This window comes from Achromobacter spanius (genome assembly GCF_003994415.1).
GTDB classification, from domain to species: Bacteria; Pseudomonadota; Gammaproteobacteria; order Burkholderiales; family Burkholderiaceae_B; genus Achromobacter; species Achromobacter spanius_C.
Window position 1 is genome coordinate 2,039,566 of sequence record NZ_CP034689.1, and the last position, 57,671, is coordinate 2,097,236.

General features: G+C 63.0%; 44 protein-coding genes, 2 tRNA genes and 3 rRNA genes (2 of these 49 only partly in view). 31 read left to right on the forward strand and 18 right to left on the reverse strand.

Annotated elements, in window-relative coordinates:
* From ELS24_RS09355 to ELS24_RS09395, 9 genes are all read left to right on the forward strand, one after another.
* A protein-coding gene (locus ELS24_RS09355) for an ABC transporter permease (RefSeq protein WP_127183934.1) crosses the window boundary here: on the forward strand, positions 1 to 1,812 show its 3' portion. The gene continues 726 nt to the left of window position 1, outside the view; only the last 1,812 of its 2,538 coding nucleotides appear in the window; the start codon falls outside the window, past its left edge; it ends in the stop codon at positions 1,810 to 1,812.
* Positions 1,812 to 2,234, forward strand: a complete 423-nt coding sequence (locus ELS24_RS09360) for a group II truncated hemoglobin (RefSeq protein ID WP_083447600.1) — start codon at positions 1,812 to 1,814, stop codon at positions 2,232 to 2,234. The genes ELS24_RS09355 and ELS24_RS09360 overlap by 1 nt, the downstream gene beginning before the upstream one ends.
* Positions 2,224 to 2,958, forward strand: a complete 735-nt coding sequence (locus tag ELS24_RS09365) for a 3-deoxy-D-manno-octulosonic acid kinase (RefSeq protein WP_127183935.1) — start codon at positions 2,224 to 2,226, stop codon at positions 2,956 to 2,958. Before ELS24_RS09360 ends, ELS24_RS09365 begins: the two co-directional genes overlap by 11 nt.
* A gap of 142 nt (positions 2,959 to 3,100) precedes the next feature.
* Entirely contained in the window at positions 3,101 to 4,204 is a 1,104-nt protein-coding gene (locus tag ELS24_RS09370) for a polyamine ABC transporter substrate-binding protein (protein ID WP_050450402.1), read from the forward strand.
* Between the two features lie 6 nt (positions 4,205 to 4,210).
* Positions 4,211 to 5,338: an ABC transporter ATP-binding protein gene (locus tag ELS24_RS09375; RefSeq protein ID WP_050450403.1), complete on the forward strand. Its 1,128-nt coding sequence runs from the start codon at positions 4,211 to 4,213 to the stop codon at positions 5,336 to 5,338.
* Complete coding sequence (locus ELS24_RS09380) at positions 5,335 to 6,255, forward strand: ABC transporter permease subunit (protein WP_050450404.1); 921 nt, start codon at positions 5,335 to 5,337, stop codon at positions 6,253 to 6,255. Before ELS24_RS09375 ends, ELS24_RS09380 begins: the two co-directional genes overlap by 4 nt.
* On the forward strand, positions 6,252 to 7,061 hold the full coding sequence (locus tag ELS24_RS09385) for an ABC transporter permease subunit (RefSeq protein WP_127183936.1): 810 nt from the start codon (positions 6,252 to 6,254) through the stop codon (positions 7,059 to 7,061). Before ELS24_RS09380 ends, ELS24_RS09385 begins: the two co-directional genes overlap by 4 nt.
* Positions 7,058 to 7,414, forward strand: coding sequence for a Spx/MgsR family RNA polymerase-binding regulatory protein (locus ELS24_RS09390; protein WP_050450406.1), 357 nt, complete (start codon positions 7,058 to 7,060; stop codon positions 7,412 to 7,414). Before ELS24_RS09385 ends, ELS24_RS09390 begins: the two co-directional genes overlap by 4 nt.
* A 15-nt stretch (positions 7,415 to 7,429) precedes the next feature.
* Positions 7,430 to 8,167 carry a DNA-3-methyladenine glycosylase gene (locus ELS24_RS09395; protein ID WP_050450407.1) on the forward strand — a complete coding sequence of 246 codons (738 nt, stop codon included), beginning with the start codon at positions 7,430 to 7,432 and terminating at the stop codon, positions 8,165 to 8,167.
* On the opposite strand, the gene ELS24_RS09400 is transcribed toward ELS24_RS09395, so the two are convergent.
* Positions 8,164 to 8,865 (reverse strand): PhoP regulatory network YrbL family protein, encoded by a 702-nt coding sequence (locus tag ELS24_RS09400; protein WP_050450408.1) that lies wholly within the window; start codon positions 8,863 to 8,865, stop codon positions 8,164 to 8,166. The two genes, ELS24_RS09395 and ELS24_RS09400, sit on opposite strands and share 4 nt — an antisense overlap.
* A gap of 142 nt (positions 8,866 to 9,007) precedes the next feature.
* On the opposite strand from ELS24_RS09400, the gene rmuC reads away from it, so the two are divergent.
* The 5 genes from rmuC to phoU all read left to right on the forward strand — a co-directional run bounded on the left by rmuC (position 9,008) and on the right by phoU (position 15,563).
* A complete protein-coding gene (gene rmuC, locus ELS24_RS09405) occupies positions 9,008 to 10,435 on the forward strand; it encodes a DNA recombination protein RmuC (protein WP_428839684.1) in 1,428 nt (475 codons plus the stop codon).
* A 197-nt stretch (positions 10,436 to 10,632) separates the two neighbouring features.
* Entirely contained in the window at positions 10,633 to 12,159 is a 1,527-nt protein-coding gene (locus ELS24_RS09410) for an amidase (RefSeq protein ID WP_050450416.1), read from the forward strand.
* A 52-nt stretch (positions 12,160 to 12,211) separates the two neighbouring features.
* Positions 12,212 to 13,888, forward strand: coding sequence for an isovaleryl-CoA dehydrogenase (locus ELS24_RS09415; protein WP_127183938.1), 1,677 nt, complete (start codon positions 12,212 to 12,214; stop codon positions 13,886 to 13,888).
* A gap of 39 nt (positions 13,889 to 13,927) precedes the next feature.
* Entirely contained in the window at positions 13,928 to 14,608 is a 681-nt protein-coding gene (gene rpiA / locus ELS24_RS09420) for a ribose-5-phosphate isomerase RpiA (RefSeq protein WP_127183939.1), read from the forward strand.
* 232 nt (positions 14,609 to 14,840) lie between these two features.
* Positions 14,841 to 15,563, forward strand: coding sequence for a phosphate signaling complex protein PhoU (phoU, locus tag ELS24_RS09425; protein ID WP_050450413.1), 723 nt, complete (start codon positions 14,841 to 14,843; stop codon positions 15,561 to 15,563).
* Positions 15,564 to 15,635: 72 nt separating this feature from the next.
* On the opposite strand, the gene ELS24_RS09430 is transcribed toward phoU, so the two are convergent.
* The 3 genes from ELS24_RS09430 to argA all read right to left on the reverse strand — a co-directional run bounded on the left by ELS24_RS09430 (position 15,636) and on the right by argA (position 19,533).
* On the reverse strand, positions 15,636 to 17,585 hold the full coding sequence (locus tag ELS24_RS09430) for a phosphocholine-specific phospholipase C (protein WP_127183940.1): 1,950 nt from the start codon (positions 17,583 to 17,585) through the stop codon (positions 15,636 to 15,638).
* A gap of 146 nt (positions 17,586 to 17,731) precedes the next feature.
* Positions 17,732 to 18,004, reverse strand: coding sequence for an oxidative damage protection protein (locus ELS24_RS09435; protein ID WP_006218476.1), 273 nt, complete (start codon positions 18,002 to 18,004; stop codon positions 17,732 to 17,734).
* Between the two features lie 170 nt (positions 18,005 to 18,174).
* The gene (gene argA / locus ELS24_RS09440) at positions 18,175 to 19,533 is read right to left on the reverse strand and encodes an amino-acid N-acetyltransferase (protein WP_050450411.1); all 1,359 of its coding nucleotides are present in this window, start codon (positions 19,531 to 19,533) and stop codon (positions 18,175 to 18,177) included.
* Positions 19,534 to 19,750: 217 nt separating this feature from the next.
* Here argA and hrpA point away from each other — a divergent pair, with 217 nt between their 5' ends.
* Positions 19,751 to 23,782, forward strand: coding sequence for an ATP-dependent RNA helicase HrpA (hrpA, locus tag ELS24_RS09445; RefSeq protein ID WP_127183941.1), 4,032 nt, complete (start codon positions 19,751 to 19,753; stop codon positions 23,780 to 23,782).
* A gap of 54 nt (positions 23,783 to 23,836) precedes the next feature.
* On the opposite strand, the gene lpxO is transcribed toward hrpA, so the two are convergent.
* Positions 23,837 to 24,736, reverse strand: a complete 900-nt coding sequence (gene lpxO, locus ELS24_RS09450) for a lipid A hydroxylase LpxO (protein WP_050450122.1) — start codon at positions 24,734 to 24,736, stop codon at positions 23,837 to 23,839.
* Positions 24,737 to 24,864: 128 nt separating this feature from the next.
* Here lpxO and dnaE point away from each other — a divergent pair, with 128 nt between their 5' ends.
* The 7 genes from dnaE to ELS24_RS09485 are packed head-to-tail and all read left to right on the forward strand — an operon-like array spanning position 24,865 to position 34,035.
* A complete protein-coding gene (gene dnaE / locus ELS24_RS09455; RefSeq protein ID WP_050450123.1) occupies positions 24,865 to 28,356 on the forward strand; it encodes a DNA polymerase III subunit alpha in 3,492 nt (1,163 codons plus the stop codon).
* On the forward strand, positions 28,356 to 29,456 hold the full coding sequence (locus ELS24_RS09460) for a glycosyltransferase family 4 protein (RefSeq protein ID WP_127183942.1): 1,101 nt from the start codon (positions 28,356 to 28,358) through the stop codon (positions 29,454 to 29,456). The genes dnaE and ELS24_RS09460 overlap by 1 nt, the downstream gene beginning before the upstream one ends.
* Positions 29,453 to 30,301: a polysaccharide deacetylase family protein gene (locus tag ELS24_RS09465; RefSeq protein ID WP_050450125.1), complete on the forward strand. Its 849-nt coding sequence runs from the start codon at positions 29,453 to 29,455 to the stop codon at positions 30,299 to 30,301. Before ELS24_RS09460 ends, ELS24_RS09465 begins: the two co-directional genes overlap by 4 nt.
* Entirely contained in the window at positions 30,298 to 31,050 is a 753-nt protein-coding gene (locus ELS24_RS09470) for a glycosyltransferase family 2 protein (RefSeq protein ID WP_050450126.1), read from the forward strand. The genes ELS24_RS09465 and ELS24_RS09470 overlap by 4 nt, the downstream gene beginning before the upstream one ends.
* Positions 31,047 to 32,171, forward strand: a complete 1,125-nt coding sequence (locus ELS24_RS09475; RefSeq protein WP_127183943.1) for a glycosyltransferase — start codon at positions 31,047 to 31,049, stop codon at positions 32,169 to 32,171. The genes ELS24_RS09470 and ELS24_RS09475 overlap by 4 nt, the downstream gene beginning before the upstream one ends.
* A gap of 9 nt (positions 32,172 to 32,180) precedes the next feature.
* Positions 32,181 to 32,906, forward strand: a complete 726-nt coding sequence (locus tag ELS24_RS09480; RefSeq protein ID WP_127183944.1) for a polysaccharide deacetylase family protein — start codon at positions 32,181 to 32,183, stop codon at positions 32,904 to 32,906.
* Entirely contained in the window at positions 32,881 to 34,035 is a 1,155-nt protein-coding gene (locus tag ELS24_RS09485) for a glycosyltransferase family 4 protein (RefSeq protein WP_050450129.1), read from the forward strand. The genes ELS24_RS09480 and ELS24_RS09485 overlap by 26 nt, the downstream gene beginning before the upstream one ends.
* 71 nt (positions 34,036 to 34,106) lie before the next feature.
* On the opposite strand, the gene ELS24_RS09490 is transcribed toward ELS24_RS09485, so the two are convergent.
* From ELS24_RS09490 to ELS24_RS09500, 3 genes are read right to left on the reverse strand one after another with little or no spacing between them, the layout of a single operon-like run.
* Positions 34,107 to 34,388: a YkgJ family cysteine cluster protein gene (locus ELS24_RS09490; protein WP_370641177.1), complete on the reverse strand. Its 282-nt coding sequence runs from the start codon at positions 34,386 to 34,388 to the stop codon at positions 34,107 to 34,109.
* On the reverse strand, positions 34,385 to 35,149 hold the full coding sequence (locus tag ELS24_RS09495; protein WP_050450131.1) for a YdcF family protein: 765 nt from the start codon (positions 35,147 to 35,149) through the stop codon (positions 34,385 to 34,387). Before ELS24_RS09495 ends, ELS24_RS09490 begins: the two co-directional genes overlap by 4 nt.
* 16 nt (positions 35,150 to 35,165) lie before the next feature.
* Positions 35,166 to 36,137, reverse strand: coding sequence for a glycosyltransferase family 9 protein (locus tag ELS24_RS09500; RefSeq protein WP_127183946.1), 972 nt, complete (start codon positions 36,135 to 36,137; stop codon positions 35,166 to 35,168).
* A 107-nt stretch (positions 36,138 to 36,244) separates the two neighbouring features.
* Between ELS24_RS09500 and msbA the strand changes: the two genes are divergently transcribed.
* The 3 genes from msbA (at position 36,245) to ELS24_RS09515 (ending at position 40,247) form a co-directional block, all read left to right on the forward strand.
* Positions 36,245 to 38,020, forward strand: a complete 1,776-nt coding sequence (gene msbA / locus ELS24_RS09505; protein ID WP_050450133.1) for a lipid A export permease/ATP-binding protein MsbA — start codon at positions 36,245 to 36,247, stop codon at positions 38,018 to 38,020.
* A gap of 66 nt (positions 38,021 to 38,086) precedes the next feature.
* Complete coding sequence (locus tag ELS24_RS09510) at positions 38,087 to 39,895, forward strand: monovalent cation:proton antiporter-2 (CPA2) family protein (protein ID WP_050450134.1); 1,809 nt, start codon at positions 38,087 to 38,089, stop codon at positions 39,893 to 39,895.
* Between the two features lie 121 nt (positions 39,896 to 40,016).
* Entirely contained in the window at positions 40,017 to 40,247 is a 231-nt protein-coding gene (locus tag ELS24_RS09515) for a hypothetical protein (RefSeq protein WP_050450137.1), read from the forward strand.
* Positions 40,248 to 40,455: 208 nt separating this feature from the next.
* On the opposite strand, the gene ELS24_RS09520 is transcribed toward ELS24_RS09515, so the two are convergent.
* The gene (locus ELS24_RS09520) at positions 40,456 to 41,157 is read right to left on the reverse strand and encodes a DUF3053 domain-containing protein (protein ID WP_050450135.1); all 702 of its coding nucleotides are present in this window, start codon (positions 41,155 to 41,157) and stop codon (positions 40,456 to 40,458) included.
* Between the two features lie 187 nt (positions 41,158 to 41,344).
* On the reverse strand, positions 41,345 to 42,826 hold the full coding sequence (gene rng, locus ELS24_RS09525; protein ID WP_127183947.1) for a ribonuclease G: 1,482 nt from the start codon (positions 42,824 to 42,826) through the stop codon (positions 41,345 to 41,347).
* Positions 42,827 to 43,949: 1,123 nt separating this feature from the next.
* Here rng and ELS24_RS09530 point away from each other — a divergent pair.
* From ELS24_RS09530 to rrf, 5 genes are all read left to right on the forward strand, one after another.
* Positions 43,950 to 45,479, forward strand: a 16S ribosomal RNA gene (locus ELS24_RS09530).
* A 132-nt stretch (positions 45,480 to 45,611) separates the two neighbouring features.
* Positions 45,612 to 45,688: transfer RNA gene (locus tag ELS24_RS09535), tRNA-Ile, on the forward strand.
* A 22-nt stretch (positions 45,689 to 45,710) separates the two neighbouring features.
* Positions 45,711 to 45,786, forward strand: a tRNA-Ala gene (locus ELS24_RS09540).
* A 293-nt stretch (positions 45,787 to 46,079) separates the two neighbouring features.
* Positions 46,080 to 48,964 (forward strand): 23S ribosomal RNA (locus ELS24_RS09545).
* 202 nt (positions 48,965 to 49,166) lie between these two features.
* Positions 49,167 to 49,279, forward strand: a 5S ribosomal RNA gene (rrf, locus tag ELS24_RS09550).
* Together the 16S, 23S and 5S rRNA genes with 2 tRNA genes alongside form the textbook arrangement of a ribosomal RNA operon.
* Before the next feature lie 161 nt (positions 49,280 to 49,440).
* Here the strand turns inward: rrf and ELS24_RS09555 are convergent.
* Together ELS24_RS09555 and ELS24_RS09560 are read right to left on the reverse strand one after the other, a co-directional pair.
* Entirely contained in the window at positions 49,441 to 50,847 is a 1,407-nt protein-coding gene (locus tag ELS24_RS09555) for a sigma-54-dependent transcriptional regulator (protein WP_127183948.1), read from the reverse strand.
* Positions 50,844 to 52,796 carry a sensor histidine kinase gene (locus tag ELS24_RS09560; RefSeq protein ID WP_127183949.1) on the reverse strand — a complete coding sequence of 651 codons (1,953 nt, stop codon included), beginning with the start codon at positions 52,794 to 52,796 and terminating at the stop codon, positions 50,844 to 50,846. The genes ELS24_RS09555 and ELS24_RS09560 overlap by 4 nt, the downstream gene beginning before the upstream one ends.
* A gap of 294 nt (positions 52,797 to 53,090) precedes the next feature.
* Here ELS24_RS09560 and ELS24_RS09565 point away from each other — a divergent pair, with 294 nt between their 5' ends.
* On the forward strand, positions 53,091 to 54,446 hold the full coding sequence (locus ELS24_RS09565; protein ID WP_127183950.1) for a dicarboxylate/amino acid:cation symporter: 1,356 nt from the start codon (positions 53,091 to 53,093) through the stop codon (positions 54,444 to 54,446).
* A gap of 2 nt (positions 54,447 to 54,448) precedes the next feature.
* Here ELS24_RS09565 and ELS24_RS09570 read toward each other — a convergent pair whose 3' ends face one another.
* The 6 genes from ELS24_RS09570 to purD all read right to left on the reverse strand — a co-directional run.
* Positions 54,449 to 55,075, reverse strand: a complete 627-nt coding sequence (locus ELS24_RS09570; RefSeq protein WP_127183951.1) for a Maf family protein — start codon at positions 55,073 to 55,075, stop codon at positions 54,449 to 54,451.
* Positions 55,076 to 55,108: 33 nt separating this feature from the next.
* The gene (rlmH, locus tag ELS24_RS09575) at positions 55,109 to 55,579 is read right to left on the reverse strand and encodes a 23S rRNA (pseudouridine(1915)-N(3))-methyltransferase RlmH (RefSeq protein WP_050449060.1); all 471 of its coding nucleotides are present in this window, start codon (positions 55,577 to 55,579) and stop codon (positions 55,109 to 55,111) included.
* A 9-nt stretch (positions 55,580 to 55,588) separates the two neighbouring features.
* A complete protein-coding gene (gene rsfS, locus ELS24_RS09580) occupies positions 55,589 to 55,993 on the reverse strand; it encodes a ribosome silencing factor (RefSeq protein WP_050449061.1) in 405 nt (134 codons plus the stop codon).
* A gap of 74 nt (positions 55,994 to 56,067) precedes the next feature.
* Positions 56,068 to 56,655, reverse strand: a complete 588-nt coding sequence (nadD, locus tag ELS24_RS09585; protein ID WP_050449095.1) for a nicotinate (nicotinamide) nucleotide adenylyltransferase — start codon at positions 56,653 to 56,655, stop codon at positions 56,068 to 56,070.
* The gene (hemF, locus tag ELS24_RS09590) at positions 56,652 to 57,563 is read right to left on the reverse strand and encodes an oxygen-dependent coproporphyrinogen oxidase (RefSeq protein ID WP_127183952.1); all 912 of its coding nucleotides are present in this window, start codon (positions 57,561 to 57,563) and stop codon (positions 56,652 to 56,654) included. The genes nadD and hemF overlap by 4 nt, the downstream gene beginning before the upstream one ends.
* Before the next feature lie 15 nt (positions 57,564 to 57,578).
* Positions 57,579 to 57,671 carry the 3' portion of a phosphoribosylamine--glycine ligase gene (gene purD / locus ELS24_RS09595; protein WP_050449063.1) on the reverse strand. The gene runs 1,215 nt beyond the window's last position, so only the last 93 of its 1,308 coding nucleotides appear in the window; its start codon lies beyond the right edge, outside the window; its stop codon occupies positions 57,579 to 57,581.

The window sequence follows — 57,671 nt, forward strand, 5'->3', positions numbered from 1 at the left end:
CAGAACCTGAAGCGCGGGCAAAAAGTGGCCACCCTGGAATCGGGCCGGCCAGAAGTGCGCCGCACGCTGGACCGCGCGCAGCGCTTCCTGTCGCTGGTCGCCTTGCTGGCGGTGCTGATATCCGCCGTGGCGGTGGCGTTGGCGGCGGGCCGCTACATGACCCGGCATCGCGACGGCATCGCCGTCATGCGTTGTTTGGGGGCGGTGCAATCCCAGATTTCGCGCATGCTGACGCTGGAGTTCGCCTTGGTGGGCCTGTTCTCGTCGGCCGCGGGCTGCCTGCTGGGTTTTGCCGTGCACCAGGTGCTGGTGATGCTGCTGGGTTCCTTGATAGACACCAGCCTGCCCGCGCCGTCCGCCATCCCCGCCTTGCAAGGCTTGTTGACCGGTTTGTTGCTGCTGCTGGGCTTTGCCTTGCCCGCGCTGGCGCAACTGCGCCATGTGCCGCCCGCGCGGGTGTTGCGGCGTGATGCCGACACGCTTAGCGCCCGCAGCGCGTTCGGCTACGTGGTGGGCGCTACGGGCTTTGCGCTGCTGATCTGGTGGTTCGCGGGCGACGCCAAGCTGGGCGCGGTCGTGGCGGGGGGCTTTCTGGGCGCCTTTGTCGTGTTCGCGCTGGTGGCGTGGTTGTGCATCCTGGGCCTGGCGCGTGTGCGCGGGCTGGCCGCGGGGCTGCCCGCGCTGCGTTTTGCGCTGGCAGGCGTGGTGCGCCGCCGCGCCGCCACCATCACCCAGGTCTGCGCGCTGGCCGTCGGGCTGATGGCGCTGCTGCTCCTGACCATGACGCGCACCGACCTGATCCAGGGCTGGCAGCGCACCATGCCGGCGGACGCGCCCAATCGATTCCTGATCAATGTGCAGCCCGACCAGCGCCAACCCGTCAGCGACGCGCTGGCCCGCGAGGGCTTGGGCGGCATCACGCTGTCGCCCATGGTGCGGGGGCGCTTGATCGCCATCAACGGCAAGCCGGTGGGCCCGGACGACTACGAAGAGCCGCGCGCCAAGCGCCTGGTGGACCGCGAGTTCAACCTGTCCTATGACAACGAGATGCCCTCGTCCAACAAGATCGAGCAGGGCCGGTGGCTGTCCCCCGACGCAGCTGCCCCCGAGGTATCGCTGGAGTCGGGTCTAGCCAAGTCGCTGGGCCTGAACCTGGGCGACAAGATGACCTTCGACGTGGCGGGCCAGCAGGTGGAAGCCACCGTCACCAGCACCCGGCGGGTGGATTGGGATACGATGCGCGTCAACTTTTTTGCCATCCTGAGCCCCGCCGCGCTGGCCGACATGCCCCAAAGCTGGATCACTTCCTTCTACTTGCCGCCCGAAAAAGCGGCGGTGCTGCCCGCGCTGGTGCGCGAATTTCCGAACCTGACCGTGTTCGACGTCAGCGCCATCCTGCAGCAATTGCAGTCGGTGCTGAACGAAGTGGGCAAGGCGGTCCAGTTGCTGTTCCTGTTCACGCTGGCCGCCGGCGTCCTGGTGCTGTCGGCGGCGCTGACGGCTACGCGCGACGAACGCATGCGCGAAGCGGCGGTGCTGCGGGCGCTGGGCGCCACGCGCACGCAATTGGCGCGTTCGCAGCGCATTGAACTGTGGGCGGTGGGCGGCCTGGCCGGCCTGTTGGCGGCAGCCGGCGCCACCGCCATTGCCTGGGTGCTGTCAACCCAGGTGTTTGACTTCACCATTACCCTGAGCCTGTGGCCCTGGCTGACCGGCATCGGCGCGGGCATGCTGGGCGCCTGGGCCGGCGGCGCCCTGGCCCTGCGCGGCGTGTTGCGCACGCCGCCCCTGGTCACCCTTCGAGAAACCTGATGACGACCCGCGTCCATACCATTAGCGAACCCGTGGAAAATTCCAGCAGCATTTTTGACCTTCTTGGCGGCGAGCCCGGCGTGCGCGCGCTGGTCGACCGCTTCTATGACCTGATGGACATGGAGCCCGACCTGAAAGAACTGCGTGCCGCCCACGGCCCCAGCCTGGACGAGGCGCGCAACAAGCTGTTCTGGTTCCTGTGCGGCTATTTTGGCGGGCCGGATCACTACATCGAACGCTTCGGCCACCCCCGGCTGCGCGCGCGGCACCTGCCGTTTTCCATTGGCCAGGTCGAGCGCGACCAGTGGGTGATCTGCATCGGACGCGCCATGGAAGACCAGGGCGTAGCCCCTGCGCTCGCGGAGCGGCTGCTGGAATCGTTCTACGGCGTGGCCGATTGGATGCGCAATCGTGAAGGCTGAGGACGCCCGTTCCGGCGCGCTGCGCCAGTCCTGGGCGGGACCGCTTGCCGGCGCCATGCTGAGCGACGCGTCGCGCCTGACGGACGCTGGCCCCGACATTTTCAACCCGTCCCATTACGGCGACCGTGCCCGGCCAGTGGACGCCGGGGGCCGCCAAGCGGCCTGGTTCGTGCAGGGCGCGGGTTGGCAGGGCGTGTTGCGGCGCTATCGGCGCGGCGGAATGATCGCCCGCATCAGCCACGACGCCTATCTCTGGAACGGCGAGGACCGCACGCGCAGCTTCCGCGAATTCCGCTTGCTGGCCGACATGCGCGCCCAGGGGCTGGACGTGCCGGCGCCCTTGGCCGCCGCCTACTGGCGCCAGGGCCCGATCTACCGCGCGGCCATCGTGGTGGAACGAATTCCCGGTGTGAAGCCCCTGGCCCACGCGCTGGCCGAGCCGCTATGGGGCGCGGTGGCGCAGGCCATCGTCCGCATGCACCGCGCGGGCGTGTGGCATGCCGATTTGAACGCCTTCAATATCCTGATCGGCGGCGACGGCCGGGTCTGGCTGATCGATTTTGATCGCGGCACACTCGGTGCGCTGTCCGAACGCCAGCGCCAGGGCAACCTGGACCGGCTGCGCCGTTCGCTCGTCAAGGTGGCGGGTGACGACGGCGAGCGCTTCTGGATGAAGCTGCGCGACAGCTACTGGACCGCCTGGGGCGTGGGCGTCCAGCCTTGAGACGTCGCGGGGGGCGTCGCCGTGGCGATGCCTTCAATTGCGGTAACTCACCGGCAAAGTTGGGCAGACCATCGCTAAAAGGCTTTATCATTTCGCCTTTTGGTGGTCCTGACATACACGACATACGGCAAGGGGGCTTGTAATGGAACTAAGGGCGGGAATGCGCTGGGCGCTTGGCGCGGTGTTGGTCGCGGCATCGGCATCGTCGGCAGTCGCGCAGGACAAGGTCGTCAACGTCTACAACTGGGCCGAGTACACGGCGCCGGACACGATTCCGGGTTTCGAAAAAGAAACCGGTATCAAGGTTCGCTATGACGTCTACGACAGCAACGACACGCTGCAAGCCAAGCTGCTGGCCGGCAAGTCGGGATACGACGTCGTGGTGCCGTCCACCCATTACGCCTCGCGCCAGATCCAGGCCGGGCTGTTCCAGAAGCTGGACAAGTCCAAGATTCCCAACTGGAAGTACCTGGACCCGGAACTGATGGCGCTGGTTGCCTCGGTGGACCCGGGTAACGAGCACGCCATTCCCTGGGGCTACGGCACCAATGGCCTGGGTTACAACGTCACCAAGGTCAAGCAGATCATGGGTGACAACGTAGATCTGTCCAACTGGGACATGATCTTCAAACCCGAGAATGCGGCCAAGCTGAAAGAGTGCGGCATTTCGATGCTGGACGAAGCCGCGCAGGTGTTCCCGGCCGTGCTGAAGTACCTGGGCAAGGATCCCAACAGCACCAACGCCGACGACTACAAGGCCGCGCTGGATGTCTTGAAGCAGATCCGCCCGTACATCCGCCAGTTCAGTTCGTCGGGCTATATCGATGAGCTCGCCGTGGGCGACCTGTGCATGGTCTACGGTTTTTCGGGCGACGTGATGATTGCCCGCAAGCGCGCGCAAGAAGCCAAGAAGTCGTATGAAGTGAACTACTTCATTCCGAAGGGCGGCGCGCCCGCATGGTTCGACCTGATGGTCATTCCGAAGGATGCGCCGCATCCCGAAGAAGCCCTGGCGTTCATCAACTACATTGAAACGCCGCAGGTGCACGCCGCCATCACCAACACCATGTTCTATCCCAACGCCAACAAAGAGGCGCGGAAATACGTGGTGAAGGACGTGGCCGAGAACCCCATGATCTATCCGCCGGCCGAGGTCTCCAAGACCTTGTATGTGATCAAGGCGCTGCCCTTGAACATTCAACGCCTGCAAAACCGGATGTGGTCCGAGCTGAAGTCTGGAAGATAAGTCATCATGAGCGATAGCCGTTACTCGGCGCCGCATACGGCCGACCCGGACGAATTCGTCCGGGTGTCCGATGTGGTCAAGATCTTTGGCGATGTGGTCGCCGTGCGTTCCGTCAACCTGTCCGTCAAGCGCAACGAGATCTTTGCGCTGCTGGGAAGCTCCGGCAGCGGCAAATCCACCTTGCTGCGCATGCTGGCGGGTTTCGAGGACGCGACGTCCGGGCAGATCCTGCTGGACGGTGAGGACATCACCGCCGTGCCGCCGTACCGTCGGCCCGTGAACATGATGTTCCAGTCCTACGCTTTGTTCCCGCACATGACGGTTGAGGCCAATGTGGCGTTCGGCCTGAAGCAGGAAGGCGTGGACCGCGCCGAAATCCACGACCGCGTGTTCGAAGCGCTGGACTTGGTCCAGATGGCCGGCTATTCGCGCCGCAAGCCCAACCAACTGTCGGGCGGCCAGCAACAGCGCGTGGCGCTGGCGCGCAGCCTGGTCAAGCGGCCCAAACTGCTGTTGCTGGACGAACCCATGTCCGCGCTGGACAAGCAGATTCGCCAGAAGACGCAGATTGAACTGGTGAAGATTCTTGAACAGGTCGGCGTGACCTGCATCATGGTGACGCACGATCAGGAAGAGGCCATGACCATGGCGCACCGCCTGGCCGTCATGACCGAAGGCCAGATCGTCCAGTGCGGCACGCCGCAAGACGTCTATGCCTTTCCGAATTCGCGCTTCGTGGCCAGCTTCATCGGGTCGACCAATATGTTCACCGGCACCATCGTGGTGGACGAGCCCGATCACGTCGCCATCGAATGCGCCGAGCTGACGCGGCCGCTCTTCGTGAACCATGGCGTGAGCGAACCCTTGGGCATGGAAGTGCACGTATCGATCCGGCCCGAGCGCTTGGTGGTCTCGCGCGACCAACCCGAAGGCGAATACAACTGGGCCCACGGCATGGTCAGCCACATGGCCTGGATGGGCAGCTACGCGCTGTATCAGATCCGCCTGGATTCCGGCAAGGCGGTCGAGGCCAGCGTGCCCAGCCTCTTGCTGGCCCAGATGGATGCGCCGGGCATCGACGAAGAAATCTTCGTCAGCTGGGACGCCGATAGCGCGACGGTGCTGGCGTCATGATCCGCTTTTCGCCCCGCGACTGGTTGCCTTCCGGCCGGGCGCTGGCGGTGGTGCCGCCGTTTGCCTGGCTGGTGCTGTTCCTGCTGCTGCCCTTCCTGCTGGTATTGAAGATCAGCTTTGCCGAAGTGGAGTTCGGCATTCCGCCGTATACGCCGCTGGCGCAATTCCAGGACGAAGCTGTGCAGTTCAGCCTGCATCTGCGCGGCTACATCCTGCTGTTCACCGACAGCCTGTACTTCAAGACCTACCTCAGTTCAGTGAAGATTGCCGGCATCACCACGCTGATCTGCGTGTTGATCGGTTATCCCATCGCGTACTACATCGCGCGCTCTTCGCCGCGGGTGCGCAACCTGCTGCTGCTGGGCGTGATTTTGCCGTTCTGGACGTCGCTGTTGCTACGCGTGTATGCCTGGGTGGGCATCCTGCGCAACGACGGCCTGTTGAACAATTTGCTGCAAAGCCTGGGCATCATTTCCAGCCCGCTGGAAATCTATCGCACCGACGTGGCCGTCTACATCGGCATGGTCTATGCGTACCTGCCGTTCTTCATCCTGCCGCTGTATGCCACGCTGGTGAAGATGGACCTGCGCCTGCTGGAAGCTGCCTACGACCTGGGCGCCAAGCCCTGGCAGGCGTTCTGGCAGATCACCGTGCCGCTGTCGCGCCAGGGCGTGATCGCGGGCGCCATGCTGGTGTTCATTCCGGCCGTGGGCGAATACGTCATCCCCGAAATGCTGGGCGGCGCCAACACGCTGATGATGGGTCGCGTCATGTGGAACGAGTTCTTCAATAACGCCGACTGGCCCATGGCGTCCGCGGTGACGTGCGTGATGGTGCTGTTGTTGCTCGTGCCCCTGGTTTACTTCCAGTACAACCAGGTCAAGCAGCAGGAACAAGCCGGCGGAGGCCGCAAATGAAAGGTCCCAACAAGACATTGCGCGCCGTGGTGCTGGGGCTGGGCTATTTCTTCCTGTACGTACCCATCATCAGCCTGATGGTGTTTTCGTTCAACGCGTCGCCCACCGTCACGTCGTGGACGGGCTTCTCGTTTCGCTGGTATCACGCGCTGGTCAATGACGACGCGCTGTTGCGGGCCGCGTGGCTGTCGTTTCGCATCGCGGCGCTGACGGCCACGGCGGCCGTCATCATCGGCACATGGGCTGGCTACGTGCTGGGCCGCATGGGACGCTTTCGCGGCTTTTCGCTGTACGTGGGCATGCTGAGCGCGCCGCTGGTCATACCGGAAGTGGTGTTGGGCATTTCCTTGCTGCTGATGTTCGTGGAACTGCGCGGCAGCCTGGGCTGGCCGGCTGAAAACGGCGTGTTCACCATCTGGGTGGGGCACGTGACGCTGTGCATGGCGTTCGTGGCCGTCGTCATCCAGACCCGCATCCGCGACCTGGACCGCTCGCTGGAAGAGGCCGCGCTGGACTTGGGCGCCACCCCCATCACCGTGTTCTTCAAGATCACGCTGCCGCTGATCGCGCCGGCGCTGGCCTCGGCCTGGCTGCTGTCGTTCACGCTGTCGCTGGACGACGTCGTGCTGGCGTCGTTCCTGTCCGGCCCCAGCTCAAGCACGCTGCCGATGGAAGTGTTTTCGCGGGTGCGCCTGGGGCTGAAACCCGAGATCAACGCGCTGGCCACCTTGTTCATCCTGGCCGTGGGCACGTGCGTGATCCTGGCCAACCGCCTGCAATGGCGCAAGGAATCTGAATCCAAATGAAGCAAACCACCCTGTATGGCCTGACCAAGTGCAGCACCTGCGTCAAGGCGCGCGACTGGCTGTCCGAACACGGCGTCGACCATGTGTTCGTGGATTACCGCGATCACCCGGTTGAGGCGGCCACGCTGAAATCGTGGTCCGACAAGGTCGGCGGTTGGGAAAAGCTGGTGAACCGTTCGTCGATGACCTGGCGCAACCTGCCGGAAGACCGCAAGTCGGCCGCGACCGACAAGCAATGGAGCGACCTGATTGCCGAATACCCGGCCCTGGTGCGCCGCCCGGTCACCGTGACGCCGGATGGCGAAGTCACCGTGGGCTTCAGCGAAAAGCGCTACGGCGAGCGCTTCGCCTGACGCCACCTGGCGGCGATGGCGTCCCCCATCCAGGCATCGCGCGGCGTCGGCCAGGCGCTGCCCGATGCCTTTTTTGACCGCGATGCCTGCACCCTGGCGCGCGACTTGTTGGGCAAGGTCATCCGCCATTGCGTGGACGGGCTGTGGCTGTCGGTGCGCATCATCGAAACCGAAGCCTACTATCTGGAAGAAAAGGGCAGCCACGCCTCGCTGGGCTACACCCACAAGCGCCGCGCGCTGTTCATGGACGGCGGCGTCATCTACATGTATTACGCGCGCGGCGGCGATTCGCTGAATTTCAGCGCCGCCGGGCCGGGTAACGCCGTGCTGATCAAGTCCGGGTATCCATGGACTGACGCGCTGTCCGGCCCCGATGCGCTGGCCCGCATGCAGCAGTTGAACCCGGATGCGCGCGGCCTGCCGCGCCCGCCGTCACGCCTGTGCGCGGGGCAGACGCTGCTGTGCCGTGCGCTGGGGCTGAAGGTGCCACAGTGGGACGCGCGCCGCTTTGATCCCGGCGCGCTGTATGTGGAGGAAGTGGGCGGCTCGCCGCAAGCCTTGGTCTGCACCACGCGCCTGGGTATACCGCCCGGGCGCGACGAGCATCTGCATTACCGTTTCGTGGATCCGGCCTACGCTGCCTTCTGCACACGCAACCCCTTGCGGCGCGGGCAACGTGCTGGTCATGACTACGTGTGGGTGGACCGCCAGGGTGTCGTGCTGCCCGAGGCGCCCGAACTTCCAACGCGCTAGGTTGCCTTGGCGGCGTCGATGCGTGCTTGCAGGGACTGGCGCATTTCCTGGTATTTACGCGCAATGCGCTTGCGGTTCAGGCGCTTGCTCCAGGCGTAGAGCGGAATCAGCGGCAAGACCCCGAACCCGTCGATCAGGTACATGCCCGGCTTGCCGTCTGCGTTCAGGCCGCAGGCGATATTGCTGGCGGAGATGTCGTGCAGTACGACATGCGCGTCGGCCAGGTCCTTGAAGAATTCGTCCAACTGCTCGAAGAACTGCGCGTCCACCTTGCCCTGCGCGGCCAGGTCGGCCACGGTGGGCGCGATGTTGCCGTCGGCGTCGGTGATCTTTTCCACCACCAGCCCCAGGCCCAGCGAGGTCTGCGCCACGCCCAGGATGCGCGCCATGGGCACCTGCCACACGCCAGAGGGGCGGGTAGTGGTGGTGACGTATTCCGATATCTCGTTCAGATAGACGCGGTAGGCGCTTTCACGCTGGTACTGCTTGTACCAACGCTTGAACGGCCGCGCCTCCAGGTAGATGGCGCGCGCCTGCATGTCCATGACCTTGACGAGCAAGGCGGGCACGTGCGGATGCTGGAAGATGTGGCGGTCGCCGCCGGTCGCAAGCGGGGATGCGCCGTCCAGGTCCAGCGGACCGAACACTGATTGGAAAGACAGGCTGGATCGATAGGACGAAAGATCAGCGGAATTCAAGTTGGGTCGAACGTTGTGTTCAAAGTTCGGGCAGTTTAATCCCGTTGCGCGGGCGCGACGGCTCCGCATGCATCAAGGGATGTCGTTTGCTTACAACGTGGCACTGATGCGCCCTACAATTCCGGCTTTGGAGATGCCACCTTTGAACGACATTCTGCTTTGGGTTGCCGCGGGCGGCGCGGTTCTGGCGTGTTTGGCGGCCGTACTGGCCTGTTTGCGTCCCGCCAAGGATGCGGGGCTGGATGCACGGTTGGACGCGCTGCTGGAAGGCCTGGAACGCACCGAGCGTGCATTGCGCGCCGATATCGCTGAAGGGCAACGCGGCCTGCGCAGCGAATTTTCGGAGTCCACGCGCGCGCTGCGGGTCGAACTCGCGCAGTCGCATGGCGACTTGCGTACCGGCCTGGCGCGCGACGCCCAGGCCGCGCGCGCCGAATCGGCCGAGTCGCTGGCCCGCTTCGCGGCCGGCTTTGGCGAGCAATTGCAGGGCCTGATCCAGATCAACGAGCGTCGCCTGATGGAAGTGCGCACCACCGTGGACCAGCGCCTGCAAGCATTGCAGGCGGATAACAGCGCCAAGCTGGATGACATGCGCCGCACCGTGGATGAAAAACTTCATGCCACGCTGGAACAGCGCCTGGGCGAATCGTTCAAGCTGGTGTCGGACCGCCTGGAGGCCGTGCACAAGGGCCTGGGCGAGATGCAGGCGCTGGCGGCGGGCGTGGGCGACCTGAAGCGCGTGTTGACCAACGTGAAGTCGCGCGGCACCTGGGGCGAGGTGCAGTTGGCCCGCTTGATTGAAGACAACATGACGCCCGACCAGTACGCCAGCAACATCAAGCCCGTGCCGGGCAGCGATGCGGTGGTCGAGTTCGCCATCCGGCTGCCGGGGCGGGCAGACGGCGGCGCGCCGGTCTGGCTGCCGATTGACGCCAAATTTCCCAAGGAAGAATACGAACGGCTGATGGACGCCCAGGACGCCGCCGACGTGGACGGCGTGAAAACCGCCGGCGCCGCGCTGGGCCGCGCGGTTGAGGTGCAGGCGCGGCTGATCGCCAGCAAATATGTGTCGCCACCGCACACGACCGACTTCGCCATCATGTTCCTGCCCACCGAAAGCCTGTACGCCGAGGTGCTGCGGCGTCCGGGTTTGCTGGACAAGCTGCACGATTTGCGCATCAACGTGGCCGGCCCCAGCAATCTGGCGGCCTTGCTGAACAGCTTGCAGATGGGCTTTCGCACCTTGGCGATCGAGCAGCGTTCGTCGGAAGTGTGGCAGGTGCTGCGGGCCGTCAAAACCGAATTCGGCAAGTTCGGCGATGCGCTGGCCAGCGTCAAGAAGTCGCTGGACACGGCCAGTAACAAGATCGGTCAGACCGAGGTCCGCACCCGCGCCATGCTGAAAAACCTGAAGAATGTGGAAGCCCTGCCCGACGCGGAAGCCTTAAGGCTATTGGGCGATGCCGACGCAGCCGGCGATGTGGATGAGGCCAACGGCGCTGACGATGACGCCGCCGCCACGCAACCCCTGGCTACGCCGCCCAACACGGCGTCTGCCGGCTCGGCCTGACGCGGCTCGGCCTGACGCGGCTCGGCCTGACGCGACTCGGCCTGACGCGGCCCGCTCGGCCTAGTCCGGCCAGGCCTGATCGCCGCCGGGCCGGCACGGGGCGCGGCGGGCGCGACGTGCCGGCTTGTTGCCCGCGCGGACTGTCGATATCCTGGCATGTGCGGCATTTCGCCGTCGAACCCTGGAGCATCGTAAGCATGAGCACCGCTGACCGCCATGATTCCTCACCCCTCGACGCGACGGCGCTGGGCGCCGATATCGCCCAGGGCGTCACCACCGCGCTTGCCGCGATGCAGCAGGCGGTGGACCGGGTGGCGGCGCGCAATCCCGCCATCAACGCGGCTTGCGGCATACAGGCCGACGCCGGGCTGCGGCTGGCTCAGGCGCTGGACGAGGAACTGGCGGCGCTGTCGCCCGAACAACGGCTGGCGCAACTGGACACCCGGCCCTTCCTGGGCGTGCCCACCTTGCTGAAAGACCTGGGTACGGCGGCCTTGGGCCTGCCCAGCGCCATGGGCTCGGTGTTGTACGGGCATGTTGAATGGGATGTGGATGCCGAAATCGTCAAACGCTACCGCCGCGCCGGACTGATTCCCTTCGGCCGCACCACCAGCGCCGAACTCGGCCTGAGCCCCACCACCGAATCGCCCGCCTACGGGCCGCCTACCCAAAACCCCTGGAAGGCCGGCCACAGCGCGGGCGGGTCCAGCGGTGGCGCGGGCGCGGCCCTGGCCAGCGGCATGGTGCGTATCGCGCACGGCAGCGACGGGGGCGGGTCCATCCGCATCCCGTCGTCGTGCTGCGGGGTGCTGGGGCTGAAGCCGTCACGCGGGCTGATGCCGCTGGGGCCGTTGAAGGGCGAAGGGTGGGGCGGCCTGGCCACCGAACACATGATGACGCTGTCGGTGCGCGACTGCGCCGCGTCGCTGGACATCAGCGCGGGGGCGGATGTGGGCGCGCCCTACGCGGCGCCGGCTCAACCCGAGTCGTACCGGGAAGTGGTGGCGCGCGTAGCGGCCGACCCGCATGGCGCGCCGCGACGCCGCATCGCCTTCATCAACACCACCTATGAAGGCGGGGCGATTCACCCCGAAGTGGCCGCCACCGTGGATGAGGCGGCGCGCCTTTTCGCATCGCTCGGCCATGAAATGGTGCCGGCCCTGCCGCCCGTGGGGTCCGAGGAAGTACTGTCGCCCATGCTGCCGCTGATCGCCAGCGCCGCCGCCAATGCCATCGACAGCTTCGTCGCCGCGCGTGGCCGCCGCCTGGCTGCTGACGAGTTGCAGCCCACCACGCTGGGCGCGCGCGAATACGCACGGGCAATATCCGGTGCGCAATATGTGGCCTGCGTGGACACCTGCCACGAAATCACCCGGCGCATCGGCCGCTTCCTGCACCGCGATGGCGCCCACGGCCATGATCTTTTCCTTAGCCCCGTGCTGGCGCAACCGCCCGCGCCGCTGGGGCGTTACGCCATGGACAACGCCGATTACCTGGCCTACCGTCTGGGCAAGAAAGGCGTGATCGGCTATTCGCCCTTTGCCCCCTTGGCCAACCTGACCGGCATGCCGGCCATCTCCATCCCCTTCGGCATGTCGTCCGATGGGCTGCCGATCGGCATCCAGGTCATGGGGCCCTTGGGCAGTGAAGCGCTGCTGCTGGAACTGGCGGCGCAGGTCGAGGCCTTGCGGCCCTGGGCTTTGGTGGCGCCCATGGCCAGATAGCCGGCTTTAAAGAAGCGGGCTTTACCGCGAGCCGGCCTTACCAGGAGCAGCCATGTCGTCGTTTGTCACGCACACCGTGCAAAACCAGGTGCCTCCGCTGGAAGACTATTCGCTGTACGACACCGACCCCGCCTTGCGCGAGGCGGTGCAGCGCGAGGGCGCGCAGGCCTGGGAAGGCGACCTGGCCGCGCACGGCGCCTGGCTGGGCCGCGCGCAAACGCTCGCCGCCGGCGCCGAAGCCAACCGCTGTCCGCCCCGGTTGATGAGCTATGACCCCTCGGGGCACCGCATCGACCACGTGGAATTCCACCCGGCCTGGAATTTGCTGATGACCGGCATCATGGCGCGCGGGCTGCACAGCCGCGCGTGGGCGCAAGCGGTGCCTGGCGCACAAGTGGCGCGCGCCGCCTCCTATTTGATGCAGGGGCAGGTCGAGGCCGGCACGCTGTGCCCCACCACGATGACGTTTGCCGCCGTGCCGCTGTTGCAGCGCGAACCGTCCGGCGCCGTGGACTTCGCCGGACAATGGTTGCCCGCCCTGTATTCGCGCGAATTCGATGGCGCCGACGCGCCCCTGGCCGCCAAGCGCAGCGCGCTGGTAGGCATGGGGCTGACCGAAAAGCAGGGCGGCTCCGACCTGCGCGCCGTCAATACCCGCGCGGTGCCCTTGGGCGCGGCGGGCCGCGGCAACGCCTATCAGTTGGTGGGACATAAATGGTTCTTCTCGGTGCCGCAGGCGGACGCGCATCTGGTGTTGGCGCACACGGACGAGGGCCTTAGCTGCTTGTTCGTGCCGCGCTGGATTCCCGACGGCCCGCGCAACGCCATTCGCGTGCGCCGCTTGAAAGACAAGCTGGGCAACCGCAGCAACGCCAGCGCCGAAGTCGAATTCGAGGACGCCTGGGGCGTGATGGTGGGCGAACCGGGGCGCGGGCTGGCCGTGCTGCTGGAAATGGCGGCCACCACGCGGCTGGACTGCGTGCTGGGCAGCGCCGCGCTGCTGCGTCAGGCGCTGGTGCAGTCCCTGCATCACGCGCAGCATCGCCACGCCTTCGGCAAGCCATTGATCGCGCAGCCGCTGATGCGCAACGTGCTGGCAGACCTGGCGTTGGAAAGCGAAGCGGCGATGGTGCTGGCGCTGCGGCTGGCGCGCGCGGTCGATGCGTGTGCTGCGACCCGTGCAGACGCCCAGGCCCGTGCGCTGGTGCGCGTGGGCACGCCCGCCGCCAAGCTCTGGATCTGCAAGCGCGCCATCCATGCCGTCGCGGAGTGCATGGAGGTCTGGGGCGGTAACGGCTATGTGGAAGAAGGGCCGATGCCGCGCCTCTACCGAGAAACACCGGTCAATTCCATATGGGAAGGGTCGGGCAACGTGATGGCGCTGGACGTGCTGCGCGCCTTGCAACGCGAACCCGACGCCTTGCCCGCGCTGGAACAGGAATTCGCGCAAGCGGCGGGGCAGTATCGGGAATTCGACACGGCGCTGGCGGCTTGGCGCGCCTTGCTGGCCGATCGCCCCCAAGCCGAATTCCAGGCACGTCGCATCGCCTGCGGCCTGGCGCGGCTGTGGCAGGCCGCCTTGCTGATCCAGCATGCGCCTGCCGCTGTGGCGCAAGCCTTTGTGGCCAGCCGCCTGCACGCCGATGGCGGCGTTTTTGGCGAGCTTGCGGCAGGCGCGGAGTCCGGGGCGATCCTGGCGCGTGCCTGGCCGTCTGCCGCCGCATGCTAAATTTCCCGGCTTGACCAACCTTTCCGCATTCTTCCCGCCATGCTCTCCCAGCAAGAACTCAAGCAACAAGCCGCCGACGCCGCCCTGGAATTCGTTGAACAGGTCGCCGGCCCGGACGTCATCATCGGGGTGGGCACGGGCTCCACGGCCGATTTGTTCATCGATGGCCTGGCGCGTTTCAAGGGTCGCATCGGCGGCACCGTCGCCAGTTCGGAGCGCAGCGCGGCCCGCTTGGCCGGCCACGGCCTGAAGGTGCTGGACCTGAACGATGTGTCGACCATGCCGATCTACGTGGACGGCGCCGACGAGATCGACGCGAACCTGTCCATGATCAAGGGCGGCGGCGGCGCGCTGACGCGCGAAAAAATCGTGGCCTCGGTGGCCGAACGCTTTATCTGCATTGCCGATGAATCCAAGCTGGTCCAAACGCTGGGCAAGTTCCCGCTGCCGCTGGAAGTGATTCCCATGGCGCGCGAATCCGTGGCGCGCGCCTTGGCGGCGCTGGGCGGCCAACCGCGTCTGCGCGAGGGCTTCGTGACCGACAACGGCAACATCATCCTGGATGTGTCGGGCCTGGCGATCTCGGACGCGCACGCGTTCGAAGCGCAGGTCAACAACCTGCCCGGCGTCGTCACCTGCGGCCTGTTCGCGCTGGCCGGCGCCGATGTGGCGCTGCTGGCCACGCAAAACGGCATCCGTCGGCTGGACCGCGCGGCATAAGCCCGCGCGATGCGTCGCGCAGCCCGGGGTGGCCAGAGTGTGGCCCGGGCGCCGCCTGAGTGCTGTCCGCATGTTGCTCGTTTGTTGCTCCAACGCCCCGCCTTGCTCGCGGCGGGGCGTCGATTCATAATCCTGTCACACTTGGGTCATAACCTTGCCGGTTGTGCAGGCCCATCTTGTAATTCTCTTCTTTCGGGGCAATGCAATGAGACCAACCACGCAGGGAGCCCGGATGACGGAGCATACAAACAAGCAGTTCGACGCCGACCTGGAAAGCGTCCGTTCGCAATTCTTGCAAATGGGCGGCTTGGTGGAAGCCATGATCCAGGAAGCGATCGACGCGCTGGCCACGGGCGACCTGTCGCTGGTGGAGAAAGTCCGCGAGCGGGAAAAGGAAGTCAACCGCCACGAAGTCGAAATCGACGAGAGCATCAGCCGCATCCTGGCTCGCCACCAGCCCACCGCCATTGATTTGCGCATGCTGATGGCCGTGTCGAAGATGCTGACCGACATGGAGCGTTCCGGCGACGAGGCCGAAAAAATCGCCACCGTGGCTCGCCGCATCCATGAAGCCGAAATGCGCCACATCCCGGTGATCGAACTGCGCCACATGGCCGCCAATGTGCGCACCATGCTGCATCAGTCGCTGGACGCCTTCGCCCGCCTTGACCCCATCCAGGCTGCCGCCGTGGTGCGCAGCGACAAGGAAGTGGACAAGGAATGGAAGGGCGCGCTGCGCCACCTGATCACCTACATGATCGAAGACCCGCGCACCATCTCGCGCGCCATCGACATGATCTTCATCGCGCGCGCGTTGGAACGTATTGGCGATCATGCCAAGAACATGTCCGAACGTGTCATTTACATGGTCAAGGGCGCCGACGTGCGCCACACCGGCGTGAAGAACACCGAGCGCCTGGCGCGCGGCGAGGAAGAGTCGGAAGACGAAGCCTGATCTTGCCGGGTTTGTTGGCCAACAAAAAGCCCCGACACGCTTGCCGCGTCGGGGCTTTTGCTTAGGGCGGCGCTACAGCGGCAGCACCGCGCCTTGGCATAGCCGTGGATCCGGCACGCCGGGTTTGCCAGCGTCGATGCGCCCGGCAAGCCGGCGGCCGAAGGCCGGCAGGCCGGGCGCACTGACGTTCAGGTCGTACCAGCCTTCGCAACCCGTGTACTTGAGCTCCATCGCGCCGCCGGCGGGCACATGCGCCATGGCGCGCCAGTTGTCGCCCATGTGGGATTCCAGCTTCACCGGTTGCGGCGTGTCGCTGTGGTTGATGAGCCGCACGCGCAACCCCGACGTGACGGGCACCAGTTGCGCCTCCAGCGTGCCGCCGTCCAGCGTATCGCCACGGAAGTGACGATGAAAGCCGTCCGGGCCGAGCAGCCACAGGTCATAGGCGCCACCCTGGCTCAGACGCCAGCCATCGTCCAGCCGCGCGCCGGGGCCGATGGTGTAGCGCCGGGGCGCGCGCGCCAGGTCGTGGCGGTCATACACGTGCAGCACGGCGGCGGCGCTGCCCGGGTTGCGCAGCGTCAGCCGGTAGTGTTCGCCGTCGGCCGACATGCGGCCCACGGCCTCCAGCGCGTAGGGCAGCGCGCAGGCGTGGCGGTTGCTGTCGGGATGATGCGGGCCGCGATCGCCGCTGAAATCGAAAGCAGACGTCAGGTCGCCCGCCACCGCGCGCCGCCATGCGCTGATGTTCGGTTCGGCCACGCCGAAGCGGGCCTCGAGGAAACGGATCACCGAGGTGTGGTCGAACACCTGCGAATTGACCCAGCCCCCCCGACTCCAGGGCGATACCACCAACATCGGCACGCGCGGCCCCAGCCCGAAGGCGCGGCCGTGCAAATGGGCGGGGTCTTCATGCGCGGCGCTGGGGCCGAGCCGGGCGTCGTGGTATTCGCCATCCAGCTCAACGGTCGACAGCCCGCCCGAATGGCCATCGGCGTGGCGCGCGGGCGGGGCGGGCGGAGGCGCGTGGTCAAAGAAGCAGTCGTTCTCGTCATAGGTCACAAGAAAGACGCAGCGGCTCCAGGATTCGGGGTTGCTGGTCAGAATATCCAGCACGCGCTCGGTGTAGGCGCCGCCTTGGCGCGGTGACGAGACTTCGGGGTGTTCCGAGTCGGCAGTGGGGGCAATGATCCATGACACCGCCGGTAGCTGGCCCGTGGCAACGTCGCGTGCCAGATCGTCCAGCGTATGGGTGGATAGCCCACGGTCGCGCAAGGGGGCGGATTCGGCGGTGCTGGCGTGCGCCGCCCGGTACTGACGAAAGCCGGCCAGCGGGTTGTCGTGAAAGTTGTCGGCCATGTCCTGGTAGATGCGCCAGTCCACGCCGGCGTGCTGCAGGCGTTCGGGATAGGTGGTCCAGGCGTAGCCCTCGTTGGCCGGGCCGAGCCTGTCGTAGTGATTCACCAGCGCCGGCCCGCCCGCCACGCCGGTGGGGTCGTTGGTGCCGGACCACAGGAACAGGCGGTTTGGATTGGTGCCGGCGTGCAAGGCACAGTGATAGGCGTCGCACACGGTGAACGCGTTGGCCAGGGCGGCCTGGAAGGGCACGTCGGCACAGGTGTAGGCGCCCAGCCCCAGGCGACCCTTGGCGGGCAGCCACCGGTCCATGCGCCCGTCGTTCCAGGCGAGTTGCGCATCCACCCAGGTGTGCGGGGTGATGATGCCAGCCGGTGTGTCGCTGGCCAGTTCGGCTTGCAGCGCATAGGGACGGCATTGTTCGGCGCCGTCCGTTTGCGTCAGTACGTTGCCGGCCAGGGTGGGCACAAGATGCGGATCGGCAAAACCGCGCACGCCGGGCATCGTGCCGAAGTAGTGGTCGAATGACCGGTTTTCCTGCATCAGGATGACAACGTGCCGCACGTCGTGGATCGTGCCCGTCTGGCGGTCAGGCGGGATCGCCATGGCGCGCTGGATGGACGGCGGCGGATCGGCGGGGAGAGACAAGCGCGATTCTTCTTTCATGACAGCATTAATACGGCCTGCAAACTTCGATCTTAAGGGCAGTGCACGGCGCGCCGCCCCTGGCGCGCCGACGCCGCAAATACGAAGCCCCTCGCGCGAGGAGGGGCTTCGTGGTGGGGCGCCGCCTGAATGACGGCGTGGCCGGGTCAGGCCGAAGGCGGAACGTAGCCGTGTGCTTCGACGGTGCCGTCTTCGAACAGGAAACGTTCCATCTGTTCCTTCAGATACTTGCGCGCCCGGGCATCGGCCAGGTTCAAGCGGTTTTCATTGACCAGACGCGTCTGGATGGCTTTCCATTCTTCCCAGGCTTCCTTGGAAATGCTCTGCCAGATCTTGGTGCCAAGCTCGCCGGGGTAAGGGGGGAAGTCCAGCCCTTCGGCTTCACGCTTCAATTTCACACAGTTGACGATACGGGACATGGTTCGCTGCCGAAAATAGGAATAACGCCGTATTTTAGCGGGCTTGGCGCAGGGCAGGCGCCAAGCCCCTTCAGGTGCTGCGGTCAGCCGATGCTGCGGTCAGCCGTCGCTGCGGTCAGCCGGTGCTGCGGTCAGCCGATGCTGCGGCCAGGCCCCGACGTTGGCCCGCCTTACAGCTTCTTGATGAACACCAGGCTGTTGCGCGACCGGTTGTAGTTGTTCTGCTTTTCGCGCGGCAGGTCGGTAACGCCGCCTTGTACGAAGCCGCGCTTGATGAACCAGTGCGACGTGCGCGTGGTCAGCACGAACAGTCGCTTGGCGCCGGTGGCGCGGGCACGTGATTCCATGTGGCGCAGCAGGATTTCGCCTTCGCCGGAACCCTGCCATTCGGGGTGGACGATCAGGCAGGCCATTTCGGCCATCTGTTCGTCGGCGAAGGTGTGCAGCGCGGCGCAGCCGTAGATCACGCCGTCGTGCTCCAGCACCGTGAAGTTTTCAACATCGCGTTCGATCACGCTGCGCGGGCGCGGCACCAGCGTGCCGTCAGCCTCGAGCGGTTCAATCAGGCTCAGGATGGCGCCCACGTCATCGATCGTGGCGGCGCGCAGGTCGTCCAGCGTGTCTTCCACCACCATGGTGCCCACGCCATCGTGGGTGAAAATTTCCAGCAGCACGCTGCCATCCAGCGCGAACGGCAGCAGGTGGGCGCGGGCCACGCCGCGCTTGACCGCCAGCGAGGCGTATTGCAGGAAGGCGTGGGTTTCCTCATCCAGTTCACCGCCCGCCAGCAGCGCGTCGGCATCGATGCGGGCCAGTTCGGTGTCCAGCGTGCCGTCGTCGTTCAGCACGCCTTGCGAGCTGGACAGGAAAATCAGCTTTTCGGCGCGCAGCGCAACGGCCACGCTGGTGGCCAGGTCTTCCATGGCCAGATTGAAGGCGTCGCCGGTGGGCGAGAAGCCCAGCGGCGACAGCAGCACCACCGACGACCCTTTCTCGATGGCGAATTTCAGCGCCTCGACGTCGATCTTGCGCACCTGGCCGGTGTGCTTGTAGTCCACGCCTTCCAGCACGCCCGTGGGGCGGGCCGTGACGAAGTTGCCGGAAATGACGCGGATGTGCGCGTGCGACATCGGCGTATTGGGCAAGCCCTGGCTAAACGCCGCTTCGATGTCCAGGCGGATTTCGCCCGCGGCTTCCTTGGCGCATTCCAGCGCGGCGGCGTCGGTGGGCGCCAGGCCGCGGTCGAACTGCTGGGTGTAGCCCTTCAAGCGCAGTTGCTCATTGACCTGCGGACGCGAGCCGTGCACCAGCACCAGCCGGATGCCCAACGACGACAGCAGCGACAAGTCCTGCACCAGGGTGTTCAGCGCGCCGGCCTGCACCAGTTCGCCGCCGAACGCCACCACGAAGGTCTTGCCTCGGAACGCATGCACATAGGGCGCTACGTCGCGAAACCATCGGACGAACTGCGCGGCTGCGAATTCCGGGGCTTCAAGGGCGGAGACGGTGTCTGGTTCCAGGTCGGGCATGATGGGCGGAAGGATTCCTGAGAGTCGGTAAAAACGCGGCATCTTGCCGCGTCATAGCGCCGTCGCATGACGGCGTGGCGAAATTATATGGCCGACGGGCCGGTGTGCAGGCGGGAAATCAGCGCCAATTTCGTGCCTGATTTCAAGGGGTATGCGGGGACCTTCAGGCAGGGAAGCCATAGAAATTTATAATGCCCGGCTAACCGGACTATCGTACATGCCTGAATCATCCCGCCCGCGGGCGCCCAAAGCGGCTTCCCCGGGGGCCAACGACGCGTCGGCCGCCTCGGCCGAGGCCACCCGCGCGCCCCACCGGCCCGCGCGGCCGGCGTCCGCTGAACGCCCTGGCCGCCCGGAGCGGGGCGATGCTGATCGCCCCGAGCGCCCTGCGCGCCCGCCGCGTGCCGACCGCCCCGAGCGCCCGATCCCCGTCGTGGCTTATCCCGAAGACCTGCCCGTCAGTGCGCGGCGGCAGGAGATCGCGCGCGCCATCGCCGGCCATCAGGTGGTGATCGTCAGCGGCGAAACGGGCTCGGGCAAGACCACGCAGTTGCCCAAGATCTGCCTGGAACTGGGCCGTGGCCGCCAGAAGATGATCGGCCACACCCAGCCGCGCCGCCTGGCCGCCACGTCGGTGGCCAAGCGCATCGCCGAAGAACTGAACACGCCGATGGGCGAAGTGGTGGGTTATCAGGTGCGCTTTAACGACCGCACCGGCCCCAACGCGTCCATCAAGCTGATGACCGACGGCATTCTGCTGGCCGAGTCGCAGCGCGACCCGCTCCTGCGCCGCTACGACACCATCATCATCGACGAGGCGCACGAGCGCAGCCTGAATATTGATTTCCTGCTGGGCTACCTGAAGCAACTGCTGCCGCGCCGCCCGGACCTGAAACTGATCATCACGTCGGCCACCATCGACGCGGACCGCTTCGCCAAGCACTTCGCGGCATCGGAAGACAAGCCCGCGCCCGTCATCGAGGTGTCTGGCCGCCTGTATCCCGTGGAAGTGCGCTACCGCCCCGTGCGCGAAGAACTGGCCGAGGACGCCGCCGCGCCCGCCGCCAAGCCGGGACGCGACCGCGAACGCATGTCGGGCGACGAAGAGCGCGACCTGATCGACGCCATCGTCGACGCCGTGGACGAATGCGCCCGCCATGGCCCGGGCGACGTGCTGGTGTTCCTGCCCGGTGAACGCGAAATCCGCGAGTCCGCCGAAGCGCTGCGCAAACGCCATCCAGCTGGCACCGAAGTGCTGCCGCTGTACGCGCGCTTGTCGCAGGCCGAGCAGGAACAGATCTTCCACCCGCGCACCAATGCGCGGCGCATCGTGCTGGCCACGAACGTGGCCGAAACGTCGTTGACGGTGCCCGGCATCCGCTTCGTGGTCGATAGCGGGTTGGCGCGCATCAAGCGCTATTCATGGCGCAACAAGGTCGAGCAACTGCGCATCGAGCCGATCAGCCGTGCGTCGGCCAATCAGCGCGCGGGCCGTTGCGGCCGCGTGGGCCCGGGCGTGTGCATCCGGCTCTACGACGAACTGGATTTCAATAACCGCGCGGCGTTCACCGACCCCGAAGTGCTGCGTTCGTCGCTGGCGTCCGTCATCCTGCGGATGAAGTCGCTGAAGCTGGACGACATCGAGCAGTTCCCCTTCGTCGAGGCCCCGCCGGGCCGCGCGGTGGCCGACGGTTATCACTTGCTGCAAGAGCTGGGCGCGATTGAACTCGCGTCCGCCTCCGAGGACGAGGCCGAAGCTTCGCGCACCGGCGCATCGTTCGTGCTGACCGAAACGGGTCACGAACTGGCCAAGCTGCCGGTGGACCCGCGCATCGGCCGCATGATCCTGGCCGCGCGCGAACATCAATGCCTGGCCGAGATGCTGATCATTGCGTCGGCCCTGTCGGTGCAGGACGCGCGCGACCGCCCCATGCAAGAGCGCGAAGCCGCCGAAGCCGCGCACGCCAAGTTTGCCGACGATAAATCGGAATTCATTTCCTTCCTGAAACTGTGGCGCTGGTATGGCGAACAGGTGCAGCACAAGGCGTCGCAACGCAAGCTGGTGAACCTGTTGCGGCAGAATTTCCTGTCGCCCATCCGGCTGCGCGAATGGCACGACGTGCACACGCAACTGGCGGCACTGGTGGGCGAGCAGGGCTGGCGCGTCAACCAGGCGGAAGCCACCTACGAGCAACTGCACCTGGCGCTGCTGTCGGGCTTGTTGGGCAATATCGGTTTCAAAAGCGATGAAGGCGGCCACTACCAGGGCGCGCGCGAAATCCGTTTCCATATCCATCCGGGCTCGCGCCTGGTCAAGAAAGCCGGGCGCTGGATCATGGCGGCCGAACTGGTCGACACCACGCGCCTGTATGCCCGCTGCGTGGCGCGCATTGATCCCGTGTGGCTGGAAAAGGTGGGCGCGCACCTGATCCGCAAGAACTGGTCGGACCCGCGTTGGGAAAAGAAGGCCGGGCAGGTCGTGGCCAACGAGCGCGCCACGCTATATGGGCTGACCATCTACACGGGTCGACGCATCCATTACGGCCGCGTCAACCCGACGCAGGCGCGCGAACTCTTCATCCGCCAGGCGCTGGTGCCGGGCGAGATCGACACGCGCCTGCCGTTTGTGGCGCACAACCGCAAGCTGATCGCCGGCATTGAAAAGCTGGAACACCAGACGCGCCGCCCCGACATCCTGGTGGACGACGAGCTGATCTTCGCCTTCTACGACCGCCAGCTTCCGGCCGATATCTCGCAGACGACCTCGCTGGAAAAGTGGGTGTCCGGTCTGGACAAGGCCGCGGCCGCCAAGCTGATGCTGACGCGCGACGAGCTGATGCGGCACGAAGCCGCTGGCGTCACCACTGATGTCTTCCCCAAAAAGGTGGAATGGCAGGGCGTGACGATGGCGCTGGACTACCACTTCGAGCCCGGTTCCCCGCGCGACGGCGTGACCCTGTCGGTGCCGCTGTTTGCGCTGAACCAGATCGACCCGGACCGCTGCGAGTGGCTGGTGCCCGGCATGCTGAAGGAAAAGGTCCACCTGCTGCTGAAGTCGCTGCCGCAAAAGCTGCGCCGCCATTGCGTGCCGCTGCCTGACTACGCGGCCGGTTTCTATGAGCGCTGGTTTGAACGGCAGGCCGATCCGCAACAAGGCCTGGTTGACGCGATCATCGCCGATATGTGGGACCAGGTGCAGGTGCGCCCCGCCGTGGGCGACTTCAAGCTTGAAACCCTGCCCGCGCACTTGTTCATGAACTTTCGCGTGGTGGACGAGCACGGTCGCATGTTGGCGGCCGGGCGCAACCTGGCGCAGTTGCGGGCCGAATTCGGCAAGCAGGCGCAGGCCACCTTCCAGCAACTGGCCGCCAGCGATACGCAGGTGGCTCAGGCGCTGGCGCACGAAAACCTGACGACGTGGTCGTTCGGCCCCTTGCCCGAGATCATGGAGATCAAGCGGCGCGGCCAGTCGGTCATCGGCTATCCGGCCTTGGTGGACCGTGGCGCGCATTGCGACCTGGACGTGTTCGACGACCCGGACGAAGCGCGCAAGCATCATCGGGCCGGCCTGTTGAAGCTGTTTCGCCTGGGGTTGCGCGAGCAGGTCAAGTTCCTGGAAAAGAACCTGACGGACCTGACCAAGATCAGCATGCTGTACATGACGCTGGGCACGCAGGAAGAACTGCGCGACCAGATCATCGACTGCGCGCTGGGGCAGGCGTGTCTGGCCGAACCATGGCCGGTGAACGAGCAGCAGTTCGATGCCCGCCGCGCGGAAGGCAAGGGGCGGCTGGGGCTGTTGGCGCAGGAAGTGGCGCGGCTGGCCGGCGCGGTGCTGACCGAGTACGCGGCGGTGCAACGCAAGCTGCCGCAAGCCAAGCCGCATGCCTCGGCCTATGCCGACCTGCAACAGCAGCTAAGCGCCCTGATGCCCAAGTGGTTCATCCGCGACACGCCTTATGCGCAGTTGTCCCATTACCCGCGCTATCTGAAGGCGGCCATTGCCCGCATCGACAAACTGCGCGCCGACCCGGCGCGCGATGCCAAGCTGGTGGCCGAGATGGCGCCGCTGCTGACGCAGTACCAGCGCGCCAGATCGGCATTGAAGGGCGCACCGGACCCGCGCCTGGATGAATTCCGGTGGCTGCTTGAAGAACTGAGGGTGGCGCTGTTTGCGCAAGAACTGCGCACGCCGATGCCGGTTTCGGTGAAGCGGCTGATGAAAAGCTGGGAATCGATCAAGCGCTGATGCAGGTTTCACGGCTTGGACGGTGCGCGCCGTCCGAGCCGTGATGAGACCGGTCTACAGGGCGAGAAAGCCCACGATTACCAGCGCAATCAGGGCGAACTTGGTCGCCTTGTAGACCGTGCGGTTCCAGGTCTTGAAGGCCTTGCGCTTCTGGTCGATGACCCAGTGCGCGTGCGTCAGCCGGTTGATGGCGCCGGTTTGGTCGCCGCCGTCGTTGGGCGAGCTGGCCGCCGACATCACCACGCGCCCAAACCAGCGGTTGAACGCTTCGGCCCAGCGCCATTTCAGCGGACGTTCAACGTCGCAGAACAGGATGATGCGGTTCTGCTCCGAGTGGTTATAGGCTTCGTGCACGTAGGTTTCGTCGAACACCACGCTTTCGCCATCGCGCCAGCTATAGGATTCGCCATCGACGATGATGTGGCAGCGGTCATCGTTGGGCGTCACCAGACCAAGGTGGTAGCGCAGTGATCCGGCAAACGGGTCCCGGTGCGGATTCAACTGGCCGCCCGGAGGCAGTTCGGCAAACATCGCGGCCTTGACCTTGGGCAGCGTCTTCAGAATGGCGACCGTCTTGGGGCAGAGTTCTTCGGCGGAGGGGTGGCGGGCGTCATACCACTTCAGGTAGAACCGCTTCCAGCCGTACTTGAAGAAAGAATTGAAACCAATGTCGTTGTGAGCGTCGGCGGCTCTGATCCGCTGCATTTCCGCCATTTGCACCGCTTCTTCGCGGATCGTCTCCCAGTTGTCGTCCAGCACCTTGAGTTCGGCGATTTCGCTGGTCGTCAGGTAGGGCGTGGAGGGCACCCGCGAGGCCAACACCATGAAGGCGTTGATGGGGGCCAGCAATACCGAGTGGTCCAGCAGTTGCCGGCCTAGCGGCAGTTTGACTCGGCCTCGGAAGTGCGCAAACAGGATGGCGGCCAGCCATATCCCGGGTATTAACCATTTCATACGTAAACGTGGTCCTGCGACAGATGGGTCAGATCGACCTTGTATTGTTACACAACGGGCGCAATGCCCCGCTTCGGAAATCTTGGATGCAGGGGCTTGGACCGTGATCCCTGGGTACAATTCCCGCTATGTCCGAAGCCGTAACAAACCCGCCCCCCTTTGTGCATCTGCGTGTCCACTCCGAGTTCTCGGTGGTGGACGGTATTGTGCGCATTCCCGACCTGATCAAGCGCGTGGCCAAGCTGGGCCAGCCCGCCGTGGCGCTGACCGACCTGTCCAACCTTTTCGGTCTGATCAAATTCTATAAAGGCGCGCGCAACGCAGGGGTCAAGCCGATTGCTGGCTGTGACGTCTGGTTGAGCAATGATGACGACCCGGCCAAGCCGTTCCGGCTGCTGTTGCTGGTGCGCAACCATCAAGGCTACCTGAACCTGTGCGAACTGCTGTCCAAGGCCTTCCTGACGAACCAGGGCAAGGGCCGCGCTGAAATCCGCCGCGAATGGCTGCAAGGCCAGCAAGGCCTGATTGCGCTGTCGGGCGGTCGCATGGGCGACGTGGGCCAGGCTTTGGACGCTGGCAACGCGGTGTCGGCGCTGGCCTTGGCGCGCCAATGGGCGCATCTGTTTCCGGGCAGCTACTACATTGAATTGCAGCGCGCCGGCATGGATGGCGACGAAGCTTATACGCAGGCCGCCATGCGGCTGGCGGGCGAAGCCGGCTTGCCGGTGGTGGCCACGCACCCCGTGCAGTTTCTGGACGAATACGAATTCCAGGCGCACGAGGCCCGTGTCTGCATCGCCGAAGGCGAAATCCTGGCCAACCCGCGCCGCGTGCGCCGCTTCACGAAAGAGCAGTACCTGCTCAGTTCCGAGGAAATGGCGCGCCGCTTCGCCGACGTGCCCTCGGCGCTGGCCAACACGGTTGAAATCGCCAAGCGCTGCAACCTGAGCCTGGTGCTGGGCAAGCCGCGCCTGCCCAACTTCCCCACGCCCGACGGCGTAACGCTGGACGACTACCTGGTCCAGTTGTCGGAAGAGGGCCTGGAAAAGCGCATGGCGTTCCTGTTCCCGGACGAGGCCGAACGCGAATCCAAGCGCGAGCAGTACTACGAGCGCCTGCGCTGGGAATGCAAGACCATCATCCAGATGGGCTTCCCGGGCTACTTCCTGATCGTTCAGGACTTCATCAACTGGGGCAAGAACAACGGCGTGCCCGTGGGCCCGGGCCGGGGCTCGGGCGCGGGGTCGCTGGTGGCCTACGCGCTGGGCATCACCGACCTGGACCCCATCCGCTATGACTTGCTGTTCGAGCGGTTCCTGAACCCGGAACGGGTCTCCATGCCCGACTTCGATATCGACTTCTGCCAGGACAACCGCGAACGGGTCATCGACTACGTCAAGGAAAAGTACGGCCGCGCCGCCGTGAGCCAGATCGCCACCTTCGGCACGCTGGGCGCCAAGGCCGTGGTGCGCGACGCCGGCCGCGTGCTGGACATGCCTTATATGTTCTGCGACGGCCTGTCCAAGCTGATCCCGTTCAACCCGATGGACCCCTGGACGCTGGAACGCACCCTGAAGGACGAACCCGCCTTCAAGGACCGCTACGAACAGGAAGAGGAAGTGCGCGCGCTGGTCGACCTGGCCAAGCCGCTGGAAGGCCTGACCCGCAACATCGGCATGCACGCGGGCGGCGTGCTGATCGCGCCCGGCAAGCTCACCGACTTCTGCCCGCTGTATTGCCAGCCGGGTCAGGAAAACAGCGCGGTGTCGCAGTTCGACAAAGATGACGTCGAAGCCGCGGGCCTGGTCAAGTTCGACTTCCTGGGCCTGCGCAACCTGACCATCCTGGACTGGGCCGTGCGCTACGTGCGCCAGTTCAACGAGGACAAGCGCGACTTCGACGTCATGGCGCTTGAGCTGGACGACCCGGCCGCCTACAAGATCTTGTGCGACGCCAACACCACCGCCGTGTTCCAGCTGGAATCGCGCGGCATGAAAGAGCTGCTGAAGAAGCTGCGGCCGAACACGTTCGAAGACATCATCGCCATGCTGGCCCTGTATCGTCCGGGGCCGCTGGAATCAGGCATGGTGGACGACTTCGTCAACCGTAAGCACGGCCGCGCCGCGGTGGACTATTTCCACAACGACCTGGAAAGCACGCTGAAAAGCACCTACGGGGTCATCGTCTACCAAGAACAGGTGATGCTGATCTCGCAGATCATCGGGGGCTATTCGCTGGGCGGCGCTGACCTGCTGCGCCGCGCCATGGGCAAGAAAAAGCCCGAGGAAATGGCCAAGCACCGTGAATTGTTCGAACAGGGCGCCAAGGAAAAGGGCCACGACCCGGACCTGGCGGTCAAGCTGTTCGACCTGATGGAAAAGTTCGCGGGCTACGGCTTCAACAAGTCGCACTCGGCCGCCTACGCGCTGATTTCGTACCAGACCGCCTGGCTCAAGGCCTATCACCCCACCGAATTCCTGGCCGCCACCATGTCGTCCGACATGGACGACACGGACAAGGTGCAGATTTTCTGCCGCGACGCCCAGGACAACGGCGTCGAAGTGCTGCCGCCTGATGTCAATTTTTCGGGCTACCGCTTCGAACCCGTCAAGGACAAGTACACCGAAAAAGGCAAGCCGCCGCGCACCATGCGCTATGGCCTGGGCGCCGTCAAGGGCACGGGGCAGGGGGCGGTCGAAGACATTCTGCGTGCCCGCAAGGAAGGCGGCCCGTTCCTGAATCTGTTCGATTTCTGCCGCCGCGTGGGCAAGCAGGCGGTCAACCGCCGCACCATCGAAGCGCTGATCAAGGCCGGCGCGTTCGACACCATCGAACCCAACCGCGCCGCGATGCTGGCGTCGGTGCCCACCGCGATGGAAGCGGCGGAACAGGCGGCTCGCAGCGCCAATCAGGCGTCATTGTTTGGCGACGACAGCGGTGACGTGGTTGCGGGCGAACTGGCCAAGGTGGCGCCGTGGGACCTGCACAAGAAGCTGACCGAAGAAAAGTCCGCACTGGGCTACTACTACAGCGGCCACTTGTTTGACGCCTGGCGCGACGAAGTGCGCCGCATCGTGCCCATGCAACTGGCGCGCGTGGAACCGCAGCGCGATCTTCAGTGGATGTGCGGTGTGCTGGCCAGCGTGCGCGTCATGATGACCCGCCGCGGCAAGATGGTGTTTGCCGTGCTGGATGACGGCACCGCGCAGGTCGAGATCTCGGTGTTCAACGAGCTCTACGAAAAGCACCGCAACCGCTTGCGCGAAGATCAACTGGTCATCGTGCAGGGCAAGGTCAGCAACGACGACTACTCCGGCGGCATGCGTATCGTGGCCGAGCAACTGTACGACCTGCAACTGGCCCGAGAAGCGCGCGCCAAGTCGCTGCGCGTCAAGCTCAATGGCTCGGCCGATGCCGCCCGCTTGCGCCAGATGCTGAACCCGTTCCGGGCCGAACCCGAGAACGGCATCCCGGGTGTGCCGGTGGATATCGTCTACACCAAGAACAATTTCAATTGCACAGTGCGCTTGGGCGAAGAGTGGCGCGTACGCATGGCCGACACGCTGCTTGAGAACCTGAATGCCTGGACCAAACCCGATGGGGTTGAGGTGACCTATTGATGAGAAGCCTGCGCATCGTCCATTCCGAAGCGGCCACCAGTTTTGGCGGCCAAGAGGGGCGGATCTTCAAGGAAATGGCGGCCATGCGTGCGCGCGGCCACCATGTTGAAGCCATCTGCCAATCGCGTGCCATGTTGTTCGAACGCCTGGCGGATGCCGGCTTCACGGTGCACAAGGTCGACATGGACGGGCCGGTGAATTATTTCAAGGGCGTGGCCGCCGTCCGCCGAATTTTGCGGGACGGGCGCTTTGACGTGCTCAACACGCACAGTCGGCGTGACACGGTCATCGCGGGCATGAGCGGCCGGCTGGCCGGCACGCCGCTGATCGTGCGTACCCGGCATTTGTCGAACAAGGTCGGTTCGATGTGGTCCTACACCTGGCTGCCGCACCGCGTCACCGCCGTCAGCGACCACGTGCGCAAGCACCTGATCCAGCGGGGCGTGCCCGCCGACAAAGTGGCCACGGTCTACTCGCCTATCGTCTTGCCGGCGCCGGTCGAGCGGTCGACGCTGCGTGACGAACTTGGCCTGGCCGATGATGATGTCGTCGTGGGCTGTGTGGCCGTCATGCGCGCCACCAAGGGCCACAAGGACCTGATCGACGCGATGGTGCCGCTGATGGCAAGCCGTCCCAAAGTGCATCTGGTGTTTGTGGGCGGCGGCTCGCCGGTTTTCGAGCAAACGCAGGAATACGTGGCCCAGTTGGGCCTGCAGCATCGCATCCACCTGTTGGGCATGCGCCGCGATGTGCCCAATCTGCTGGCCGGGTTTGACGTGTTTGCGCTGGCCACGCAGCAAGAGGCATCCGGCACGGTGTATGTCGAAGCTCAGGCCAGCGGTTTGCCGGTGGTGGGCACCGACGTGGGCGGGGTATCCGAAATGTTCCGCGATGGCGACACGGGCATCCTGGTGCCGCCCAAGGATCCCCAGGCGCTGAGCGATGCGCTGCAACGCCTGATCGACGACCCGGCACTGCGTCGCCGCATGGGTGAGGCCGGCCGCAAGATGGTCTGGGAAGAGGCCGTGTTTTCGCCAGCGCGGCTTGCCGAAACCACCGAAGCCATCTATCTGAAGTGGTTGGCGGAACGCGCCGCATGAACGCGCCCAACGTTCCCGTGCTGATGTACCACCATGTCACCCCCGCGGGCGGCATGATCGCGGCGACTCCCGATGTCTTCGAGGCACAGATTGCGCGGCTGGCGCGCGCGGGCTACCAATCGCTGACGGCCGCCGAGTTCGCCGGCTACCTGGCCGGCCAGCCCGTGCCCGCGCGTTCCGTGTTGATCACCTTCGACGATGGCTACCTGAACAACTGGGTACACGCGCATCCGGTCCTGGCGCGCCATGGCATGCGCGCCGTGCTGTTCATCATTACGGGCTGGATCGGCAATGGCCCGGTGCGGCCGCACGCGGGTCAGGGCGGCGTGCTGCCGGCCACGCCCGACCACAACGCCTGCAAGGAGTTGGTGGCGTCGGGCCGCAGCGACGAAGCCATGCTGCGCTGGAGCGAGATCGAAGCCATGCAGGCCGCGGGCACCTTTGAATTCCACTCGCACACGCACACCCACACCCGCTGGGATAAGGTCTGCGACAACGATGTGGACGCCAAGCGCGCCCGCATCGCACAGGAACTGCACGATTCCCGCCAGGTCCTTGTGCAGCGCCTGGGGTCGGTCAGCGACCATCTTTGCTGGCCGCAGGGCTACTTCGACGCTGACTACGTGGCGGCCGCGCGCCAGGCCGGTTTTGCTCACCTGTACACGACCGACCCCTTTGGCCAGAACACGCCCGGCGCGGACCCCGAACACATTTATCGTTTCGCCGTGCGCAATCAGGGCGGAAGCTGGCTCAACCGGCGCATCTGGTTGTCGCGCGACCCCTTTTGGGGGCCCCGCTACCACGCCTGGAAAGCCTGGAAAAAGCGTCTTAGGAATCGCGCATGAAGTTATCGGTCATCATCATCACCAAGAACGAAGCGGCGAACATTGCCGCCTGCCTGAAGTCCGTGTCCTTCGCCGATGAGTTCATCGTGGTCGATTCCGGCAGTACCGACGGCACCGTGGAATTGGCGCAGGCCTTGGGCGCGCGCGTCGAGGTCACGGCCGACTGGCCCGGTTTCGGCCCGCAAAAAAATCGTGCGTTGGACCTGGCCACGGGCGACTGGGTGTTGTCCATCGACGCCGACGAGCGCGTCACGCCCGAACTGGCGCGCGAAATCCAGGACGTCTTGGCCAACCCGCGCGCCGATGCGTACGAGATCGCCCGCCTGTCGAACTTCTGCGGCAAGGATATTCGCCACAGCGGCTGGTGGCCCGACTACGTGCTGCGCCTGTTCAAGCGCGGCACGGCGCGTTTTACGGACGCCGCCGTGCATGAGCGCGTCGTGCCCGCCCAAGGCCAGCCGCTGAAATTGCAGGGCTATTTCAATCACTATCCCTACGACAACCTGGACGCGCTGATCAACAAGGTCAACCGCTATTCCTCGGACGCGGCGGCCATGATGTATGCCAAGGGACGTCGCACGTCGGTGTTTGGCGCGCTGGGCCATGGGTTCTGGACCTTTGTGCGCATCTATCTGATCCGGCGCGGGTTTCTCGATGGCAGGCATGGGCTGGTGTTGGCCGTGACCGCGGCCGCGGGCAGCTTTTTCCGCTATTCCAAGCTGATGTTCCTGGCCGAGAAGCAGAAGTGAAGATCCTCTATACGAACTTCCACGGTGGCAATGGCGGGGGTCACGTTACCTACATCATCAACCTGGCCCGCGCCTTGTCGCCCAACCACGACATCACCGTTGCCGCGCCTGCCACCAGCCGGCTGTACCGCTATGCGCGCACGATCCCGGGCGTGACGGTGGTAGACATGCGCTACACCACGCGCCCGTCATCCTGGTTCAAGGACCGCGCCCAATTAAACCGCCTGATCAAGACCGGCGGTTTCGACATCATCCACGCCAACGGCTCGGCCGACCACAAGCAGGTGATGCTGGCCACGCTGGGCATGGCGCGGCGCCCGTGCATCGTATTCACCAAGCACAACGATCACCCGCTTTCCAGCTTTGGCCACAAGCTTCGGGTGGCGTTGGCGACCGACCACGGCATCGCGGTCAGCGATTACATCCATGGCCTGATGCAGCGTTCGCCGTACCGCAAGCGCCCCATCACCACCATCCGCCATGGCATCGACACCGTCTTTTTTGCGCCGCCGCCGCCGGAAAGCCTGGACAAGCTGCGCGCGCTGATCTTCGGCGCGGATTGGCAAGGCAAGCTGCTGCTGGGCAGCGCGGGCGGCACCGACTTCGACAAGGGCTGGCTGGATCTGGTTGCGGCGGTGGCGGCTCTGCCGCCCGCCGACAAGACCCGCGTGCTGCTGATGGTGGCGGGCGACCCGCCATCCGAAGCCAAGCTGGCGCGCGTGCGCGAACTGGGCATGATCGATCAGGTTCGCTTTCCGGGGCTGCTCGATGATGTGCGTGCCTCGCTTGCGTCCTGTCACGCGGGCTTCGTGCTGTCGTACCGTGAAGCCCTGTCGTTCGCCTGCCGCGAGATCATGGCGCTGGGCTTGCCGGCCTTGGTCACCAACGCTGGCGGCCTGCCCGAAAATGTGACGGATGGCGTGGACGGCTGGATCGTGCCGGTGCGCGACGTGGCCGCCATGACGGACAAGCTGCGTTTCATGCTGGACCATCCCGACGCGGTTCGCGAGATGGGCGCGCGTGCGCGTGAAACCAGCCTGCGCGACTTCAATCTGGAGCGTTTCGCCGCCGCCACACTGGATGTCTATCAGCGTACGCTGGATGGACGCCGGACTCTATAATCCCGCCTTATGTCTATTCCAATTCTCATGTACCACCAAATCGGCGAACCCAACCCCAAGGGCACGCCGTTTCGTGGGTTGACCGTACATCCCGACAGCTTTGCCCGACAGATGCGCTGGATGCGTCGGCTGGGGTATCGGGGCCTGTCGATGCGCGACGTCATGCCGTATGTGCGCGGCGAACGGCAAGGCAAGGTGTTCGGCCTGACTTTCGACGACGGCTATCGCAACGTGCATCACAATGCGATGCCCGTGCTGAGCGAACTGGGATTCACCGCCACCAATTACTTCGTGGCGCGCCAGTTCGACGGCGGCAACGTCTGGGACTTGCAGAAAGGCATTCCGTTTTCCGCCTTGATGACGGTGGGCGAAATGCGCGAATGGGCGCAGGCTGGCAACGAAGTCGGCTCGCATACGCTGGACCACGTCCATTTGCCGGAGATGCCCCTCGACGAAGCGCGCCGCCAGATCGTGGAATCCAAGAACGAACTGGAACAGGCGCTGGGCGCACCGGTGACTGCTTTTTGTTATCCCTACGGCGATCACGGCCCCGAGCATCGCGCCATGGCGCGCGAAGCTGGCTATGACAACGCCACGCTGACGCAGCGCGGCCTGGCAGCTGCGTCCGACGATCCTTTCGGCCTGCCTCGGGTGACGGTGGCGCGTTCCACCAATATCATCCGATTCCTGCAGAAGTGCCTGACCCGGTATGAAGACACCCGCCGGCGCCGTTGAGCAGCGGCTCCGCATCGCGTTGCTGGTGGACCGTTTCGGTAACCGCTTCGGCGGCGCGGAGGCCTACGGGGTGGAGCTGATGCGGGTGCTGGGCCAGCGGCACGACGTGTCGGTGGTTGCGCGGGACTTCGACAGCGACCTGCCGTTTCGCTTCCTGCCCGTGCGCTTTCCCACCTGGCTGCCGAGCTGGATGCGCGTGCTGTATTTCGCCTGGCGCGCCGATCGGCTGACACGCGGTCGCTTCGACATCGTGCATTCGCACATGAACGGCTGGGCGGGTGAAATCCAGGTCATGCACGTAACGCCGGTGCGCTACAACCGCGTCGCGCGGGTCAACCTGCTACAGCGTATCAATGCGTGGCTGAGTCCGCGCCTGGCAACCTATCTGCTGTTGGAAAAATTGCGAGTGCGGCGTGCGCCCGCCCGACGCGTCGTGGCCGTGTCGGGCTTGATCATGGAGCAGTTGCATCGCAGCTATGGCCCGCAGTTGCAGGTGGATATCATCGCGCCAGGGGTCAAGCTGCCTTCAGCCGAGGTGGCCACAAGGCGCAATGCGATCCGTGCGCGCCTGGGCTGGAACGCCGACACGATCGGCTGCCTGCTGGTGGCTCGCAACCCGTTGCGCAAAGGGTTGCCGGCGTTGCTGGACGCCCTGGCGCAACTGCCCGCCCATTACAAGTTGCTGGTTGTGGGGGCCGATGAACCCACGCGCGACCGGGTCCGTACGGCGGATGGCGTGGCGCACCGCGTCACGCTGGTCGACCCGACGCCTGATGTTGCCCAGTATTTCAGCGCGGCGGATATTTACGCGCATCCCACGCTGAATGACAGCTACGGCATGGCGCCGCTGGAAGCGATGTCGCATGGCCTGCCGGTGGTGGTCAGTTCGCCCGCCTACTGCGGCTTTGCGCAATACCTGTCGGCGGGCAAAGACGCGCTTATCCTGCAAGACCCGCGCGATGGCGCCCAACTGGCGCAGGCGCTCGAGCGACTGGGATCCGAACCGGAGTTGCGGGCCACGCTGATCCGGCGCGGGCTGGAGATCGCCCGCGACCAAAGCTGGGAAACGGTGGCTTCCCGGTATGAAGCGCTATATGAAAAGGTGCTTCAAGCGCGGCAGGGCGGGTAAGTGGGTGAGTGGGTAAGCGGGTGAGTGGGGAAGTGGTTGAGCGGGTAAGGGCGCCACCAGCCGCGTCAGCCTCAATGCGCCGGCGCCGTCGCGCGCTCTAATTCGTCCAGCCACCGGATTGCATGTTCCCGGTTTGGGCCGCACATCTCTGGCTGGGGTTGCAGCCCGCCGCAGAACGCCGGGCGGGAAGGCTGGCCGAAGATGGCGCAGCGCATGTCGGGCAGCAGTTGAATACAGGGCACGCCGGCGGGCTTGCCTTGCGGCATGCCCGGAATAGGCTGGGTGATGGACGGGGCGATGCAGCAGGCGCCGCAACCCGCCCGGCAATCCAGCGCCACGGCGGTCAGGCTCATACCCATCCGCGCAGCCAGTACACGAACAGGCCAGCGTATTCCTTGATGATGGAGCGGCTGGCGTCAAACGTACGCTGGTCAGGCAACCAAAGCGGTAACGATTCGTCTGCCGGCACCACGATCTGCGGCGGAGCCGGCGCGGCGATCGCTTCCACCCCCTGCTTGGAAAAGGCGGCCATGGCGCGCGGCATGTGCAGCGCGGACGTCACCAGCAGCACTTTGCCGATGCCGCGTGCCTTGAGCTTGTCCTCGGTCAAGGCTGCGTTTTCATAGGTGGTGCGGCTGGAGTTTTCCAGTATCAACGCGCTTTCGGGCACCCCCTGCTGACGGATGGCGTGCGCCATGCCACGGGCCTCCGACACATCGCCTTCCAACGCACCGCCCGACAGCACTACCTTGGGCGCGCGTCCAGCCAAATAGAGTTGGGCCGCGGTGTCTATGCGGACCACCGCGGTCTCTTTGTCATAAGGCAGGAACCAGTTGGCGCGCCCGTTGGCGGTATTGCCGCCCAGCACCACGATGGCGTCGGCCGTGGGCGAGTCCGCCGGGGGCAGATGCGGATAGCGGGTTTCCAGCGCACCGCCCAACCACAGAGACGTCACCGGCAGCGACCACGCCAAGGCCCACAGCAGGCCAGCGGCAATGAGGGCGCCGCCCGTCTTGCGTAACCTGAACAGGCCCAGTACCAGGCCGACAACGACCAAAGTCACGCACAAGTTGAAAGGAATGATCAGATTTGCGAGATAGCTGGAAAAGGTCATGTGAAAACAGTCCTGATTACTTCGTCCCGTCCAGCAGGGTCAACGCCTGCTGTTCAACTTCATCGACGGTCGGCCATGCGTGCTCGGATCCTACGCATACCGCGCGAGGCGACCACGGGCCGGTCCGGCCCGGCCGGGTCACGCCAAACAAGGCCAGTTCGCGGGCGGACGCCGCCGCGGCAACGTGGGATACCCCGGAATCGTTGCACACCACCAGTGCCGCCCGCGCCGTCAGTGCGGCAAACGCGCCCAGCGGCAAGGGGGGCAGCAATTGCGCCGTGGGTGCATTGCGCCGCGCCTCGTCGGTTTCGGCCGGAGGGGGGCACATTACCACGGTATGGCCACGGGCCTGCAAGGCGCGAGTCAGTGTATCGAATCCTGGCCAGACCTTGATCTTGCCCTTGTGCAGCCCGGTGGCGGTGGGGGCGATCAGCACAAAACGCTGGGCGCTGAGCCCTGCCGCCCGCAGCGCCTGGTCGGCGGCGTCCTGGTGCGCCGCCGTCAACGGCAGGTCGAGCGTGGGGCCGGGTTGAGCCGGGCCGCTGGGCAGGCCCCAGCGGGTCAGGGCCTGGCGGGTCAGATGGTGCCAGGACTGCACGGCGTGCAAGGTCTCTTCGGGTTTGGCCACGGGCCAGCGCAGCAGGAAGCTGCGGCCGTCGTCCCGATAACCGGCGCAGGGCAGGCCCGCCAGCCGGAAAACCAGCGCGCTGGACAGCGAGTCCGGCAGCAACAAGCCCCGGGCGCGGCGGCCCAGCGCGCCCAGGCCGCGGCGGTGGGCGCTGACGGCGGCCCGGTCGGGGCCGACCTTGCCGCGCATGGGAATGAAATCGTGCTTGGGTACGCCGTCCAGCAGGTCGCGGGCCCAGGGCCTTGCGCAGATCACCAGGGGCAGGCCGCTGGCTTCCAACGCCCGCAGGCTGGGCAGACTCATGCAAACATCGCCCACCCAATTGGGTAACCGGACGTATATACAGCGGATATCGGACATGGGTGGGGGGTGAGGCAAATTAGTCTTATTAGGGGTAGGGCGACTCAGCGCGGCGGCGCGTAGCCGGTACAATCCTGGGCACAATTGTATAAAAGCGAGTGCTCCCTTTGAATTCTGCCGCACGCAACACACCCGCGGATTCCACTCCCGTCAAGTCCGAACTCTGGAACCGGATCTACAGCCGGGTGGGCGCCTATTGGAAGGGCTTGTTGCTGGCCGTCCTGCTGATGGCGGGCGCGGCGGCAACGCAACCCGTCCTGGCCGTCATTATGAAGCCCTTGCTGGACGGTGGCTTTTCGGGGGCCAAACCCTATTATGTCTGGGCCTTGCCGTTGGCGGTGGTCGGCCTGATCCTGCTGCGCGGCATCTGCAACTTCTTCAGCGACTACCTGCTGGCCTGGGTGGCCAACAATGTGCTGCTGGGCATGCGCCGCGACATGTTCGAGCGCCTGCTGGGCTTGCCCGACGAGGACTTCAAGCGCGGCGACACCGGCCGCCTGCTCAACCGCTTCACCATCGACGCCGGCAACGTCACGGGCTACGCCACCGACGTCATCACGGTGCTGGTGCGCGAAACCCTGGTCGTCATCGCCCTGATCTGCGTGTTGCTCTACATGTCGTGGGTGCTGACGCTGATCATCCTGATCATGCTGCCGGTGTCGGTGCTGATTTCCCGCTTTTTCATCAAGCGCCTGCGCCGCATCAACCGCGACACCGTCAACATGAACGCCGAGCTGACCCGCGTGGTCGGCGAAGGCATCGACGGCCAGCGCGTCATCAAGCTGTTCGACGGCTATGAAGTCGAACGCGGTCGCTTCGATTTCGTCAGCCGCCGCCTGCGCCGGTTCGCCATGCGTACCGCCACGGCGGACGCGGCCCTGACGCCGTTGACCCAGGTCTGCATCTCGATTTCGGTGGGCGCGGTTATTGCCGTCGCCCTCAGCCAAGCCAATAACGGCTCGCTGACCGTGGGCAGCTTCGCCTCGTTCATGGCCGCGCTGGCGCAGATTTTCGACCCTATCAAGCGCCTGACCAACGTGGCCGCCCGCATGCAGAAAATGCTGGTGTCCGCCGAAAGCGTCTTCGCGCTGATCGACCAGACGCCTGAAATCGATACCGGCACCAAGGAACTGGCCGAACCCGTGCGCGGCAAGGTGGAGTTCCGCAACGTCAAACATCGCTTTCCCGACGCGGACCGCGATACCGTCAACGACATTTCCTTCACGGTAGAGCCGGGCCAGACGGTCGCCCTTGTGGGCCGATCAGGCAGCGGCAAGACCACGCTGGTCAATATGCTGCCACGCTTTGTGCTGGCCGATAGCGGAACCATTCTGGTGGACGACACGCCAGTCAACGACCTCACGCTGCGCAGCCTGCGTTCGCATTTGTCCCTGGTCAGCCAGGACGTCGTGCTGTTTGACGACACCATCGCGGCCAACGTGGGCTACGGCGCGTTGGGCAAGTCCAGTGAACAAAAGGTGCGCGACGCCCTGGCGGCGGCCAACCTGCTGGAATTCGTGGAAGGCTTGCCGCAAGGCATCAACACCCCGGTGGGCGAGAATGCCGCCCGCCTGTCAGGGGGGCAACGCCAACGGTTGGCGATCGCGCGCGCGCTGATCAAGAACGCGCCCATCCTGATTTTGGACGAAGCTACCTCCGCCCTGGACAACGAGTCCGAGCGCCAGGTGCAGGCCTCGCTGGAACGCCTGATGAAGGGCCGCACCACGCTGGTCATCGCCCACCGCCTGTCCACGGTCCAGAACGCTGACCGCATCATCGTGCTGGACGCTGGCAAGATCGTCGAACAAGGCCCCCACTCCGAGCTGCTGGCGGCCAATGGCCTGTATGCCTCGTTGTACAAAATGCAGTTCCGCGACGACTGATCCAGGACGCTATCGGCTTTTGCCGCATCCAGGGCGCCAGCCCCGCCGTGTAACCAGGAACGCCCTATGGCTCTGCCTATGGAAGGCAATCAACTCGTCAACGTTGTCGTCTTGTTGGGGGCGGCCGTTATTGCCGTGCCCCTGTTCAAGCGCCTGGGCCTGGGCTCGGTGTTGGGCTATCTGGCGGCGGGCCTGGCGATCGGCCCATTCGGCATCGGCTTCTTTTCCGATCCCAAATCCATCCTCCACGTCGCCGAGCTAGGCGTCGTCATGTTCCTCTTCATCATCGGGCTGGAAATGCAGCCCTCGCGCCTGTGGAAGCTGCGGGGTGAAATCTTCGGGCTGGGTCTGGCGCAGGTGGTGGTGTGCGGCGCCTTGTTGACGGTCGTCGGCCTGTTGGCCGGCTTGTCGGGACCCGCGGCTTTCATGGCGGCGATGGGATTCGTGCTGTCGTCCACGGCCATCGTGATGCAGATTCTGGGCGAGCGCGACGAAAGCACCAGCGCGCAGGGCCAGCGGATCGTCTCCATCCTGCTGCTGGAAGACCTGGCCATCGTGCCCTTGCTTGCCCTGGTCGCCTTGCTGGCGCCTGCGGGGAGCGGCGCGGAATCGGGCAATCCGTGGATGCAGTCCGCTATTGCTGTCGGATGCATCCTGGCGTTGCTGGCGGCCGGGCGCTGGTTGCTGAATCCCTTGTTCCGCCTGCTGGCCGCCGCACGCGCCCGCGAGGTCATGACCGCCGCCGCGCTGCTGGTGGTGCTGGGGGCGGCCTTGCTGATGGAACTGGGCGGCCTGTCCATGGCCATGGGGGCGTTCCTGGCTGGCGTGCTGCTGTCCGAGTCCACCTTCCGCCATCAGTTGGAAGCCGAAGTCGAGCCGTTTCGCGGGATATTGCTGGGCCTGTTTTTCCTGGGCGTGGGCATGTCGCTGGACCTGTCGGCAGTGATTCGCGAATGGCCCTTGATCCTGGCGGCCGTGGTGGCGTTCATGCTGGTGAAATCCGTGGGGGTGTATGCGGTGGCGCGCTTGCTGCGAGCCTCGCATGCGGAAGCGGTGACGCGGGCCGCCTTGCTGGCGCAGGGCGGGGAATTTGCCTTTGTGCTTTTTGGCGCGGCAGCCACGGCGGGTATTTTCGACGCGCATACGGGCGCGGTTCTCACTGCCGTCGTCATTATTTCCATGGCGCTCACTCCTTTGTGCGTGCTGTCGCTGCGCTGGCTCTTGCCCAAATCCGAGCAATCGATGGATGGGGTGGATGTCGCCCAAGATCTGGACGGATGCGCCCTGATCGTCGGATTCGGCCGTTTTGGCCAGATCGTCAGTCAGGCGATGCTGGCCCGGGGCTTGACGGTGTCCATCCTGGATACCGATACCGACGCCATTCGGGCGGCCGCCAAATGGGGCGTGAAGGTGTACTACGGCGACGGCACTCGCATCGACATGCTTCGCACGGCTGGCGCCGAACATGCTTGCGCCATCCTGATTTGTATCGACAACCCCCAGGCCGTGAATCACATGGTCAAGCTGATCAAGTCTGAATTCCCGCTGGTCCGGGTGGTTGTGCGGGCCTATGACCGGATCCACTCGCTGGCACTCGCCAAGGAAGGGGTCGATTATCAAATACGCGAAACCTTGGAGTCCGCTCTGTTGTTCGGCGGGGCTGCGCTGCGCGCCATTGGTGTGCCGGCGGACGAGGCCGACGAGGTGGTGGAGGATGTGCGCAGGCGCGACGCCGAGCGTTTCGACCTGGAAGTCGCCGGTGGGCTGTTTGCCGGCCGATCGCTCATGTACGGCAATATGACGGGCCCGGCCGACGGTAAAAATGACAAACCCGATCGCGAGACTGCTCCAGTCGATCCGACCCCGCTCGTGTAACGCTGTATATCTCTATTTTTTCATTACTTTACGTATCATTTCACGCGCGGAATCAACGGACTGCGGTAGATTGGATCGCACTGACCCTTCGTCCATGAAGGGCTTTTGCCAGGGGGCTGCCATGCTGCATTCCGACCGGAGTTTCACGACGCCGCACGCTGTAGGCGTTGAGCTTGCCCGACGCCAGGCTGTGGCGTTGCGCTGTGGTTTTTCCGCTGACGTCATGCGTCAGTTGCTGTCTCAGGCTGGCAGCGCCGCGCCTGCCTGGGCAATCAATGCTCAGCGGGAAACGGACAAGGTCCGCGGGGTGCGGGCCTTTCCTTTCCGCATCGGCGCCACGGCAGCCCCTTAGCTGCCTGCCCGCCTTGCCGAGCCGGCGCGCCCGGCATGCCAACAGACCGTCTACGCTTTGAATTCCCGGTATCTTCCCGAGCACGCGCGCTACCTTGCGCTGCGGCAAAAGGCGAGCCGTCCGCGCGACCTGGCGGGCCAAGCAGCCCGGCCGCAACCAGGTCGCCGCGGCTTGAAGGGGCTGATGGGGGGCTGTTGGAGCTGATGGCCTATCGGCCCAGCATCAAGGCTTGTATGCGCGTCTGCGCCTGCTGCAAATTTTTGGCCTGATCATTCAGTGCTTGCAGCAGTTGATTCAGTTCGGCCTGCACCGCGGGATCTTGCACCCGAACGATCGCACCCGAGATCTCAATCTGCGTCTTGTTGGCCTCGACGTAGTCCCCGATCTTCAGAGCGCTTTCAAAAGTGGCATTCAATTCGGGTAGCACGTCGCGGAAGGTGTCGGCGGGCAGGCTCACGGTCTTTTCATAAGCCTTGTCGTATACCGCCTTCAGGTCTTCGGGCTGCTTGAGCTGCGCGTGCGCGGCGTCCGCCTTGGCTTGTTGTTCTTTCAAGGCCGCGCCCATTTCATTCAGCGACTGTTGAGCGGTCTTCAGGTCCTCGCGGCGCGTCACGATGTCGTTCAGCGAACGCACGGTGCCTTTTTGCGCGATACCCGCCAAGGGCTTGATCGATGCATCCATGCCGGCGTTGAAGTCGGTAATCACGGCGTAGTGCGACGCATAATCGCCAAAGGATTTCTTTTCATCATCCGTCAGCTTCGGCACGCGCACGCCGGGCTTGTCGACGATGCGGGTCTGCAAGTACTGCGTGAACGCGGCACGTTGCTCGGGCTCCTTGTCGCCGCAAGCGGCCAGCACCAGCGGCAGCGCCGCAACCAGCAGCAAAAACGGACGAAATAGGGACTTCATTGCATTGACCTCCGAAAGCATGAAAAAGGCGCTTGTACAGGGTTTACCCTGGAAGCGCCCGCGAGCTTATCGGCTATGTTTTTGCAATGCCATTCGTTTCAAACTTGTTTTCAAACGAATCGTTAAGACACACAATCCGCGCACAATGAAGTGAATGTTCGCGGGTTATCTGTTAAAAGCGCGCGTATTAAACGAGGATTATGTCGTATTTCTCTTGCGAATAGGTGCTTTCGACTTCCAACGACACGCGCTTGCCCACAAAATCGCCCAGCATGGCCAGGTGTTGGCTTTCCTCTTCCAGAAATAAATCCACCACGTCTTGCGAGGCCAGGATGCGGAATTCCTTCGGATTGAATTGCCGCGCCTCGCGCAGAATTTCGCGCAGAATCTCATAGCACACGGTGCGCGGCGTGCGCACATTGCCACGTGATTCGCACATGGGGCAGGGCTCGCACAGTTGGTGGGCAAGCGAATCGCGCGTGCGTTTGCGCGTCATTTCCACCAAACCCAGTTGCGTGAAGCCATTGACCGTCATACGCGTGCGGTCACGCGACAACGCCTTCTTGAGTTCTGCCAGCACGGTGTCGCGGTGTTCCTGCTCTTCCATGTCAATGAAGTCAAGGATCACGATGCCGCCCAGGTTGCGCAGGCGCAGTTGTCGCGCAATGGCCTGTGCCGCTTCCAGGTTGGTCTTGAATATGGTGTCGTCGAAATTGCGGCCGCCCACGAAGCCGCCGGTGTTCACGTCCACCGTGGTCAAGGCTTCGGTTTGGTCGATGATCAGGTAGCCGCCCGATTTCAGGTCCACCCGGCGCGATAAGGCGCGGGCGATCTCGTCGTCCACGTTAGCCGTGTCAAACAGGGGGCGCTCGCCGCTGTAATGCTGGATGCGGTCCATCACGGATGGCGTGTAGGTCCGCGCCCATTCCAGCATCGCCGCGCTTGTCGTACGCGAATCCACCAGAATCGACCCGGTGTGAGGGCCCACCATGTCGCGCAAGACTCGTTGCGCGAGCGTCAAATCCTGATGCAGAAGGGCAGGCGCTGGCTGGGTGCGCGCAGCAGCCTGGACACTGGTCCACAGCTTGCGCAGGTACTCCAGGTCTGCGGTCAACTCTTCATCGTTGGCGCCTTCAGCCTGGGTTCGTACGATGAAGCCGCCTTTTTCTTCAGGCGGCATCAGCGCCTGCAGCCGTTCACGCAACTGGATCCGTTCGGATTCCGCGTCGATTTTCTGCGAAATGCCGATGTGCGGGTCGTGCGGCAGATAAACCAGCATGCGGCCGGCCATGCTGATCTGCGTCGACAGTCGCGCGCCCTTGGTGCCCAGGGGATCCTTGACCACCTGCACCATTAGGGTCTGTCCCTCGAAAAGCAGCTTTTCGATCGGCGTGGGCGTCAGTCCCTGGCTGCGTTCGCCCCGATTTTCACGCAGATCCGCAATATGGATGAATGCGGCACGCTCCAGGCCGATATCTATGAAGGCGCTTTGCATGCCCGGCAGCACTCGCACCACTCGCCCTAGATAGATATTGCCAACATGGCCCCGCTGGATGCTGCGTTCCACGTGCAGTTCCTGTACTGATCCCTGTTCCACCAGCGCGACGCGGGTTTCAAATGGGGTCACATTGATCAGGATGTCTTCGCTCTGGGCGATGGCTGGGGGCATAGCGTGCTCGTCTCCAAGTAGGTGCGGCGTACAGGCGAATAGTAAACGTACCCTAACGCTAGGCAAGTCCGATGGCACGACAGGGTCTACCCATATATGTCCAGCTATATATATAGATAGGTTCCGAAGTGGAAGGCCGGAGCGCGGTGGCGGTATCGTGCCTCTTTAGGTTTCTCTCAACTTTCTTGCCAGCCAGGCAGGGCTGTCTAAAAACTTGTGCTATAGTCTCGCTCCTTCGCAGTTCAGGCAGTTTTTGAACCGCGAAGCCAGGAGTAGCGCAACAGGCCAACCAGCAGGCGATCCGCAAGGAAAGCTACCCGGCCTGCCGCAAAGCCACCAGTAGATAGATGTCTGGCAGCCAAGCGGTAATTGCAAGTATTGCAGCAAATCAGGCAAAAGCCAGTTGCGCAAATTGCAAAAATCGTGCTAAAGTCTTGGGCTTGGCTGGTGATGGCGATTCAGGGTTTACCCGGATCAATATTGCAAGCCACCTGAAGTGATGACCGACCTCTGGTTTCCAGAGCCAAAGCAAAGCGGAAGCGAGCGGCGGGGTTGCAAGATGGGATGCAAATTAGGCAAGAGCCGGTTGCATAATCTGCAAAAGTCATGTTATAGTTTCAGGCTTGGCAGTTGCCGAAAACTTAGGGTTAACCCGGATGGGTGTTCTGATGTTTCGATAACTGCTAAGAGAGGGTGATCTGAAGAGGTCGCAAGCAAGAAAGCGGTGGCGCGAAAGCGAACGAAGCTGACTTGACAAGCGATAAAAACTTCTTCATAATCTCGCCTCTCTGCTGCTGAAAACAGCGAGCAACGCAAGGCGAAAGCCGCAGCGAAGCTGGCGAGTTTGGTAGGTGGCAGCAAGCAGTTGGTAGTACAGAATTTAGCAGTACCGCTCTTTAACAATTAAACAACCGATAAGTGTGGGCGCTTGATGCGATGCACTGTGATTCAGGTCTGGGGTCAAACCTTGGCTTGCTTCACAAGCACAATGAAATCAAGTGCTCACTAGAAGTGAAGTACCTTAGACGTCAAGTTTAAGAACATACCTCACTTCCTTTGAGTAGCGACGTATGACCTGGTTCGGATTTATTCGGACCAAGAATACGAAACAAATACAGAGATTAAACTGAAGAGTTTGATCCTGGCTCAGATTGAACGCTAGCGGGATGCCTTACACATGCAAGTCGAACGGCAGCACGGACTTCGGTCTGGTGGCGAGTGGCGAACGGGTGAGTAATGTATCGGAACGTGCCTAGTAGCGGGGGATAACTACGCGAAAGCGTAGCTAATACCGCATACGCCCTACGGGGGAAAGCAGGGGATCGCAAGACCTTGCACTATTAGAGCGGCCGATATCGGATTAGCTAGTTGGTGGGGTAACGGCTCACCAAGGCGACGATCCGTAGCTGGTTTGAGAGGACGACCAGCCACACTGGGACTGAGACACGGCCCAGACTCCTACGGGAGGCAGCAGTGGGGAATTTTGGACAATGGGGGAAACCCTGATCCAGCCATCCCGCGTGTGCGATGAAGGCCTTCGGGTTGTAAAGCACTTTTGGCAGGAAAGAAACGTCATGGGCTAATACCCCGTGAAACTGACGGTACCTGCAGAATAAGCACCGGCTAACTACGTGCCAGCAGCCGCGGTAATACGTAGGGTGCAAGCGTTAATCGGAATTACTGGGCGTAAAGCGTGCGCAGGCGGTTCGGAAAGAAAGATGTGAAATCCCAGAGCTTAACTTTGGAACTGCATTTTTAACTACCGAGCTAGAGTGTGTCAGAGGGAGGTGGAATTCCGCGTGTAGCAGTGAAATGCGTAGATATGCGGAGGAACACCGATGGCGAAGGCAGCCTCCTGGGATAACACTGACGCTCATGCACGAAAGCGTGGGGAGCAAACAGGATTAGATACCCTGGTAGTCCACGCCCTAAACGATGTCAACTAGCTGTTGGGGCCTTCGGGCCTTGGTAGCGCAGCTAACGCGTGAAGTTGACCGCCTGGGGAGTACGGTCGCAAGATTAAAACTCAAAGGAATTGACGGGGACCCGCACAAGCGGTGGATGATGTGGATTAATTCGATGCAACGCGAAAAACCTTACCTACCCTTGACATGTCTGGAATTCCGAAGAGATTTGGAAGTGCTCGCAAGAGAACCGGAACACAGGTGCTGCATGGCTGTCGTCAGCTCGTGTCGTGAGATGTTGGGTTAAGTCCCGCAACGAGCGCAACCCTTGTCATTAGTTGCTACGAAAGGGCACTCTAATGAGACTGCCGGTGACAAACCGGAGGAAGGTGGGGATGACGTCAAGTCCTCATGGCCCTTATGGGTAGGGCTTCACACGTCATACAATGGTCGGGACAGAGGGTCGCCAACCCGCGAGGGGAGCCAATCCCAGAAACCCGATCGTAGTCCGGATCGCAGTCTGCAACTCGACTGCGTGAAGTCGGAATCGCTAGTAATCGCGGATCAGCATGTCGCGGTGAATACGTTCCCGGGTCTTGTACACACCGCCCGTCACACCATGGGAGTGGGTTTTACCAGAAGTAGTTAGCCTAACCGTAAGGGGGGCGATTACCACGGTAGGATTCATGACTGGGGTGAAGTCGTAACAAGGTAGCCGTATCGGAAGGTGCGGCTGGATCACCTCCTTTCAGAGCTTAAGTGCTCGTGTTAAGCGTCCACTCTTATCGGTTGTTTGATATAGCTGGGATCAGTTGTAGGCTTGGGTCGAGGGATTCTTCCCTGGGTCTTCAGCTACCTGACTACTGATCCGAGAAGGTTTTGGGTCTGTAGCTCAGTTGGTTAGAGCACCGTCTTGATAAGGCGGGGGTCGTTGGTTCGAATCCAACCAGACCCACCAAGTATTCTGCGATGCAGGATATGGGGGTGTAGCTCAGCTGGGAGAGCGCCTGCTTTGCAAGCAGGATGTCATCGGTTCGATCCCGTTCACCTCCACCATTGATTCTCATAATCGCCCTGGTGGTGATGTAGAGGCTAACTCATAGCGCTGTTGTCAGTGTTATGAGTTAGGTTTTACCTAACAGCTATATTCGTTCTTTAACAATCTGGAAGAAGCACAACGAAATGTACTTATTAAGTACTCGGCGCAAGCCGAAGAAGATAAGTACGGGTTGTGATTGCATTATTTTGTTCCAAGTTCTCAAGACTGAGGTGAATAACCTCAGACTGCTTTGAAACTTATGAACGGCACAAACGCTAATACTCAGGTCCTATAGCCTACAGCGTTATAGGATCAAGCGACTAAGTGCATATGGTGGATGCCTTGGCGATCACAGGCGATGAAGGACGTAGTAGCCTGCGAAAAGCTACGGGGAGCTGGCAAACAAGCTTTGATCCGTAGATATCCGAATGGGGAAACCCACCGCAGCAATGCGGTATCCCTAGCTGAATACATAGGCTAGTGGAAGCGAACCGGGTGAACTGAAACATCTCAGTAGCTCGAGGAAAAGAAATCAACCGAGATTCCGAAAGTAGTGGCGAGCGAAATCGGAAGAGCCTTTACGTTTTAGCATGCAAGATAGTCGAACGGAATGGAAAGTCCGGCCGTAGCAGGTGATAGCCCTGTAGATGAAATCTTGTGTGTGGAACTAAGCGTAAGACAAGTAGGGCGGGACACGTGAAATCCTGTTTGAAGATGGGGGGACCATCCTCCAAGGCTAAATACTCGTGATCGACCGATAGTGAACCAGTACCGTGAGGGAAAGGCGAAAAGAACCCCGGAAGGGGAGTGAAATAGATCCTGAAACCGTATGCATACAAACAGTAGGAGCCTCCTTGTGGGGTGACTGCGTACCTTTTGTATAATGGGTCAGCGACTTACATTCAGTGGCAAGGTTAACCGAATAGGGAAGCCGTAGCGAAAGCGAGTCCGAATAGGGCGATTCAGTCGCTGGGTGTAGACCCGAAACCAGATGATCTATCCATGGCCAGGTTGAAGGCACGGTAACACGTGCTGGAGGACCGAACCCACTAATGTTGAAAAATTAGGGGATGAGCTGTGGATAGGGGTGAAAGGCTAAACAAATCTGGAAATAGCTGGTTCTCTCCGAAAACTATTTAGGTAGTGCCTCAAGTATTACTGCGGGGGGTAGAGCACTGTTATAGCTAGGGGGTCATGGCGACTTACCAAACTATGGCAAACTCCGAATACCCGCAAGTACAGCTTGGGAGACAGAGCACCGGGTGCTAACGTCCGGACTCAAGAGGGAAACAACCCAGACCGCCAGCTAAGGTCCCGAATTATCGCTAAGTGGGAAACGAAGTGGGAAGGCATAGACAGTCAGGAGGTTGGCTTAGAAGCAGCCATCCTTTAAAGAAAGCGTAATAGCTCACTGATCGAGTCGTCCTGCGCGGAAGATGTAACGGGGCTAAGCGATAAACCGAAGCTGCGGGTGTGCACTTTTAGTGCACGCGGTAGGAGAGCGTTCTGTAAGCCTGCGAAGGTGGCTTGTAAAGGCTGCTGGAGGTATCAGAAGTGCGAATGCTGACATGAGTAGCGATAAAGGGGGTGAAAAGCCCCCTCGCCGTAAGTCCAAGGTTTCCTGCGCAACGTTCATCGGCGCAGGGTGAGTCGGCCCCTAAGGCGAGGCAGAGATGCGTAGCTGATGGGAAACTGGTTAATATTCCAGTACCGTCGTACAGTGCGATGGGGGGACGGATCGCGGAAGATCATCAGGGTGTTGGATGTCCCTGTTGCTGTATCGAAGATGGCGCTTAGGCAAATCCGGGCGCGTAAATCAAGGGTATGGCACGAGCGAGCATTGCTTGCGAAGTGATTGGAAGTGGTTCCAAGAAAAGCCTCTAAGCTTCAGCTGTGCGAGACCGTACCGCAAACCGACACAGGTGGACGGGATGAATATTCCAAGGCGCTTGAGAGAACTCAGGAGAAGGAACTCGGCAAATTGATACCGTAACTTCGGGAGAAGGTATACCCCGGTAGTGTGAAGCGCCTGCGCGCTTAGCATGATGGGGTCGCAGAGAATCGGTGGCTGCGACTGTTTATTAAAAACACAGCACTCTGCAAAGACGAAAGTCGACGTATAGGGTGTGACGCCTGCCCGGTGCCGGAAGGTTAAGTGATGGGGTGCAAGCTCTTGATCGAAGCCCCGGTAAACGGCGGCCGTAACTATAACGGTCCTAAGGTAGCGAAATTCCTTGTCGGGTAAGTTCCGACCTGCACGAATGGCGTAACGATGGCCACACTGTCTCCTCCTGAGACTCAGCGAAGTTGAAGTGTTTGTGATGATGCAATCTACCCGCGGCTAGACGGAAAGACCCCATGAACCTTTACTGTAGCTTTGCATTGATCTGTGAACCGGCCTGTGTAGGATAGGTGGGAGGCTTTGAAGCGTGGTCGCTAGATCACGTGGAGCCATCCTTGAAATACCACCCTGGTTTGTTTGCGGTTCTAACCTTGGTCCGTTATCCGGATCGGGGACAGTGCATGGTGGGCAGTTTGACTGGGGCGGTCTCCTCCCAAAGTGTAACGGAGGAGTTCGAAGGTACGCTAGGTACGGTCGGAAATCGTGCTGATAGTGCAATGGCATAAGCGTGCTTGACTGTGAGACTGACAAGTCGAACAGGTGCGAAAGCAGGACATAGTGATCCGGTGGTTCTGAATGGAAGGGCCATCGCTCAACGGATAAAAGGTACTCTGGGGATAACAGGCTGATACCGCCCAAGAGTTCATATCGACGGCGGTGTTTGGCACCTCGATGTCGGCTCATCTCATCCTGGGGCTGTAGCCGGTCCCAAGGGTATGGCTGTTCGCCATTTAAAGAGGTACGTGAGCTGGGTTTAAAACGTCGTGAGACAGTTTGGTCCCTATCTGCCGTGGGCGTTGGATACTTGACGGAGCCTGCTCCTAGTACGAGAGGACCGGAGTGGACGTACCTCTGGTGTACCGGTTGTCATGCCAATGGCATTGCCGGGTAGCTAAGTACGGAAGAGATAACCGCTGAAGGCATCTAAGCGGGAAACTCGTCTGAAGATTAGGTATCCCGGGGACTTGATCCCCCTAAAGAGTCGTTCGAGACCAGGACGTTGATAGGTCGGGTGTGGAAGCGCAGTAATGCGTTAAGCTAACCGATACTAATTGCTCGTGAGGCTTGATCCTATAACACTGATGGTTATGACCTGGTGATATAGCGTTCCAAGTGTCGTTCAATACAAAATCTGGCTGCACCGTCGGCAGCCAGCCAACACCAATTACACCCCCCTTGTGCGTGATCATCGAGCTTGTCTCTGGTCACCCACACGTTGTGTTTCTTCCAAGATTGGAGCCGTTGCGCTAACCCGCAGCCGCTCAACCCGTTACGCCTGACGACCATAGCAAGGTGGTACCACTCCTTCCCATCCCGAACAGGACAGTGAAACGCCTTCGCGCCGATGATAGTGGACGGACGTCTGTGAAAGTAGGTCATCGTCAGGCTTTTATTGCGCAAAACCCCACAGGTGATCCTGTGGGGTTTTGTTTTTTTGGGTTATGTTTTTGTGTCTTGCCAGTAGATTTTATCTTTGCAGCACTGATGCATTGAAAACGCCTCGCGGCTGATGCCGCGAGGCGTTTTTGTTTGATGCGCCGCCGTTTTATTATGGGTTCGTCAGATATTGCTGACGGTCGATGCTGTGGCGCTGGAGTTTGTCGTAAAAGGTCTTGCGTGGAATGCCCAAGGTATCCAGTGTGGCTTTTACATCGCCTCGGTTGGCGATGAGCGCATCGCGGATCAGTTGTGCTTCCACGATTTCCATGCGTTCTGGCAGGCTGAGAACCTCATGCGCTTGAGGCGTTGGACCGGACTCTGGCAGGTTTAGCACGCCAAGCACGACGCGTTCGGCAAAATGAGCGAGTTCGCGCACATTGCCCGGCCAGTCGTGAGTCATGACGTATTGTTTAACCGCGGCGGGCATCTCTGGAATGTCGCGATGAAATCGGCGCGATGCATGGCCAAGATAATGAGCAAACAACAAGGGGATATCATCCCGGCGCTCGCGTAGGGGCGGGATGCGGATTGTCACCACATTGAGCCGGTAGAACAGGTCTTCACGGAACTTGGCACGGATGGCCGCACTACCCAGATCTTCTTTGGTAGCGGCCACGACCCGCAGGTCCAGATTACGTACTTCGTTGCTGCCCAATGGAGTGATCTGACGAGATTCGAGCACGCGCAGCAATTTCACCTGCACCGCGAGCGGCATGCTTTCGATTTCGTCCAGGAACAAGGTTCCTCCGCTGGCATGTTCGATCCGGCCGACACGCTTTTTGTGTGCGCCGGTAAATGCCCCGGCTTCGTGCCCGAAGAGCTCGCTTTCGATTACGCTTTCCGGCAACGCGCCGCAGTTGATCGCGACCAACTCACGATGGCGACGGAGGCTGAGTCGATGCAGCGCTGTTGCCACGACTTCCTTGCCTGTGCCCGTTTCGCCCTCGACCAGCACATCGACATTCGCATCCGCAATGTGGCGGAGCGTTTCCTTGATGCGCTGCATGGCGGGCGTGGTGCCGATAAAAGGTACTTCATCGGCTTGCACCGCGAACGCCGCTTCGCGAAGACGACGGTTTTCCAGCACCAGACGACGCTTTTCTGCAGCGTGCAAGATGGCGGTGGTAAGTCGGTCGGCGGCATAGGGCTTGGCCAGAAAATCATAGGCGCCCTCGCGCATGCATTGCACTGCCGTAGCGATATCGCCATGGCCCGTGATAAGGATGACCGGCAGTTCCGGGTCAATACCACGCAGACGCTTGAACAGTTGCAAGCCGTCGATGTCCGGCATGCGGATGTCGGTTACGACCACGCCGTCGAAGTCGCGGTGCAAGGCCGGAAGCGCAGAGCGTGCGGTTTCGTATGCGTCTACGGCCATACCGTGCAGCTTCAGGGTTTGAACGTTTGCGCGGCGCAGCTCGTCATCGTCGTCGATGAAGACGACATGGGGCGCTACGGGGTCGCGATCGTCATGCGCTGGAGCCGCATGTGGAAAAGTGTCAGGGTTCTGGATCATGTCGAGAGGGCAGAGCGGGCGTGGCCGGTATCTGCCTTGCGTAACGTAAGGATGAACATGGCGCCTTTCTGGGCACCGACCGAGGCTGGAAAATCGGGTTCACCGGCTTGGCCCGCGCGCAGGTCGCCACCGAATTCGGCGACGATGTCACGGCAAATGACCAAGCCCAGGCCCAGCCCTTCCGGCTTCGTCGTATAAAAGGGCGTGAATAGCCGTGCCCTGGCGTCGTCCGACAACCCCGGGCCGTTGTCGCTAACCTGAAGCTCTACCGTGGCGCCCAGGTCTTGCAGGGTGACAATGACCTGGCCATCTGGAATGTCTTCCAACGCTTCCATTGCGTTTTGCAGCAAGTTGACCAAGACCTGCTCCAAGCGGATACGGTCGGCTCGGACAAGCACATCCTGGTCGGCAGACGGCCGCACAAGCGCAACGCCTTGCCGGCGCGCGCGCGGGCCGATCAACAACAGTGCGCCGTCCAACGCCTCTGTCAGACTGGTTGGGCCTACCGACCTGCCGGCTTTGCGTGAGAACGCGCGCAATTCGCCTGTGATATGGCCAATGCGTTCGGTCAGTGCGGCGATGATGCCCAGATTCTCTTTTGCGGCCTGCGCGTCACTGCGGCGCAGAAATTCCGTGGCATTGTCTGCGTAAGCCCGAATCGCCGCGACGGGTTGGTTGATTTCATGAGCCACCCCCGCGGCAACCTGGCCCAGCAACGCAAGCTTGCTGGCTTGCACCAGTTCGTCCTGCATCGTATGCAGGCGAGCCTCGGTACGTTGGCGTTCATCCATTTCGTCCATCAGTTGTTCATTGACCTCGCGCAATTGGCCTGTGCGTTCGTTCACCAACGCCGCCAATTGCGCCTGGATGGCGGCTTGCTGCCCGGCCTTTTCGCGATTTCGATGACGCCGATACAGCACAATGCCGATGGCCGCGGCCAACAGGCTCTGCACCAACAAGGCCGCCAACTGGGCATTGGCAGTGGCTTGGTTCACGGCCGTTTGCACGGGTGACAGCAAATGCAAGGTCCAGCCCGGAGTTTCCGCAACAGGCAAGGTGGTGTGCAGCAGCGGCGCACCTTTGGGAATCTGTGGCAAGGCGCTGTCGGCACGCACCAACTGACCATTGCCGACCGGCGACAAACGTGGCGTTACGGGCAACGGTTCAAAGCGTGCGTCGCCAAACTGAAGGCTGGTGCGCAGCGCTTGTGCCAAGTCAGTCGCCAGCGGCGCCAAGACGTCGAAGCGCCAATCGGAGACACTGCCCAGCAGTACGACGCCATGCTCATCGGTAACGAAGATGGGCGCGGCGGATTGCCGCCAATCAGCCTCTAGGCCACGAAAATCCACCTTCAATACGATCACACCCAACATGGCGCCGTTGGCGTCGTCCACACGGCGAGACAGATAAAGGCCGGCTTCGTGGCTGACGGTGCCCAAGGCGAAGTGCTCCGCATAGCCATTGGCGACGGCGCGTTGGAAGTAGGGGCGAAATTGATAGTCCACGCCGGCGAACGTGGCCGGTTCACGCCAATTGCTGGCGGCGATTGCCAAGCCGGTTTTGTCCAGTAGATAAATGGCGGAGGCACCGACGCCACGCGCCAGTGTGTCGAATTTGTCGTCCAGCGATTCTATTTGGGCAGCCGAGGCGCCCTGTAGCGCTGCGCGCACGTCGACGTCTCGCGTCAAGACGAAGGGCAAGGCACGGAATTTGTCGAGGTTGTTGCGTAGCAGCGCGGCGTTGATCTGGCCCGCGTTGCGGGCCAGGGCGGTGGCGCTCTTGATCGCGTTGTCACGCGCCCATTGCGTGGCCACATGCAAGGTGCCGACGACGACGGCGGCTGCTATCAGAATACCCAGCCCTCGCACGCGCCACGATGCAGGCGCAAGTTCCACGGTGGGTGGGGAAGACGATGCGTCTGAGGGGGAGGGGGGAGAATATTTGGACATTTTGTGCGGTTTTCCGCACATTCTAGCCTTCTTTTGTGTGGATATCCGCCAGGCTAATGTCAGTCGGGTGCGGCATAAGAAATGAAAACCTAGCCTTATCAATGAGTTGTGGCGGGTGCCTGGCATTTCGCTGGCCTGGCACAGGTCTTGCATATGTACCCACAAGCCGAGCGACAACCGCGCCCGGTGATATTGGCGTGCGCCCACAACGCAACGCCATAAAACAGAAAACGCCCCGTCGCCGCTGCGCTCAAACCGCGCGGGGGCAAGGGGCATTGGTGGGGACAAAACCCGATGATCGACGTGGATCAAAGCGCACCCGTGCGCAAGCTGAAGTTCTATCAAATCCTGTATGTGCAGGTGATTTTCGCCATCGTGATTGGGGTGCTGCTGGGCACGTTCAAGCCTGAACTCGGCCAGCAGATGCAGCCGTTGGGCGATGCCTTCATCAAGCTGGTGAAGATGATCATCGCACCCGTGATCTTCCTGACCGTCGCGTCGGGTATCGCCGGCATGAGCGACTTGAAAAAAGTCGGGCGCGTGGCCGGCAAGGCGATGCTGTATTTCCTGACTTTCTCGACACTAGCCCTGATTGTGGGCATGGTCGTCAGCCATGTCGTGCAGCCGGGCGCGGGTATGCATATCGACCCCAGCACCCTGGACCAGAAAGCCGTGGCCAGTTTCGTGGCCAAGGCGCACGACTCGACCATCACCGGCTTCCTGATGAACATCATCCCCACGACGATCTTCAGCCCGTTCGTGGGCGGAGATATTCTGCAGGTGCTATTCGTGGCGGTTCTGTTTGGTATCGCGCTGGCCATGGTGGGCGAGCGCGGCAAGCCAATTCTGAGCTTCATGACGGCGCTGGCCCAGCCCATCTTCAAGCTGGTGGCGATTCTGATGAAGGCGGCTCCCATTGGCGCGTTCGGCGCGATGGCGTTCACCATCGGCAAGTACGGCATCAAGTCAGTTGTGAACCTGGCCATGCTGGTGGGCACCTTCTACGCCACGTCGGTGCTGTTCGTGGTGTTGGTGCTGGGTCTGGTCGCTCGTTACAACGGTTTTTCGATCCTGAAATTGGTGCGCTACATCCGCGAAGAATTGTTGTTGGTGTTGGGCACGAGTTCATCGGAAGCCGCTTTGCCCACCTTGATGCAGAAGATGGAACGCGCGGGGTGTTCGAAGTCGGTAGTCGGCTTGGTGGTGCCCACGGGATACTCGTTCAACCTGGACGGCACCAATATCTATATGACGATGGCCGCGCTGTTCATCGCGCAGGCTTGCGACATTCCCTTGTCGCTGGGCGATCAGATCCTGCTGCTGGCCGTGGCGATGCTCAGCTCCAAGGGCGCGGCGGGCGTCACGGGGGCCGGTTTCATTACCCTGGCCGCCACCTTGTCGGTGGTGCCGTCCGTGCCCATAGCGGGGATGACGCTGATTCTGGGCGTGGATCGCTTCATGTCGGAATGCCGCGCCTTGACCAACTTGGTCGGCAATGCGACTGCCGCGGTCGTGGTGGCGCGTTGGGAAGGAGAGCTGGATCAGGAGCAACTGCACGCCGCGCTGGAGGGGCAGTTGGCGCCTGTGGTGCCGGCTTCTGAAGCGCCGGCGCACGACACGCCGCCCGTCTTGGGCCACACGCCCGTTTAAGTTCAGGGTATCTGGATACCTGCCGCTCGCAGCAGATTCGACGTTTCGAATAGTGGCAGGCCCATTACGCCGGTATAGCTGCCGGCAATGCGCGAAATGAAAGTACCGGCCAAGCCCTGGATGCCATAGGCGCCGGCCTTGCCGAAGGGCTCGCCGCTATCGCAGTAGCGGCTGATTTCGTCGTCGCTCAAGTCGCGCATGTGCACATCGGTGACGGATACGGCTTCCAGTAGTTGACCGCCGGTCCAGACTGCGACGGCGGTACGGACTTCATGCGCGTGTCCGGACAAGGCACGCAAGATTCGCACAGCATCCGCGCGGTCGGCGGGCTTGCCTAGCACGACGCCATTCAGAATGACGGTGGTATCGGCGGCCAACAGGGGCAGATCAGACAGGTTGTTGGCGCGCATCCAGTCGCGGCCTCGCAGTGCCTTGTCGCGGGCAGTGCGTTGAACGTAGTCCGCGGCGCTTTCGCCTTCGTGCTGGGGCTCGTCTTCGCCGGGAGGCGCCGGCACCAGCAGGACGGTGTGCGCAAGGCCGATCTGGGTCAGCAGTTCACGCCGCCTTGGGCTGGCCGAGGCCAGATAGAGGCGGGCGGGGGCAGAGTCAGGGGCGGCAGTGTGAGGCATGCGGAATCGAGTGGGGCGCCGCCCTTGCAGCGGTCAGGCGCGGTGGTAGGGGTGGTTGGTCATGATGGCCCAGGCGCGATAGAGCTGTTCGGCCAGTACCACGCGAACCATGGGATGCGGCAAGGTCAGCGACGACAAACGCAGCTGCCCGCTGCAAGAGGCCTTCAAATCGGCGTCCAGGCCATCGGGGCCGCCCACCAGAAAAGCCACGTCCTGACCGCCCGCACGCCACTGTTCGAGCTTTTGCGACAAGGCCATGGTGGTCAGGTCGCGGCCGCGTTCGTCCAGCGCCAGCCGAAGCGCACCGGCGGGTAATGCGGCTTCAATGCGTTTGGCTTCCGCCGCCATCATCTGGGCCGGCGTCTTGCCGGTGGTGCGGGGTTCGGGCTTGATCTCGCGCAATTCCAGCGCGCAATCGGCGGGCAGGCGCTTGGCATAGTCGGCCCAGGCAGTCTCTACCCAGTCCGGCATTCGCGTACCCACCGCCGCAACAATCAGCTTCACGGCAAGAACTCAGGCTTCGGCGTCGTCGTAGCCGTTGTCGGCGGGGATCGGCGCAACCCGGGTCGATTCCGGCAGCAGTTTCACACGGACCGGCTTGCCGCCCCAGATTTCTTCCAGGTTGTAATACTGGCGGATGGCGGGTTGCATGATGTGCACGACGACGTCGCCAAGGTCGACGACGACCCATTCACCGGTGTCCTCGCCTTCGATGGTGATGCCGGTCAGTTCAAGGGCACGGCCGCGGTCGGCCACGCTGGAGGCGAGGGCTCGGGTTTGGCGGTTGGAGGTGGCGCTGGCAATCACGACGCGATCGAACAAGCTTGTCAGATGCGTGGTGTTGTAGACCTTGATGTCTTGCGCCTTGACGTCTTCGAGGGCATCGATGACGGCGCGTTGGAGTTTCGTTATATCCATAGCTGCAAATATAACCCGCGGACGGGCGGCGGATGCCGGCTCCGTGGCGCTTTCTGCGCCGGGCGGGCGTAGGTTTATCGGTAAAGTTGGTGCGCCGCAATATAGGCGGCGACGGACGGGGCCAACAGGCCGTCGGTGGGTTCGCCCGCAGCCAGCCGCCGACGGATGTCGGAAGCGGACACTGCCATGGGCGCAAAGGGCAATTCTTCCAGGCTGTGGCCTTGGGCTTGCAGCCACGCGGTCAGTTCCGGAGGCGGCGTAAGCGGGGTGCCGGGACGAGTGGCCACGGCCAGATCCACCAGGCTGGCGATGTCACGCCAATTACGCCAGGTGCAAAAATTGGCGAGTTGATCAGCCCCCAGCAGCCAGACATAGCGCGCGCCCTGGGGCAGGCCGCGCAGCGTGTCGATGGTGTAGGTGGGGCCGCTGCGTTCGATCTCGACGGGGTTGACGGCTAGCCCTTCGTGCCCGGCGATGGCCAGTTCCAGCATGTCACGGCGTTGTTCTCCCGTGGCGTGCAAGGCTGCGCGCTGCCAGGGGTTGCCGGCGGGGATCAGTTCCACCGCGGCCAGGTCCAGCGTATCCAACGCGCTTTTTGCCAGCGCGACATGGGCGACATGGACGGGGTCGAAGCTGCCGCCCAGGAGACCGATGCGCTTCAAACCCAATCCCGCGGCGTCAGGTAGGCGGCCAACTCGGCTTCCGGCGTGCCTGCTTCGGGCTGCCAGTCGTAGCGCCATTGCGCCAAGGGTGGCATGGACAGCAGGATGGATTCGGTGCGGCCACCGGATTGCAGGCCGAACAGCGTGCCGCGGTCGAACACCAGATTGAATTCCACGTAGCGGCCACGGCGGTAAGCCTGGAAGTCGCGTTCGCGTTCGCCGTAAGCCATGTCGCGGCGGCGTTCAACGATGGGCAGATAGCTGTCCAGGAACGCATCCCCCACAGAGCGGGTCAGCGCGAACGAGGCGTCAAAACCGGGCGCGTTCAGGTCGTCAAAAAAAACGCCGCCGATGCCGCGCGTTTCGTTGCGGTGCTTCAGGAAGAAGTACTCATCGCACCAGCGCTTGTAGCGCGGGTAGTACTCAGGGCCGTGGGCGGCCAGCGCGTCGCGGCAGACCGTATGGAAATGCCGCGCGTCATCTTCGAAAGGGTAGTAGGGCGTCAGGTCTATGCCGCCACCGAACCAGAAGACGTCGGGTTCGTCATGCCCGGGGCGGGCCGCTGCCACGAACATGCGCACATTCATGTGGGTGGTGGGCACGTAGGGGTTGCGCGGGTGCAGCACCATGGACACGCCCATGGCTTCCCAGGCTCGGCCGGCAAGCTCGGGCCGGTGGGCGCTGGCCGACGGGGGCAGCTTGGTGCCCTTGACGTGGCTGAACAGTACGCCCGCGCGCTCGAACAGCTTGCCGCCTTCCAGCAGGCGCGACAGCCCGCCGCCGCCTTCCGGGCGTACCCATTCATCGGCACGGAAGGGACCGCCTTCCGCCGCTTCCAGCGCTTGGACAATACGCGCCTGCAAGCCGGTGAGGTAATCGCGGACAGAGGCAACGGGCAAGGCGTTCATCAGCGCTTTCCGGTGTTACGCGTTGGACTTGGGCTTTTGTTGCGACGGCTTGAGCGCGCGCCAGCCGATGTCGCTGCGGTACTGGCGGCCATCGAAATGGATGCCGTC

Coding starts and splice junctions, on each gene's coding strand:
- ELS24_RS09360 (WP_083447600.1), top strand. CDS start 1,812: ATGACGACCCGCGTCCATACCATTAGCGAACCCGTGGAAAATTCCAGC.
- ELS24_RS09370 (WP_050450402.1), top strand. CDS start 3,101: ATGGAACTAAGGGCGGGAATGCGCTGGGCGCTTGGCGCGGTGTTGGTC.
- ELS24_RS09375 (WP_050450403.1), top strand. CDS start 4,211: ATGAGCGATAGCCGTTACTCGGCGCCGCATACGGCCGACCCGGACGAA.
- ELS24_RS09380 (WP_050450404.1), top strand. CDS start 5,335: ATGATCCGCTTTTCGCCCCGCGACTGGTTGCCTTCCGGCCGGGCGCTG.
- ELS24_RS09385 (WP_127183936.1), top strand. CDS start 6,252: ATGAAAGGTCCCAACAAGACATTGCGCGCCGTGGTGCTGGGGCTGGGC.
- ELS24_RS09390 (WP_050450406.1), top strand. CDS start 7,058: ATGAAGCAAACCACCCTGTATGGCCTGACCAAGTGCAGCACCTGCGTC.
- ELS24_RS09395 (WP_050450407.1), top strand. CDS start 7,430: ATGGCGTCCCCCATCCAGGCATCGCGCGGCGTCGGCCAGGCGCTGCCC.
- ELS24_RS09410 (WP_050450416.1), top strand. CDS start 10,633: ATGAGCACCGCTGACCGCCATGATTCCTCACCCCTCGACGCGACGGCG.
- ELS24_RS09415 (WP_127183938.1), top strand. CDS start 12,212: ATGTCGTCGTTTGTCACGCACACCGTGCAAAACCAGGTGCCTCCGCTG.
- rpiA (WP_127183939.1), top strand. CDS start 13,928: ATGCTCTCCCAGCAAGAACTCAAGCAACAAGCCGCCGACGCCGCCCTG.
- phoU (WP_050450413.1), top strand. CDS start 14,841: ATGACGGAGCATACAAACAAGCAGTTCGACGCCGACCTGGAAAGCGTC.
- ELS24_RS09430 (WP_127183940.1), bottom strand. CDS start 17,585: ATGAAAGAAGAATCGCGCTTGTCTCTCCCCGCCGATCCGCCGCCGTCC.
- ELS24_RS09435 (WP_006218476.1), bottom strand. CDS start 18,004: ATGTCCCGTATCGTCAACTGTGTGAAATTGAAGCGTGAAGCCGAAGGG.
- argA (WP_050450411.1), bottom strand. CDS start 19,533: ATGCCCGACCTGGAACCAGACACCGTCTCCGCCCTTGAAGCCCCGGAA.
- hrpA (WP_127183941.1), top strand. CDS start 19,751: ATGCCTGAATCATCCCGCCCGCGGGCGCCCAAAGCGGCTTCCCCGGGG.
- lpxO (WP_050450122.1), bottom strand. CDS start 24,736: ATGAAATGGTTAATACCCGGGATATGGCTGGCCGCCATCCTGTTTGCG.
- dnaE (WP_050450123.1), top strand. CDS start 24,865: ATGTCCGAAGCCGTAACAAACCCGCCCCCCTTTGTGCATCTGCGTGTC.
- ELS24_RS09460 (WP_127183942.1), top strand. CDS start 28,356: ATGAGAAGCCTGCGCATCGTCCATTCCGAAGCGGCCACCAGTTTTGGC.
- ELS24_RS09465 (WP_050450125.1), top strand. CDS start 29,453: ATGAACGCGCCCAACGTTCCCGTGCTGATGTACCACCATGTCACCCCC.
- ELS24_RS09470 (WP_050450126.1), top strand. CDS start 30,298: ATGAAGTTATCGGTCATCATCATCACCAAGAACGAAGCGGCGAACATT.
- ELS24_RS09480 (WP_127183944.1), top strand. CDS start 32,181: ATGTCTATTCCAATTCTCATGTACCACCAAATCGGCGAACCCAACCCC.
- ELS24_RS09485 (WP_050450129.1), top strand. CDS start 32,881: ATGAAGACACCCGCCGGCGCCGTTGAGCAGCGGCTCCGCATCGCGTTG.
- ELS24_RS09490 (WP_370641177.1), bottom strand. CDS start 34,388: ATGAGCCTGACCGCCGTGGCGCTGGATTGCCGGGCGGGTTGCGGCGCC.
- ELS24_RS09495 (WP_050450131.1), bottom strand. CDS start 35,149: ATGACCTTTTCCAGCTATCTCGCAAATCTGATCATTCCTTTCAACTTG.
- ELS24_RS09500 (WP_127183946.1), bottom strand. CDS start 36,137: ATGTCCGATATCCGCTGTATATACGTCCGGTTACCCAATTGGGTGGGC.
- ELS24_RS09510 (WP_050450134.1), top strand. CDS start 38,087: ATGGCTCTGCCTATGGAAGGCAATCAACTCGTCAACGTTGTCGTCTTG.
- ELS24_RS09515 (WP_050450137.1), top strand. CDS start 40,017: ATGCTGCATTCCGACCGGAGTTTCACGACGCCGCACGCTGTAGGCGTT.
- ELS24_RS09520 (WP_050450135.1), bottom strand. CDS start 41,157: ATGAAGTCCCTATTTCGTCCGTTTTTGCTGCTGGTTGCGGCGCTGCCG.
- rng (WP_127183947.1), bottom strand. CDS start 42,826: ATGCCCCCAGCCATCGCCCAGAGCGAAGACATCCTGATCAATGTGACC.
- ELS24_RS09555 (WP_127183948.1), bottom strand. CDS start 50,847: ATGATCCAGAACCCTGACACTTTTCCACATGCGGCTCCAGCGCATGAC.
- ELS24_RS09560 (WP_127183949.1), bottom strand. CDS start 52,796: ATGTCCAAATATTCTCCCCCCTCCCCCTCAGACGCATCGTCTTCCCCA.
- ELS24_RS09565 (WP_127183950.1), top strand. CDS start 53,091: ATGATCGACGTGGATCAAAGCGCACCCGTGCGCAAGCTGAAGTTCTAT.
- ELS24_RS09570 (WP_127183951.1), bottom strand. CDS start 55,075: ATGCCTCACACTGCCGCCCCTGACTCTGCCCCCGCCCGCCTCTATCTG.
- rsfS (WP_050449061.1), bottom strand. CDS start 55,993: ATGGATATAACGAAACTCCAACGCGCCGTCATCGATGCCCTCGAAGAC.
- hemF (WP_127183952.1), bottom strand. CDS start 57,563: ATGAACGCCTTGCCCGTTGCCTCTGTCCGCGATTACCTCACCGGCTTG.